This window comes from Methylobacterium sp. Leaf100 (genome assembly GCF_001422845.1).
In the GTDB taxonomy this organism is placed as follows: Bacteria; Pseudomonadota; Alphaproteobacteria; order Rhizobiales; family Beijerinckiaceae; genus Methylobacterium.
The window spans coordinates 558,152-614,604 of record NZ_LMMW01000001.1 but is presented as its reverse complement, the minus strand read 5'-3'; the positions used below and the strand labels follow the sequence as shown (position 1 = coordinate 614,604).

Annotated in this window: 52 protein-coding genes and 2 pseudogenes (2 of these 54 running past the window's edge); 39 read left to right on the top strand and 15 right to left on the bottom strand. The window is 69.1% G+C overall.

All coding sequences use genetic code 11. The features are described 5' to 3' along the window. Together ASF25_RS02945 and ASF25_RS02940 are read left to right on the top strand one after the other, a co-directional pair. Window positions 1-680, top strand: the 3' portion of a protein-coding gene (locus tag ASF25_RS02945) for a LysR family transcriptional regulator (RefSeq protein ID WP_056166124.1). The gene continues 277 nt to the left of window position 1, outside the view; only the last 680 of its 957 coding nucleotides appear in the window; the start codon falls outside the window, past its left edge; the stop codon is at window positions 678-680. After that, window positions 677-1,897 carry an FAD-dependent oxidoreductase gene (locus ASF25_RS02940; protein WP_056166127.1) on the top strand — a complete coding sequence of 407 codons (1,221 nt, stop codon included), beginning with the start codon at window positions 677-679 and terminating at the stop codon, window positions 1,895-1,897. Before ASF25_RS02945 ends, ASF25_RS02940 begins: the two co-directional genes overlap by 4 nt. A 105-nt stretch (window positions 1,898-2,002) precedes the next feature. On the opposite strand, the gene ASF25_RS02935 is transcribed toward ASF25_RS02940, so the two are convergent. Further along, window positions 2,003-2,290: an XRE family transcriptional regulator gene (locus ASF25_RS02935; protein ID WP_244472873.1), complete on the bottom strand. Its 288-nt coding sequence runs from the start codon at window positions 2,288-2,290 to the stop codon at window positions 2,003-2,005. A 317-nt stretch (window positions 2,291-2,607) separates the two neighbouring features. Between ASF25_RS02935 and ASF25_RS02930 the strand changes: the two genes are divergently transcribed. From ASF25_RS02930 to ASF25_RS23465, 14 genes and pseudogenes are all read left to right on the top strand, one after another. Beyond that, window positions 2,608-3,111, top strand: coding sequence for an META domain-containing protein (locus tag ASF25_RS02930; protein ID WP_056166130.1), 504 nt, complete (start codon window positions 2,608-2,610; stop codon window positions 3,109-3,111). A gap of 131 nt (window positions 3,112-3,242) precedes the next feature. After that, the gene (locus ASF25_RS22490; protein WP_156368832.1) at window positions 3,243-3,416 is read left to right on the top strand and encodes a hypothetical protein; all 174 of its coding nucleotides are present in this window, start codon (window positions 3,243-3,245) and stop codon (window positions 3,414-3,416) included. A gap of 35 nt (window positions 3,417-3,451) precedes the next feature. Continuing rightward, on the top strand, window positions 3,452-4,573 hold the full coding sequence (locus ASF25_RS02925) for a glycosyltransferase (protein ID WP_156368831.1): 1,122 nt from the start codon (window positions 3,452-3,454) through the stop codon (window positions 4,571-4,573). A 166-nt stretch (window positions 4,574-4,739) separates the two neighbouring features. Continuing rightward, window positions 4,740-5,714 (top strand): cysteine synthase A, encoded by a 975-nt coding sequence (gene cysK, locus ASF25_RS02920; protein ID WP_056166134.1) that lies wholly within the window; start codon window positions 4,740-4,742, stop codon window positions 5,712-5,714. Window positions 5,715-5,814: 100 nt separating this feature from the next. Then, window positions 5,815-7,080, top strand: a complete 1,266-nt coding sequence (locus ASF25_RS02915; RefSeq protein WP_056303106.1) for a DUF2254 domain-containing protein — start codon at window positions 5,815-5,817, stop codon at window positions 7,078-7,080. Window positions 7,081-7,132: 52 nt separating this feature from the next. After that, a complete protein-coding gene (locus ASF25_RS02910; protein ID WP_056166140.1) occupies window positions 7,133-7,471 on the top strand; it encodes a hypothetical protein in 339 nt (112 codons plus the stop codon). 4 nt (window positions 7,472-7,475) lie between these two features. Next, complete coding sequence (locus ASF25_RS02905; protein WP_056263240.1) at window positions 7,476-7,724, top strand: hypothetical protein; 249 nt, start codon at window positions 7,476-7,478, stop codon at window positions 7,722-7,724. A 138-nt stretch (window positions 7,725-7,862) separates the two neighbouring features. After that, a complete protein-coding gene (locus ASF25_RS02900) occupies window positions 7,863-12,398 on the top strand; it encodes a rhamnan synthesis F family protein (protein WP_056303103.1) in 4,536 nt (1,511 codons plus the stop codon). 261 nt (window positions 12,399-12,659) lie between these two features. After that, a complete protein-coding gene (locus ASF25_RS02895; RefSeq protein ID WP_056303102.1) occupies window positions 12,660-13,547 on the top strand; it encodes an STAS domain-containing protein in 888 nt (295 codons plus the stop codon). Window positions 13,548-13,553: 6 nt separating this feature from the next. Beyond that, window positions 13,554-13,952, top strand: a complete 399-nt coding sequence (locus ASF25_RS02890; RefSeq protein ID WP_056166151.1) for an STAS domain-containing protein — start codon at window positions 13,554-13,556, stop codon at window positions 13,950-13,952. Then, entirely contained in the window at window positions 13,933-14,337 is a 405-nt protein-coding gene (locus tag ASF25_RS02885; protein WP_056303100.1) for an anti-sigma regulatory factor, read from the top strand. The genes ASF25_RS02890 and ASF25_RS02885 overlap by 20 nt, the downstream gene beginning before the upstream one ends. A 2-nt stretch (window positions 14,338-14,339) precedes the next feature. Further along, window positions 14,340-15,344 (top strand): ATP-binding SpoIIE family protein phosphatase, encoded by a 1,005-nt coding sequence (locus ASF25_RS02880; RefSeq protein ID WP_056166158.1) that lies wholly within the window; start codon window positions 14,340-14,342, stop codon window positions 15,342-15,344. Further along, a pseudogene (locus ASF25_RS23470) lies at window positions 15,341-15,718 on the top strand (anti-sigma regulatory factor); the annotation flags it as partial. The gene ASF25_RS02880 and the pseudogene ASF25_RS23470, both read left to right, overlap by 4 nt. A 366-nt stretch (window positions 15,719-16,084) precedes the next feature. Next, window positions 16,085-17,239: pseudogene (locus ASF25_RS23465) on the top strand (ATP-binding protein); the annotation flags it as partial. 27 nt (window positions 17,240-17,266) lie between these two features. Here ASF25_RS23465 and ybaL read toward each other — a convergent pair. After that, entirely contained in the window at window positions 17,267-19,087 is a 1,821-nt protein-coding gene (gene ybaL / locus ASF25_RS02870) for a YbaL family putative K(+) efflux transporter (protein ID WP_056166163.1), read from the bottom strand. A gap of 270 nt (window positions 19,088-19,357) precedes the next feature. On the opposite strand from ybaL, the gene ASF25_RS02865 reads away from it, so the two are divergent. The 4 genes from ASF25_RS02865 to polA are packed head-to-tail and all read left to right on the top strand — an operon-like array spanning window position 19,358 to window position 24,315. Continuing rightward, complete coding sequence (locus ASF25_RS02865; RefSeq protein ID WP_056303096.1) at window positions 19,358-20,509, top strand: YihY/virulence factor BrkB family protein; 1,152 nt, start codon at window positions 19,358-19,360, stop codon at window positions 20,507-20,509. Window positions 20,510-20,560: 51 nt separating this feature from the next. Further along, window positions 20,561-20,857: a nucleotidyltransferase domain-containing protein gene (locus ASF25_RS02860; RefSeq protein ID WP_056303095.1), complete on the top strand. Its 297-nt coding sequence runs from the start codon at window positions 20,561-20,563 to the stop codon at window positions 20,855-20,857. After that, complete coding sequence (locus ASF25_RS02855; RefSeq protein ID WP_056303093.1) at window positions 20,847-21,194, top strand: HepT-like ribonuclease domain-containing protein; 348 nt, start codon at window positions 20,847-20,849, stop codon at window positions 21,192-21,194. The genes ASF25_RS02860 and ASF25_RS02855 overlap by 11 nt, the downstream gene beginning before the upstream one ends. 43 nt (window positions 21,195-21,237) lie before the next feature. Continuing rightward, window positions 21,238-24,315, top strand: coding sequence for a DNA polymerase I (gene polA / locus ASF25_RS02850; RefSeq protein ID WP_056303091.1), 3,078 nt, complete (start codon window positions 21,238-21,240; stop codon window positions 24,313-24,315). A gap of 17 nt (window positions 24,316-24,332) precedes the next feature. On the opposite strand, the gene ASF25_RS02845 is transcribed toward polA, so the two are convergent. After that, the gene (locus ASF25_RS02845; RefSeq protein ID WP_056303089.1) at window positions 24,333-24,668 is read right to left on the bottom strand and encodes a hypothetical protein; all 336 of its coding nucleotides are present in this window, start codon (window positions 24,666-24,668) and stop codon (window positions 24,333-24,335) included. 260 nt (window positions 24,669-24,928) lie between these two features. Here ASF25_RS02845 and ASF25_RS02840 point away from each other — a divergent pair, with 260 nt between their 5' ends. Next, window positions 24,929-25,651 carry a DUF4142 domain-containing protein gene (locus ASF25_RS02840; protein WP_056303087.1) on the top strand — a complete coding sequence of 241 codons (723 nt, stop codon included), beginning with the start codon at window positions 24,929-24,931 and terminating at the stop codon, window positions 25,649-25,651. A 56-nt stretch (window positions 25,652-25,707) separates the two neighbouring features. Here the strand turns inward: ASF25_RS02840 and ASF25_RS02835 are convergent, their stop codons facing one another. From ASF25_RS02835 to ASF25_RS02820, 4 genes are all read right to left on the bottom strand, one after another. Continuing rightward, window positions 25,708-26,466, bottom strand: a complete 759-nt coding sequence (locus ASF25_RS02835) for a hypothetical protein (RefSeq protein ID WP_056303085.1) — start codon at window positions 26,464-26,466, stop codon at window positions 25,708-25,710. Between the two features lie 82 nt (window positions 26,467-26,548). Next, window positions 26,549-27,361: a pyrroline-5-carboxylate reductase gene (gene proC / locus ASF25_RS02830; protein WP_056303083.1), complete on the bottom strand. Its 813-nt coding sequence runs from the start codon at window positions 27,359-27,361 to the stop codon at window positions 26,549-26,551. Next, the gene (locus tag ASF25_RS02825) at window positions 27,358-27,861 is read right to left on the bottom strand and encodes a YbjN domain-containing protein (protein WP_056088634.1); all 504 of its coding nucleotides are present in this window, start codon (window positions 27,859-27,861) and stop codon (window positions 27,358-27,360) included. The genes proC and ASF25_RS02825 overlap by 4 nt, the downstream gene beginning before the upstream one ends. A gap of 310 nt (window positions 27,862-28,171) precedes the next feature. Continuing rightward, window positions 28,172-28,465 carry an accessory factor UbiK family protein gene (locus tag ASF25_RS02820; RefSeq protein ID WP_056166187.1) on the bottom strand — a complete coding sequence of 98 codons (294 nt, stop codon included), beginning with the start codon at window positions 28,463-28,465 and terminating at the stop codon, window positions 28,172-28,174. 223 nt (window positions 28,466-28,688) lie between these two features. Between ASF25_RS02820 and ASF25_RS02815 the strand changes: the two genes are divergently transcribed. Further along, window positions 28,689-29,411, top strand: coding sequence for a response regulator (locus tag ASF25_RS02815; protein WP_056166190.1), 723 nt, complete (start codon window positions 28,689-28,691; stop codon window positions 29,409-29,411). After that, window positions 29,408-30,796, top strand: a complete 1,389-nt coding sequence (locus ASF25_RS02810; protein WP_056166193.1) for an ATP-binding protein — start codon at window positions 29,408-29,410, stop codon at window positions 30,794-30,796. Before ASF25_RS02815 ends, ASF25_RS02810 begins: the two co-directional genes overlap by 4 nt. Before the next feature lie 444 nt (window positions 30,797-31,240). Here ASF25_RS02810 and ASF25_RS02805 read toward each other — a convergent pair whose 3' ends face one another. Next, a complete protein-coding gene (locus ASF25_RS02805; protein WP_056303081.1) occupies window positions 31,241-31,525 on the bottom strand; it encodes a hypothetical protein in 285 nt (94 codons plus the stop codon). Window positions 31,526-31,531: 6 nt separating this feature from the next. Between ASF25_RS02805 and ASF25_RS02800 the strand changes: the two genes are divergently transcribed. Both ASF25_RS02800 and ASF25_RS02795 read left to right on the top strand, forming a co-directional pair. Then, the gene (locus tag ASF25_RS02800) at window positions 31,532-32,638 is read left to right on the top strand and encodes a flagellin (protein ID WP_056303080.1); all 1,107 of its coding nucleotides are present in this window, start codon (window positions 31,532-31,534) and stop codon (window positions 32,636-32,638) included. A gap of 299 nt (window positions 32,639-32,937) precedes the next feature. Beyond that, entirely contained in the window at window positions 32,938-33,936 is a 999-nt protein-coding gene (locus ASF25_RS02795) for a GNAT family N-acetyltransferase (RefSeq protein ID WP_056303078.1), read from the top strand. A gap of 94 nt (window positions 33,937-34,030) precedes the next feature. Here the strand turns inward: ASF25_RS02795 and ASF25_RS02790 are convergent, their stop codons facing one another. Next, window positions 34,031-35,014, bottom strand: coding sequence for a helix-turn-helix domain-containing protein (locus ASF25_RS02790; protein ID WP_082502436.1), 984 nt, complete (start codon window positions 35,012-35,014; stop codon window positions 34,031-34,033). Window positions 35,015-35,429: 415 nt separating this feature from the next. Here ASF25_RS02790 and ASF25_RS02785 point away from each other — a divergent pair, with 415 nt between their 5' ends. Both ASF25_RS02785 and ASF25_RS02780 read left to right on the top strand, forming a co-directional pair. Beyond that, on the top strand, window positions 35,430-35,882 hold the full coding sequence (locus ASF25_RS02785; protein WP_056166206.1) for a BLUF domain-containing protein: 453 nt from the start codon (window positions 35,430-35,432) through the stop codon (window positions 35,880-35,882). A gap of 351 nt (window positions 35,883-36,233) precedes the next feature. Continuing rightward, window positions 36,234-38,210, top strand: a complete 1,977-nt coding sequence (locus ASF25_RS02780) for a methyl-accepting chemotaxis protein (RefSeq protein ID WP_244472871.1) — start codon at window positions 36,234-36,236, stop codon at window positions 38,208-38,210. Window positions 38,211-38,317: 107 nt separating this feature from the next. On the opposite strand, the gene ASF25_RS02775 is transcribed toward ASF25_RS02780, so the two are convergent. After that, entirely contained in the window at window positions 38,318-39,067 is a 750-nt protein-coding gene (locus ASF25_RS02775; RefSeq protein ID WP_056303075.1) for an AraC family transcriptional regulator, read from the bottom strand. 503 nt (window positions 39,068-39,570) lie between these two features. On the opposite strand from ASF25_RS02775, the gene ASF25_RS02770 reads away from it, so the two are divergent. The 4 genes from ASF25_RS02770 (at window position 39,571) to ASF25_RS02755 (ending at window position 43,685) form a co-directional block, all read left to right on the top strand. Then, complete coding sequence (locus ASF25_RS02770) at window positions 39,571-39,924, top strand: hypothetical protein (RefSeq protein WP_056303072.1); 354 nt, start codon at window positions 39,571-39,573, stop codon at window positions 39,922-39,924. A 15-nt stretch (window positions 39,925-39,939) separates the two neighbouring features. Further along, complete coding sequence (locus ASF25_RS02765; protein WP_056303070.1) at window positions 39,940-40,776, top strand: alpha/beta hydrolase; 837 nt, start codon at window positions 39,940-39,942, stop codon at window positions 40,774-40,776. Window positions 40,777-40,910: 134 nt separating this feature from the next. Continuing rightward, window positions 40,911-41,849: a pirin family protein gene (locus tag ASF25_RS02760; protein ID WP_056166222.1), complete on the top strand. Its 939-nt coding sequence runs from the start codon at window positions 40,911-40,913 to the stop codon at window positions 41,847-41,849. A gap of 60 nt (window positions 41,850-41,909) precedes the next feature. Beyond that, the gene (locus ASF25_RS02755; RefSeq protein WP_056166225.1) at window positions 41,910-43,685 is read left to right on the top strand and encodes a monovalent cation:proton antiporter-2 (CPA2) family protein; all 1,776 of its coding nucleotides are present in this window, start codon (window positions 41,910-41,912) and stop codon (window positions 43,683-43,685) included. A 147-nt stretch (window positions 43,686-43,832) separates the two neighbouring features. Here the strand turns inward: ASF25_RS02755 and ASF25_RS02750 are convergent, their stop codons facing one another. After that, window positions 43,833-44,192, bottom strand: coding sequence for a hypothetical protein (locus ASF25_RS02750; protein WP_056263285.1), 360 nt, complete (start codon window positions 44,190-44,192; stop codon window positions 43,833-43,835). A gap of 250 nt (window positions 44,193-44,442) precedes the next feature. Here ASF25_RS02750 and ASF25_RS02745 point away from each other — a divergent pair, with 250 nt between their 5' ends. Continuing rightward, the gene (locus tag ASF25_RS02745; protein WP_056303068.1) at window positions 44,443-45,348 is read left to right on the top strand and encodes a LysR family transcriptional regulator; all 906 of its coding nucleotides are present in this window, start codon (window positions 44,443-44,445) and stop codon (window positions 45,346-45,348) included. Window positions 45,349-45,399: 51 nt separating this feature from the next. On the opposite strand, the gene ASF25_RS02740 is transcribed toward ASF25_RS02745, so the two are convergent. After that, a complete protein-coding gene (locus ASF25_RS02740) occupies window positions 45,400-47,073 on the bottom strand; it encodes a L,D-transpeptidase family protein (RefSeq protein ID WP_056303066.1) in 1,674 nt (557 codons plus the stop codon). A 137-nt stretch (window positions 47,074-47,210) separates the two neighbouring features. On the opposite strand from ASF25_RS02740, the gene ASF25_RS02735 reads away from it, so the two are divergent. The 3 genes from ASF25_RS02735 (at window position 47,211) to ASF25_RS02725 (ending at window position 50,479) form a co-directional block, all read left to right on the top strand. After that, entirely contained in the window at window positions 47,211-48,092 is an 882-nt protein-coding gene (locus ASF25_RS02735) for an SDR family NAD(P)-dependent oxidoreductase (protein ID WP_056263291.1), read from the top strand. A gap of 130 nt (window positions 48,093-48,222) precedes the next feature. Beyond that, window positions 48,223-49,701 (top strand): glucose-6-phosphate dehydrogenase, encoded by a 1,479-nt coding sequence (zwf, locus tag ASF25_RS02730; RefSeq protein WP_056166233.1) that lies wholly within the window; start codon window positions 48,223-48,225, stop codon window positions 49,699-49,701. Between the two features lie 106 nt (window positions 49,702-49,807). Next, entirely contained in the window at window positions 49,808-50,479 is a 672-nt protein-coding gene (locus ASF25_RS02725; RefSeq protein ID WP_056166234.1) for a GntR family transcriptional regulator, read from the top strand. Between the two features lie 14 nt (window positions 50,480-50,493). Here the strand turns inward: ASF25_RS02725 and ASF25_RS02720 are convergent, their stop codons facing one another. Then, the gene (locus ASF25_RS02720) at window positions 50,494-51,150 is read right to left on the bottom strand and encodes a GntR family transcriptional regulator (RefSeq protein WP_056166922.1); all 657 of its coding nucleotides are present in this window, start codon (window positions 51,148-51,150) and stop codon (window positions 50,494-50,496) included. Between the two features lie 196 nt (window positions 51,151-51,346). Between ASF25_RS02720 and dctP the strand changes: the two genes are divergently transcribed. From dctP to ASF25_RS02700, 4 genes are all read left to right on the top strand, one after another. After that, on the top strand, window positions 51,347-52,366 hold the full coding sequence (gene dctP / locus ASF25_RS02715; protein ID WP_056263293.1) for a TRAP transporter substrate-binding protein DctP: 1,020 nt from the start codon (window positions 51,347-51,349) through the stop codon (window positions 52,364-52,366). After that, window positions 52,363-53,007: a TRAP transporter small permease gene (locus ASF25_RS02710; protein ID WP_056166240.1), complete on the top strand. Its 645-nt coding sequence runs from the start codon at window positions 52,363-52,365 to the stop codon at window positions 53,005-53,007. Before dctP ends, ASF25_RS02710 begins: the two co-directional genes overlap by 4 nt. Beyond that, window positions 53,004-54,356: a TRAP transporter large permease gene (locus tag ASF25_RS02705; RefSeq protein ID WP_056303064.1), complete on the top strand. Its 1,353-nt coding sequence runs from the start codon at window positions 53,004-53,006 to the stop codon at window positions 54,354-54,356. Before ASF25_RS02710 ends, ASF25_RS02705 begins: the two co-directional genes overlap by 4 nt. Before the next feature lie 393 nt (window positions 54,357-54,749). Then, window positions 54,750-55,067 (top strand): BrnA antitoxin family protein, encoded by a 318-nt coding sequence (locus ASF25_RS02700; protein ID WP_056303062.1) that lies wholly within the window; start codon window positions 54,750-54,752, stop codon window positions 55,065-55,067. 7 nt (window positions 55,068-55,074) lie between these two features. On the opposite strand, the gene ASF25_RS02695 is transcribed toward ASF25_RS02700, so the two are convergent. Both ASF25_RS02695 and ppk2 read right to left on the bottom strand, forming a co-directional pair. Then, the gene (locus ASF25_RS02695; protein ID WP_056303059.1) at window positions 55,075-55,884 is read right to left on the bottom strand and encodes an enoyl-CoA hydratase/isomerase family protein; all 810 of its coding nucleotides are present in this window, start codon (window positions 55,882-55,884) and stop codon (window positions 55,075-55,077) included. A gap of 79 nt (window positions 55,885-55,963) precedes the next feature. Next, window positions 55,964-56,453, bottom strand: partial view of a polyphosphate kinase 2 gene (gene ppk2 / locus ASF25_RS02690; protein ID WP_056303058.1) — the 3' portion only. Its footprint extends 434 nt past the window's final position; the window shows 490 of its 924 coding nt (coding positions 435-924); the start codon falls outside the window, past its right edge; it ends in the stop codon at window positions 55,964-55,966.

The following is a 56,453-nucleotide window of genomic DNA, read 5'->3' as shown; positions in this document are numbered from 1 at the left end:
GCGGGCGGGTCGCCATGGGCGTGGTCTCCACGGCGAAGTACTTCGCCCCCGGCATCATCTCGGGCTTCGTCGGCACGCATCCGGCCGTCGAGATCAACCTCGCGGTGGGCAACCGCGGCAACATGGTCGAGGCCCTGCGCAACTACGAGATCGATTTCGCCATCATGGGCCGGCCACCGCGGGATTTCGCCATCGAAGCGGAGACCTTCGGTGTCCACCCCATCGTGGTCGTCGCGGCGCCGAGCCACCCTTTCGCCGGCCGCACCGGACTGACCCGGGAGGATCTGGCCCAGGAATCCTTCCTCGTGCGCGAGGAGGGGTCGGGCACCCGCACGGTGTTCGAGGAGTTCATGAACGGCATCATGATCAAGCGGGCGCGCCTCGGCATCGATTCGGGCTCCAACGAGACCATCAAGCAGGCGGTGATGGCGGGCTTGGGCATCGCCCTCATCTCGGCCCACACGGTGGCGGCCGAACTCGGAAGCGGCCGCCTCGTCCTCCTGGACGTTCAGGGATTGCCGATCCGGCGCGACTGGTACGCCGTGCGCCGGGCCGACAAGGTGCTCGGCCCGGCCGCCGCCGCGTGCTGGGATTACGTGGTCAAGGATGGCGGCCGCTGGCTGCCGCAACTCGCCCTGGTGCCGCGGGTCTCGGCGGTCACCGCGGAGTTCGAGGCGTGAGCGCGGGCGTGGTGGTGGTGGGTGCCGGGCAGGCCGGCTTCCAGCTCGCCGCGTCCCTGCGCGAGGCGGGCTACGCCGATCCCATCACGCTGCTGGGCGACGAACCGGATCTGCCGTATCAGCGGCCACCCCTGTCGAAGGCCTATCTCGCGGGCAAGACCGACGCGTCCGGCCTCGAACTGCGCCCGGCGGCGTATTTTTCGGATCATCGCATCCACCACCGCCCCTCCGTGCGGATCGACGCCATCGACCGGGCGGCGCGGCGCGTGCTGTGCGCCGACGGGACGGCCGTGGCCTACGATCACCTCGTCCTCGCCACGGGCGCGCGCAACCGGGCGCTGCCGGTCCCGGGCGCCGACCTGGCCGGCGTGTTCCAGCTGCGCGGACGTGCCGACGCCGACGGTCTGAAAGCGGCCCTCGCCGATGCCCGTTCGGTCGCCGTCGTCGGAGCGGGATTCATCGGGCTCGAATTCGCGGGCATCTGCGCCGCGCGCGGCCTGTCCGTCACCGTTCTCGAATCGGCGGAGCGGCCGATGGCCCGGGCCGTCTCGGCCGAGACGGCATCGTTCTTCACCCGCGCCCACGGGAATGCCGGCATCCGCTTCCTGTTCGGGGCGGGCGTCACCGCCATCGAGGGGGAGAAGGGGGCCGAGACCGTGCGCCTGCGCGACGGCTCATCCCTCGCGGCCGATCTCGTTCTCGTCGGCATCGGCGTGATCCCGAACCAGGCGTTGGCCGAGGCGGCCGGACTCGCCGTCGGGGACGGCGTCCACGTCGATGCGTTCCTCGCCACCGACGATCCCGCCGTCTCCGCCATCGGCGATTGCGCCCGCGCTCCGAGCCGCTTCGCCGATGGCGCGTCCGTCCGGATCGAATCGGTGCAGAACGCCCTCGATCAGGGTCGGTGCCTCGCCGCGCGCCTCGTCGGCCGGCCCGCCGCCTACGACGCGGTGCCGTGGTTCTGGAGCGACCAAGGTCCGCACAAGCTGCAGATCGCGGGCCTGTCCGCTCCGTCCGACGCGGCCGTGGCGCGGCCCGTCGCGTCGGGGCTCTGCGTGTTCCGCTTTCGCGAAGGCCGGTTGTCCGCCGTCGAAACCGTGGATCGCCCCGGCGACCACATGGCTGCGCGGCGCATCCTTGCGCAGGGTCGGACCTTGAGCCCCACCGCGGCCGCCGATCCCGCCCACGATCTCAAGGCGCTGGCGACGGGGCGGTGACGTCCTAAGCAGGGTCTCGTTGGCAAGCCAACGCGAACCTGCTTAGCTTATTGATCTGTCGCAGGTTTTCGACGCGAAACCGGTGACCACTTTTGCGAAACCTGCTTAGCGGTCGTTCTCGGTTGTGAGCGCACCGAGGCGGGTGCCCTCGTCGCCGCCCCGGTCGCTCAGGCGGACGCCGGCCGAGCCGTCCTCCGTGAACACGACGCCCGCCGCCATCAGGGCGCTGCGCAGGGCCTCGATCTGTCCCGAGGCGAGGTCGCTCCCGCCCGATTCGAAGGATTCGACGGTCTCCTCGCCGAACCCGACTTTCCCGGCGAGATCGCCCTGAGACCAGTCGAGCAGCGCACGGGCCGCGCGCGACTGCGCCGCGCTCATGGTGTTCGGGTTCATGCCGCTCGCTCCGCCCTCGTCCGATCCCGCCACCGTGCATACCTCGTTCGCCGTCAGGCCGTCTCGCCTGACCCGACAACGGAGGATGAGCGCCTTCGTTCAACTCAAACCGCTGCGATGGTCCGTGGACGGCTGGAAATCACCTTTCACGGGGTCTTGACCATATTTGTGCTGGAATCTTATCCGATTGGCCCTGGCGCAGGCTCGCTCCGTCGACGGTCCCGCGCGCTCCGCCGCTGCGAATCGTCCCGCGTGAACGAGTGAATTTTCGTCCACCGACGCGACGCGTGCGCGCTTGAACTGAGAAAGGGCCGAGGATGAGAGCGATCCTGATCGCCGCGATGGCCGGTGCCATTGCGGCCAGCGCGGTGACCACCGCCACGCAGGTGCGGGCCCAGATGGGCGGCAACGTCACCGGCTTCGGCAAGGACGCGCGCGAGAAGCCTGAGAAGAAGCAGTATGTGCCCGCCGCCAAGGCGCAGGAGAAGATCTTCCCCCTCGACGCGACCTGGACGGCCGTGAGCCTCAACGGCAAGGCGTTCAGCGGCAACGACCGGCCGAGCTTCATCGTCGACAAGCAGTACCGTGCCCGCGGCTACGGCGGCTGCAACACCTTCGCGGCGACCGCCTTCCCGCTGAAGGAGCAGCACCTCGCCGTCGGCCCCCTCGCGCTGACGAAAAAGCCCTGCGACAAGGGCCTGGGCGCCAGCGAGCAGGATTTCTTCATCGCCCTGCGCACGGCGGCGCAGTGGGACCTCGTCGGGTCGCAGCTCGTGATCAAGAGCCAGAAGGGCGAGCTGCGTTTCGACCGCGCGCTCTGATCGAATCCGGTTCCTCTGTCCTCGTGGCGTTAAGCCCGCGTTGAGGACGATCCGGACTCTACGGATCGAGTTTACCCCTCGTTCAACGCCCCCGGCGCCTGCTGATCCCCATGGCAGGCACGGGGAATTCGATGGGAACGCGGCTGGAATGGACGACGGGAAGCCGCGGATTGCGGGCCGGTGCGCGTGAGGACACGCGCTACACCTTCCTGTCCGGGCCGCATCCCAGTGCCCTCGTCATCGCTTCCGCGAGCGGAGCCTTCGCCACCCTTGCCGTCCTGTGCGTCGCCCTCCTGCGGGCCTGATGCGGGGACGACCATGATGCCGGGCGCCTGATCCCTTGCGCCCCGCGTGTCACGTTATCTCCGGCCTGCGCACGGGCGGGGCCGAGACCATGCTGGTCGCCCTGTGCGGGGGCCTCTTGGCCCGGGGCATGCCGCAGCACGTGGTGAGCCTGACCGGCGACGGCCCCAACGCCGCCGCCCTGGAGCGCCTCGGTGTCACCGTCCATCGCCTCGCCCCGCGCGGGGCCGCCGGCTCCGCCGTCGCGCTGCTGCGCCTCGCGCGGCTGATCCGGTCCCTGCGTCCCGCGGTGGTGCAGGGCTGGCTCTATCACGGCGACCTATTCGCCGCCGGCGCACACCGCCTCGCCGGGGCGCCGCGGGACGCGCTCCTCGCCTGGGGCCTGCGCAATTCCGACATCGATCATGTCCGCTACGGCCGCCTGCTCGCCATCGGCCGGCGCCTATCGGGCTGGCCCGGCCTCGTCGTGTCGAACAGCCAGGCGGGGGTGGATTTCCATCTGGCCGAAGGCTACCGCCCGCGCCGCCTCGCCGTCATTCCCAACGGCATCGACACCGTGCGCTTCCGGCCCGATCCCGCCGCACGGGCCGCCCTGCGCCGCGAACTCGGCTTGTCCGACGAGGCGGTGGTGGCGATTCACGCGGCCCGCCTCGATCCGATGAAGGACCACGCCACCCTCCTGGCCGCCGCGGCGTGCCGGCCGGAGGTCCACTTTCTCCTGGCCGGGGAGGGGACGCTCGGCCTCGACCTGCCGGCCAATGCCCGCGCCCTCGGCCGGCGTGACGACCTCTGGCGAATTCAGGCGGCGGGCGACATCGCCGTGTCGTCCTCGGCTTTCGGTGAGGGCTTCTCCAACGCCGTGGCCGAGGGCATGGCCGCCGGGCTGGTACCGGTCGCCACTTCCGTCGGGGATGCCGGCGCGATCCTGGGTGGCCTCGGGTGCCTCGTGCCGCCGCGTGATCCGGCCGCCCTGGCGGAAGCCCTCCGGGCGATGGCGACCCTGCCTGCACCCGCCCGCCGGGCCGCAGGCCTCGCCGCGCGGGCGCGGATCGAGACGGCCTACGGGGTGGGCGCGATGGCGGAGCGCTTCCTCGCCGCCTGGATCGCAGCGGGCGCGGTGATCGGTGGAGGTGGTCCTCGAACGGGTGGCGGGGAATGAAATTCCAACTTTGTCGGAATGGGCAGCACAAAGATTCTAAGTCGCCCACGGAAGCCCGTTGACGGAGAAGATTTCCCTTTGCCCGCAGGCTGTTGGCGATTGCCTCGCCCCCGCCGACGCGATATCCCCCGGCGCGAGACCGAAACGCCCGCGACAGGAGATCACCATGGCCGAGTCCGTCCACGCCGCCACCCGCACGCCCGGCCACGGCCATATCTTCGGATCCATCACCGAAACCATCGGCAACACGCCCCTGGTGCGCCTCAACCGCATCACCAAGGAGCGCGGCATCGATGCCGAGATCCTGCTGAAGCTCGAGTTCTTCAACCCCATCGCCAGCGTCAAGGACCGCATCGGCGTCAACATGATCGACGCCCTGGAGGCGTCCGGCAAGCTCAAGCCCGGCGGCACCCTGGTCGAGCCGACCTCCGGCAACACCGGCATCGCGCTGGCGTTCGTGGCGGCGGCGCGCGGCTACCGCCTCATCCTCGTCATGCCCGAGACCATGTCCCTGGAGCGCCGCAAGATGCTGGCGTTCCTCGGTGCGGAACTCGCCCTCACCCCCGGCCCGCAGGGCATGAAGGGCGCCATCGCGAAGGCCGAGGAACTCATCAACGAGATCCCGGGCGCGATCATGCCGCAGCAATTCTCGAACCCGGCCAATCCGGAGATCCACCGCAAGACCACGGCCGAGGAGATCTGGAACGACACCCAGGGCCAGCTCGATGCCTTCGTGGCGGGTGTCGGCACCGGCGGCACCATCACGGGCGTCGGCTCGGTCCTCAAGCCCCGTCTGCCCGGCCTCAAGGTCGTGGCCGTGGAGCCGACGGATTCGCCGGTGATCTCCGGCGGCCAGCCCGGCCCCCACAAGATCCAGGGCATCGGCGCCGGCTTCATCCCGGACAACCTCGACCGGTCCGTCGTTGACGAGGTGATCACCGTCTCGAACCAGACCGCCTTCGATACGGCGCGGCTGCTCGCCAAGCTCGAAGGGATCCCCGGCGGCATTTCCACCGGCGGCAACGTCGCCGCGGCCCTCGAACTCGCCGCCCGCCCGGAATTCAAGGGCAAGCGCATCGTCACCGTCGCCTGCTCCTTCGCCGAGCGCTACATCTCCTCGGCTCTGTTCGAGGGCATCTGAGACCGCCTGTGGGGCACGGCCTTTCCCGTGTCCCACCCGCCGGTTTCGGCGAAGCCGTGAGTCCAGGCCACCGACCCCTCGACCAGAACGGTGTGATCCCTTGGCCTCCACGGTGCTCTATCATCTTCGGCGCGGTGCCCGCCGACCGTGGGTGCGGGTCGCCCTGTTCAGCGTGGCGGGCGTGGGCGCGGCCCTCGCCTCGGCCCTGCTCGCCCCCCTGATCCCGCCCGATCTCGGGAACTCCATCGGCGCCAACGCCGTCGACCAGATCCTGTCGCTGCTCGCCACCAGCATGCTGCCGGTGGCGACGTTCTCCCTGGCCACCATGGTCCAGGCCTATGGCGGCGCCACCAACACCGCAACTCCGCGGGCCGTGACGTTGCTCATGGAGGACACCCGCGCCCAGACGGCGGTGGGCAGCTTCATCGGCGCGTTCGTCTACGGTGTCGTCGGTCTCATCGCCCTCAAGGCCCATATCTACGGCGAGCAGGGCCGCGTGATCCTGTTCGGCCTCACCCTCGTCGTCCTCGTACTGGTGGTGGTGACGCTGGTGCGCTGGATCGACACCCTGTCGCATCTCGGCCGCGTCGGGGAGACCATCGACGCCATCGAGGTCGCCGCGAGCGACGCCATCCGGCGGCGGGCGGACGCGCCCTATCTCGGCGGCCTGCCCTGGTGTCCGGCGCCCGCAGGCGCGACCCGGATCGTGGCGGCGCGCGCGGGCTACGTCCAGCATGTCGACGCCGCCGGCCTTCAGGCCGCCGCCGAGGCGAAGGGCCTCGTTGTTCACGTCGCGGCTTTGCCGGGCCGTTTCGTTCATGCCGGACGCCTGCTGGCAGAGATCGCCGCCCCGACCCATGGACCCGTCGACGACGCGACGCAGGCGCGTCTCGTCGCTGCTTTCGTCATAGGGGCACGCCGCACCTTCGACGACGATCCCCGCTTCGGCGTCATCGTCCTCACGGAGGTGGCCTCCCGGGGCCTGTCGAGCGCCATCAACGATCCCGGCACCGTCGTGGACGTGCTCGGGGCCCTGGTGCGCGTGCTCGCCCTCTGGAGCGAGCGGAGGGCCATGGCCCCGGCCGCGCCCCTCCATCCGCGCCTGCGCGTGCCCGGCATCACCACGGACGAGTTGTTCGAGGACGCGTTCGCCCCCATCGCCCGCGATGGGGCCGGTACGGTGACGGTCGGCCTGCGCCTGCAGAAGGCGCTGTCCGCCCTGTACGCGGCGGGTGACGCGGAGTTCGCCCGCGCGGCGCGGCATCACGCCGACCTCGCCCTCGTGCGGGCGGAAGCGGTTCTGTCCATCCCGGCCGATCTGGCGGTCCTGCGGGCGGCCCGCGACGATCTCGGTCGTCCGGATTGAAGCAACCGGGCGCCCCCAGGCGCCGTTGTTCCCGTAACCACGGAGGACACCCATGACCGACGAGCCACGCGAGCGCCCCTCGCTGAAGGATTTCGACGCTTACGCCGATCGCAACGGCCAGGATCTCGGCCAGGACGACGCCCGCGACATCGGCCTTCCCTCCCGGACGCAGGCGGACTTGAGGGGCGATCCGTCCGGCGAGGCGGAGACCGCGCGTATCGCCTCGGGCACGCCCGGCTCCGATGCCACCGACGAGACCGAGGCCGAGACGCCCCCGGAGAATCTGCGCCGCCTCGGCGATGCCGCGCAGAAGTCCGGTGGCCCCGAGGGTGCCGCCGCCGAGGCCATCGATCGGGCGACCGCCCCGGTCGGCACCGACGCGAAGGCCTAGAATCATGGTGGAGAAGTCCAATCCCACCGACGCCGCCACCCGCAAGCCCGACGACGACGTCGGCACCCCCGGCGAGCCGGCCGTAGGCGGTGGCGGTCACACCGCCGATCAATCCGCCATCACCGACCAGACCCCCGGCGGCCTCGCGGACGGGCAACGCAAGGATGACTGGGACCAGGGAGGTGCCCCGGGCCGCAATCCGACCCCTGTCGGCGGATCCTCGGACGGACAATCCGACCGCAGGCGCTCCTGAACCACACGGGTTCCCGCCGAGCATCGAGCGTGTCCGCCTGTGGTGGGCCCGTTCGATGGGCCGGCGTGGACCCGACTCGCCGGATATGCCAAACGAGCGCCCGGGCGAAACTCATTCGCACGGCTCGAGCAGGACTTCATGCGGCGCTTCTCCAGGACGATCGCGGATTTCTCCAAGTCCCGTGCGGCGCGACCTTCGCCCAAGACGATCCGTCTCTTCGACAAGCTCTTGGATCGGACGTTCTACCTCGCCGACAATCCGGACGTCGCGGCGCAGGGCACCGATCCCATGCGCCACTTCATCGAGCACGGCGAGGCCGAGGGGCGAAGCCTTCATCCGCTGTTCGATCCGGTCTGGTACCGGGAGACCAACCCGACGGCCGGTCCGCTTCCCCTGCGGCACTTCCTGTCCGGCCAGGGGGGCGATCCGCATCCGCTCTTCGACGGCCGGTGGTACCGCCAGACCTATCCGGACGTGGTCGGCTCGAACCTCGATGCCTTCCTCCACTACATCGCGCACGGTGCCCGCGAGGGCCGCGATCCGCATCCGCTGTTCGATACCGCCTGGTATGTCGCACGCCATCCCGAGGCCCGCCGCGCGCCCCTCGTCCATTACCTCTCCGGGCAGGGGACCTGGCCGCATCCGCTGTTCGACGACGTCTGGTACCGACAGGCGCATGCGAAGTCCCTCGCCAGCGGTCTGAACCCCCTTGTCCAGTACGTCGCCGGGGGATGGCGCGAGCACAATCCGAACCCGTTCTTCCACCTCTACTGGTATTCCGATCAGGTGCCCGAACTGGCCGGGCGTGCGAGCAATCCGCTGATCCACTATGTGCGGACCGGTGAAGCCGCCGGCCTCCAGCCGCATCCGCTGTTCGATCCCGAGTGGTACCGCGCGCAATGCGCCGGAGCCGCCCTGCCCGGCGAGCCCCTGGCCTCGCCCCTGGCCGATTTTCTCCACCGGGGTGGTCCCGCCGGCTTGAGTTCGCACCGGCTCATCGATCCGGCCTGGTATTATTCCGTCAATTCCGACGTGGCGGAACAGAACGTTCCGGCGGCGCGCCACTACCTCGCCTATGGCTGGGTCGAGGGCCGCAATCCGCATCCGCTGTTCGACATCCATTACTATCGGCGCACGAACCAGGACGTCGCCGATGCCGGCCTGGAGCCCCTGACGCACTACGTCGCCAATGGATTTCGCGAGGGCCGCAGCCCGCATCCGCTGTTCGATACCCGCTTCTACGGGCGTCACAGCCCCGACGTGATCGAGGCCGGACGCGATCCCCTGACCCATTACCTCACCTACGGCGCCGCCGAGGGACGCGACCCGAACGGGTTTTTCGATTCCCTCTGGTACACGCGCCAGCACGAGAGCCGGCTCGAGAACGGCAGCCTCAACCCTCTGATCCACTACCTCTCGGCCGGCGCCCGCGAGAACCGCGATCCCGGCCCGCTCTTCGACCGCGAATTCTACCTCGCGCATAACCAGGACGTCCTGCACGCCGGCATCGATCCGCTGCTGCACTACATGACCGGTGGTCACGTCGAAGGCCGTCAGACCCGGCCGCCCGACCGCTGGAGCGAGATCTGCTCGGTCACGGACATTCCGAGCGAGATCCGTCGCGACCCGCCGCCCCTGGCCGACCGCGATGTCTGCTTCTTCGTGACCTACACCCCCGACGGACGGGTCCACGACCACACCCTGACGTATCTCTCCGCCCTCCAGGCCGAGGGGCTGACGGTGGTGGTGATCGTGGCGACGGACGGTCTGTCGCGCGCCCTGCCGCCGGACCTCGACGCCATGGACGGTCTGCTCGTCCGGATCAATCACGGCTGGGATTTCGCCGCCTGGGCGGCAGCCATCGCGACCTTCCCCGATGTGTGGAAGGCCCGTTCCCTCATCCTGACCAACGACAGCATCTACGGGCCGGTCGATCGCGGCGATTTCGCCCGGGTGATCGCCCGCGTGCGCACCAGCGAGGCCGATCTCGTCGGCCTCACCGACAGCTACCAGGCCCGCCCGCACCTGATGAGCTACTTCATCGGGCTCACCCGCACCGGCCTCGCCGCACCCGGCATCCGGCGCCACTGGGCGAACGTGAAGAGCATCCGCGACAAGCTCGAGGTCATCAAGGCCTACGAGATGACGCCGCTGGCCCATTGGGACGAGGAAGAGGTCGCCGTCGAAATCCTGTTCCCGACGGACGACGACGAGGACCTTCCCGTCAACCCGACCCTCGTGCGCTGGCGCGAACTCCTCGCGCGCGGCTTTCCGTTCCTGAAGGTCCAGCTGCTGCGGGACACCCTCGAACAGGCCGACCCCACGGGTTGGGAAACCACCCTCGACGGCAACCCGACCCTGCGCGGAGCCATCGAGCGGCACCTCGCCGTCGTCGCCCCGACGGCCATGATCCCCCCGAAGGGTGTCGCTGTCCCCGGACCGGATGTCGACGCCGGCAGCATCCTCGAGGACGAGCCCGAAGCGGTGGCCGCGCCCGAGGCGAAGCCCGGGCCGACCCTGCGCCCGGTGCCGGCGCCGCGCCGGCGCTTCAAGCGCAACGTCGCGGGCCAGACCTTCTACGGCGCCACGCAGAGCATGCGGCCGCGCGAGGCCACGGATCTGGCCCTCGAAGTCCCGTTCGCCTACGGCCCCGCGGCGGCGGGCGGCCCCGTGGCGGTGATCCTCCACGTCTTCTATCCGGAGATGATGCCCGAGCTGCTCGGGCGGATCGCCAACATTCCCGTGCGGGCCGACCTCTACGTCTCGACGGACACCCCCGAGAAGCAGGCCGCCATCGAGGCATCGTCCGCCGCCTACGCGAATGGGTCCGTCGAGGTCCGGGTGTTCCCCAACATCGGCCGCGACATCGCCCCGACGCTCATCGGATTTCGCGACGTCTTCACGCGCTACGACACCTTCCTCCACATCCATTCGAAGAAGTCGCCCCACGATCCGCGCTTCGCCGAGTGGCGGGACTACCTCCTCGACAACCTGCTCGGCTCGCCCGAAGTCGTCGCCTCGGTCCTGCGCCTGCTGGCCGAGGGTGATGTCGGCGTAGTGTTCTCGCAGCATTTCGGCGAGGTGCGCCCCCTCCTGAACTGGGGTTACGATTTCGACTTGGCAAAGGACCTCCTGGCCAGGGCCGGCGTGACCCTGCGCAAGGACTACGTCCTCGATTTTCCGTCGAGCTCGTTCTTCTGGGGCCGCACCGCCGCCCTGAAGCCCCTCCTCGATATCGGGCTCGACTGGTCGGACTTCCCGGCGGAAGCCGGGCAGATCGACGGAACCCTGGCGCATGCCATCGAGCGCTCGCTCCTGTACTTCGCCGAGGCCGCCGGCTTCCGCTGGACCAAGGTGGCACGCGCCGGCACCGGCACGGACGAGACCCTGGTTCCCGTGCCCACGGAGGCCGACGTGGCGACGGGCCTGACCCGGGTCTATCGTCCCCTGCTCGGCAATCCCCTGCGGCCGAGCCAGCAGCGGCACCTATTTCCCGACGTGACGCCCGTGGCGACCCGGTCCGATCCGAGCTCTCGCCCGCGCCTCAACCTCGTGCTGCCGACCCTGCACCCGAAGCACATCTTCGGAGGCATCACCACGGCCCTGCGCACCTTCGAGGGGCTGGCGGCCGCACTCGGCGACGGCTTCGACCGCCGGATCATCTGCGGCTACGTCCCCATCGACCTCGAAACCATGGCGGGCATGCCCGATTACCGCCTCGTCTCCCTCGGCTCGCCCTACGACGCGTTCCCGCGCACCGTCGTCGACGTCAACGATGTCGACAGCGGCGAATTGCCGATCCGGGCCGGCGACATCTTCATGCCCACCGCCTGGTGGACCGCCACCAGCAGTTATCTGTTCCAGGAAGCACAGGGCCGCTACCACGGCCGCGAACTGCCGGTGCTGTACCTGATCCAGGACCACGAGCCGGGCTTCTACGGCTGGTCGTCGAACTACTCGATGTCGCGCGCCACCTACGCCAACCCCGACAAGACCATCGCGCTCATCAATTCGGAAGAGCTGGCGAACTACATGCTGCGGCACTACGCACTGACCGATGCCAGCATCGTGCGCTACGCCGCCAATGCGAAGATCCGCGGCGCCTTGAGCGTGAAGAAGCGCGAGCGCATCATCCTCGTCTACGGGCGTCCCTCGACCCCGCGCAACTGCTTCGAGACCCTGTGCGCCGGCCTCTCGCTCTGGCAGCAGGCCGAACCGACGTTGGCGGCGAAATGGCGGATCGTCTCGGCGGGCGAGGATTACGATCCCGCACGGGCCGGCGGCGTCTACAACCTCGAGGTCTGCGGCAAGCTCTCCCTGGAGGATTACGCCGACATCCTCAGCCGCGCCTCCGTCGGCGTGTCCCTGATGGTGTCGCCGCATCCGAGCTATCCGCCCCTGGAGATGGCCCATGCGGGCCTGCGCACGATCACCAACGCGTACGAGTGCAAGAATCTGAGTGAGCGCAGTCCCAATCTCACGTCCCTCGATTCGCTCACGCCCGACACCCTGGCGCAAGCGCTCACCGCCCTGACGCGGGAAGCCGAGGCGGAGATCGGCCGTGTCCGGCCGTTCTGCGAAATCGCTGCCCTGCTCTGCCCCCTGCCGGATTACGACCCGGCGGTCCTGGCAGAACGCCTGCAGGGTCTCGTCGGGGCGCCGGCGGAGGCGTGACGGCTTTCGGCTGACCGTCGAACCCCGGAAGATCGGGGGCCCCGCCCAGGGTGGCCCTGCGCAACGGTTCGTCGGCGCTCGCGATGCCTTCGAACCGGAGGCGAATGGCGGAGGCGCCGATCGCGGCACCCTCGCGGCCGTCATCCGGGGACCGGGGAGGGGACCCCAGCCCGGATGGGAGGCCGCTTGGCAGCCCTGTCATTCTATGACCATGTGCGCGGGGTCGGGGACGGGTCTCCCCGCACAGGGGAGGCGGCTTGAATGGCGATCGACGGGATCCAGGTTCTGGTCCGGACCGTGACCGGCCATGAGGCCGCGATCCTCGAATCCTGGCTCGGTCTCCTGAAATCGGGCGGCTCCCTCCAGACCGGGCGCATCCGCGAGGTCGAACTCCAGGCCCAGGCCCGTACCGTGTTCGGGCAGTTGCGCGCCGCCCTGGCGTCCGGAGAGGGCGATGGGCACGCGGCCCCCTACGAGACCCTTCGGGAGACCCTCGCGAATATCTCGCGCTCCCGGGCGATCCAGGGCTTCACGCCCACCGACACGGCCAATTTCGTGCTCTCCCTGAAGGAGCCGATCCTCATCGCCCTGGATGCGGCCAACGCCGGCGACATGGCATCCCTCGTCGCCGGCACGCGGGCGGCCAACCGGCTCCTCGACGGCCTCGGCCTCTACACCATGGAAGTGTTCCAGACCGGTCGCGAGGAGGTCATCGGCCGACAGAGCCAGGAGATCGCCGAGCTCTCGACGCCCGTGGTCCAACTCTGGGACGGCATCCTCGCCCTGCCGCTCATCGGCACCCTCGACAGCGCCCGCACGGGCGTCGTCATGGAGAACCTGCTGCAGGCCATCGTCGACGAGGAGGCGGAGATCGCCATCATCGACATCACCGGCGTGCCCACCGTCGACACCCTGGTGGCCCAGCACCTCCTCAAGGCCATCGCGGCCGCCCGCCTCATGGGTGCCGACTGCATCATCTCGGGCATCCGCCCGCAGATCGCCCAGACCATGGTGCATCTCGGCGTCGAGCTGAACGTCGTCTCGAAGGCGACCCTCGCCGACGCCTTCGCCCTCGCACTCCGGCGCACCGGCCGCACCGTGGTGCGCCGCGCCGCGCCCGCGCCCGTCGCGGCCGACGACCGGCGCTGACGGTCCATGGACCGGATTCCGATCCTCAAGCTCGGTGGCGCCCTCATCGTCACCATCCAGGTCGACATGCACGACCGTCTCGCCATGGCCCTCGAGGAGGACCTGACGAGCCGGATCGCGGCCACGGGCGCGCGCGGCGTGCTCATCGAGATCTCGGCCCTCGAGATCGTCGATTCGTTCATCGGGCGCATGCTCGACAACATCGCCGCCATCTCCCGGGTGCTCGATGCCGAGACCGTGGTGGTGGGCATGCGTCCGGCCGTCGCCATCACCCTGGTCGAGCTCGGATTGACCCTGACGGGGATCAAGACGGCCCTGAACGTCGAGCGCGGCATGGCCCTGATCCAGGCCCGCCTCGACGAGGACGGCGACCTGGGGAACGCGCGTGCCTCCCGCGAAGATTGAACTCCTCCCCATCCGCTCCGGCGACGACGTGGTCCGGGTCCGTCAGGCGACGCGCGCCCGCGCCATCGAGATCGGCCTCAGCCTCGTCGATCAGACCAAGATCATCACCGCCGCGAGCGAACTCGCCCGCAACACCCTCGATTACGGCGGCGGCGGCGAGGTTACCGTCGAAGTGGTGCAGGCGGGCACGCGCCGGGGCGTGCGCCTGACCTTCGAGGACAGGGGGCCGGGCATTCCCGACATCGCCCGGGCGCTCACCGACCACTACACCACCGGCGGCGGCCTCGGCCTCGGCCTCGGTGGAGCCAAACGCCTGTCCAACGAGTTCCATATCGAATCGACGCCCGGCGTCGGCACCCGCGTGGTGATCGCGCGCTGGAAATGAGCATGATCTCCGTTGCCGTCACCGAGTCGAGCCAGGTGGCCGACGCGCGCCGCCGTGCCGTGGCCTGCGCGCACGACCTCGGCTTCGACGAGACGGCGAGCGGACGCGTGGCCATCGTCGTCACCGAACTCGCCACCAACCTCGTCAAGTACGGCAGCGCCGGCGAGATGCTGCTCGGCCCGTTCCAGGACGAGAGCGGGACCGGTGTCGAAGTCATCGCCCTCGACAAGGGGCCGGGCTTCGCCAACCTCGACGAGGCCCTGCGCGACGGGCATTCCACCGGTGGCAGCCCCGGCACGGGACTCGGCGCCGTACGCCGCCAGTCGCAATCCTTCGACATCGCCGCTTGGCCGGGGCGGGGCACCGGCCTCGTCGCGCGAATTCAGGCGGATGCCCGTGCGACCCCTGCCCAGCCGTCCCACGGCGCCGTGGCCGTGCCCCTGCGCGGCGAGGAGGTGAACGGCGACGCCCATTGCTTCCTCGGCGCGGGGGTGGGCGAGGAGGTGGGCTGGACCCTCCTCGTCGCCGATGGCCTCGGGCACGGGCCGCAGGCGGCACAGGCCTCCACGGAGGCGGTACGCCTGTTCCGCAAGAATCCCGAGGCCGCTCCGGGCGAAATCCTCACCATCGTCCATGCGGGCCTGCGCCACACGCGCGGCGGGGCGGTGACAATCGCCCGCTACGAGCCCAACCGGGGTGTGGTGACGGTCGCCGGCATCGGCAACGTCACCGGCGCGGTGGTGAGCGGCGCAACCGTCCGGCGCACGGTGTCGCTCGCCGGTACCGCCGGGCACGTCGCCCGCCGCATCCAGGAATTCGAGTATCCGTTCCAGGCCGACGACCTCTTCGTGCTGTGCTCGGACGGCCTCGTGACGGGCTGGTCCCTCGACGGCTATCCGGGGCTCAACGGCGCCCATCCGAGCCTCATCGCCGGCATCCTCTATCGCGATTTCGCGAGGGGGCGGGACGACGCCACCGTCGTGGTGGTCCGGGGCATCACGCCATGACGCTCGCCCTCGTCTCGATGCGGATCGAGAGCGAGGACGATGTGACGGCCGTACGTCAACGGGCCCGCCACCTCGCGGAGCATCTCGGCTTCGGCGTGCAGGACCAGACCCGCATCGCCACGGCCGTGTCGGAGATCGCCCGCAACGCCTACGGCTACGCGAAGGGTGGCCGGGTCGAGTTCCGCCTGGACCTCATCGGGGGAAGCCAGGCCTTCGTCATCCGCATCGCCGACCAGGGGCCGGGAATCGCCGATCCCGCCGCCATCCTGGAGGGGCGCTATCGGTCGCGTACCGGGCTCGGCCTCGGCCTGATGGGCGCGCGCCGCCTCATGGACCTGTTCGACCTCGAAACCGAACCGGGCCGGGGCACCCGCGTCACCCTGGGTAAACGCCTGCCGGCGGGCCTGCCCGCCCTGACCGCACCGCAGGCGGCGGCCATGGTCGACGCCGTCGCCCGGGCCCAGCCCGACGATCCCCATGCGGCCATCCGCGAGCAGAATCAGGCCCTCCTGCGCAGCCTCGCCGAGATCGCCGAGCGCGAGGAGGAGGCCCAGCGCCTCAACGCCGAACTCGCCGAGACCAACCGCGGCGTCGTCGCCCTCTACGCCGAACTCGAAACCCAGGCCGGTCAGCTGCGCGAGGCGGGCGCCACCCTGGAGGCGCAGGTCGCCGCCCGCACGGCGGAACTGGCCGAGGCCAATGCACGCCTGCGCGCGGAAGCCGCCGAGCGCGAGCGGATGGAGGAGGATCTTCGCCAGTCGCAGAAGATGGAGGCGGTCGGCCAACTCACGGGCGGCATCGCCCACGATTTCAACAACCTGCTCACCGGCATCGTCGGCTCCCTCGACCTGATGCAGAGCCGGATGGCCCAGGGACGCCACGAGAACCTGCAGCGCTACATCGAAGCCGCCATGTCCTCGGCCAACCGGGCGGCGGCCCTCACCCACCGCCTCCTCGCCTTTGCCCGGCGCCAGCCCCTCGACCCGCGCGCGACCGACGCGAACGCCCTCATCGTCGGCATGTCCGACCTGCTGCGCCGGACCATCAGCGAGTCCATCGACCTGCGGATCGAGACCGATCCCGGTCTCTGGCCGACCCTGTGCGATCCGAACCAGCTCGAGAACGCGATCCTCAACCTCGCCATCAATGCCCGCGACGCCATGCCGAATGGCGGCACCCTGTCGATCCGCACGAGCAATGCGCGTTGGGACGAGGCCGAATCCGGCAAGCCCGGCGATCGCTCCGAGTATGTCCGCATCCGCGTCGCCGATACCGGGACCGGCATGACGCCGGAGGTGATCGCCCGGGCCTTCGACCCATTCTTCACGACGAAGCCCCTCGGGCAGGGCACGGGCCTCGGCCTGTCGATGATCTACGGCTTTGCTCGCCAGTCCGATGGCCATACCCGCATCGAGAGCGTGGTCGGGCATGGGACGGCCATCACCCTCTATCTGCCGCGCCACCGGGGCGAACTCGACGAGACCGTCCCGGACGCGACGGTGACGACGCGCCCGCGCGGCGACGGACAGACCGTGATGGTGGTCGAGGACGAGCCCGTGGTGCGCGACGTCATCATGGAGGTGCTCCACGACCTCGGCTACCGGGCAATCCAGGCCGTGGACGGACCCTCGGGCCTGCGCGCCCTGTCCGTGGCGGGCCGCATCGACCTCCTCGTCACCGATGTCGGTCTGCCGGGCCTCAACGGGCGCCAGCTCGCCGATCAGGCCCGCCTGGCCCGTCCCGATCTCAAGGTCCTGTTCATCACCGGCTACGCCGAGAGCGCGGCCGTCTCGGCGGGCTTCCTCGAACCCGGCATGGCGATGATCACCAAGCCGTTCTCGGTGGACACCCTGATGACCCGCATCCAGGCGATGATCCGCGATCCCGTGGTGTGACGTGCGGGCTCCCTGCGATGGAAGGCGTCATCCCTCCGTCGCATCCTCCTTGTGCGGCCGCAGCTCCGGCACGCCGTGGTCGATCCCGGCCTCGACGGGGGCCGAACGGCTCTCGACGCGGGTGCTGTCCACGAAGATGCGGGCTTCGCCCTCCTTCAGGCCGAGGCTGCGCAGGGCGTAGAGGGTCATGCCGAAGGCGAGTTCGCGTTCGGCCATGAGCACGAGGCCCACCCCCCGCTCCTCGAAATGGCGCCGCTCCGTGTCGCTGTGGGTGCGCACCAAGGTATCGATCCCCGGGCTCATCTCGCGGGCGAGTTCCACGAGGCGCCGCGCCGTGTGCGGCTCGGGCGTCGCGATGACGATGATCCGCGCCGCCTCGATATCGGCCGCGTGCAGGATCCCGGGCGCCGTGGCGTCGCCGAACACCGCCTCGATGCCGTCCTTGCGCAGGTCGAGGACCCGGCGGCGGTCGCGGTCGACGACGATGTAGGGCAAGTCCCAGGCCTTGAGCGCCTTGCCGATGGTGCTGCCGACGCGGCCGTAGCCGACGACGATGGCGTGACCGCGCCGGGAAGCGGTCTCGAGGGAGACGGCCAACGCGTCCACGCCGCGCCGCTCGAAGCGCGCGGCCAGCTTCGGCCGGGCGGCGACGGACCGTCCGACCCAGTCCGTCAGGGCGAAGAACAGCGGGTTCAGGGTGATGGACAGGATCGCGCCGCCGAGAATGAGATCGCGTCCCTCCGTCGGCAGGAGTTTCAGCGACAGGCCGAGGCTGACGAGGATGAACGAGAACTCGCCGATCTGGGCGAGACTGGCCGCGATGGTGAGCGCCGTACCGAGGGGATGCTTGAAGGCCAGTACGATGGCCACCGCCGCCGCGGACTTGCCCACCAGGATCACGCCGAGCACCGCCAGCACCGACAGGGGCTCGCGGATGAGGATGCCGGGATCGAACAGCATGCCGACGGACACGAAGAACAGCACCGCGAAGGCATCCTGCAGGGGCAGGGAATCGGCCGCCGCCTGATGGCTGAGATCGGATTCGGCGAGCACCATGCCGGCGAAGAAGGCGCCCAGCGCGAACGAGACGCCGAACAGCTCCGCCGAACCGAAGGCGATGCCGAGCGCCAGCGCCAGGACCGCGAGGGTGAACAGTTCGCGCGAGCCCGTGCGCGCCGCCTGATCGAGGAGCCAGGGCACCACCCGGCGGCCGCCCACCAGCATCACCACCGCGAACACCGCGACCTTGGCGAGGGTCAGACCCAGGGTGAGCCAGATGTTGCCGTCGCCGACGTGGTGCGCGCCGCCCGCGCCCTCGCCGCCAAGGGACGGCGCCAGCGCCGGCAGCAGCACGAGGGCCAGCACCATCGCCAGATCTTCGACGATGAGCCAGCCCACGGCGATGCGGCCCTTGTCGCTGTCGAGGAGGCGTCGTTCCTCCAGGGCACGCAGGAGCACCACGGTGCTGGCGACCGACAGGGCGAGGCCGAAGACGAGGCCGGCCCCGACGCCCCATCCCCAGGCCCAAGCCAAGCCTCCGCCCATGGCGGTCGCCGCCGCGATCTGCACGATGGCGCCCGGCAGGGCGATGGTGCGGACCGCCATCAGGTCCTTGATCGAGAAATGCAGGCCGACGCCGAACATCAGCAGGATCACGCCGATCTCGGCGAGTTGGCCGGCAAGCGCGCTGTTGCCGACGAAACCCGGCGTGTAGGGGCCGACGAGAACACCGGCCAGCAGGTAGCCGACGAGGGGCGGCAGCCGAAGGCGCTGCGCCAGCATCCCGCACACGAAGGCGAGCACGAGGCCTAGGGCAATGATGGCGATCAGCTCGGTCGCATGCGGCACGGGGCGTCGGTCTCCAGTCGAGGTTGCGCGGGATCGGGCTACCGGTCGCCCCTTCGCCCGTGTCGCGGGCAGGGGCAAGCATCGTTCCAGCCTCCTAACGACGCGGATCGTTAAAATCCGTACCGTGAGTCACCCTGGAAGGAGGATCGGGCATCCTGGATGCGCCGATGGATATTGAATTCACGTTCGCGTGAAACTTCGGTGACTCCTGGCCGGTTGTCGAGGGGGTAGCGTGCCGCGTCGCGGGCCAGCGCCTGGAAGGACGAAGGTATGGCAGAGCGCAACGACGCCGAGATTTCCGACGGCACGGCCCCGAACGGTCCGACTATGGTCTGGACCCTGGCCCTGGCGACGGCGCTTCTCGGCTTGGTGGCGCTTCCGCGTCGGACCGGACGGGAGGCCCTAACGGAGCGTCCGGAGCCCACCCGCGAGCCTTCGCCGTCCCATGCGGGGGCCGACGCCAAATCCGTCGCCCGGGCCGAGCCGGAGCGGGGACGCGGAGCCTCGAAACCGTCCGAGATTCCCGCCAAGGGTTGGAAGGACATCGCCCTGCGGGTCTTCCACGACATCTCCGAGAACGCCATCGTGTCGGTGGCGGCGGGCGTGACGTTCTACGTCCTCTTGGCGATCTTCCCGGCGGTGGCGGCCCTCGTGTCCTGCTACGGCCTCGTCGCCGATGTCGCGACCATCAACGATCATCTCCAGAACCTGCAGGGCATCGTGCCGTCCGGCGCCCTCGACATCGTCGGCGACCAGGTCAAGCGCATCGCAGAGAAGGGCGACACCACCCTCGGAATCACGTTCTTCACCGGCATCGCCCTCTCGCTGTGGAGCGCCAATGGCGGGATGAAGGCGGTCTTCGCCGCCCTCAACGTCGTCTACGAGGAGCGTGAGACCCGCAACTTCGTCTGGCTCAACCTGCGCTCCCTCGCCTTCACCGCCGGCGCCCTGCTGTTCGTGGTCCTGGCGCTGGTGGGCATCGTCGTGGTGCCGGCGGTGATCGGCATCGTCGGCCTCAGCACCGAGGCCTGGTACATCGCCCTCCTGCGCTGGCCGGTGCTGCTGCTCGCCGTGCTGGGTGGCCTGGCGCTGCTCTATCGCTACGGCCCGAGCCGGGATGCGCCGCGCTGGCGCTGGGTGACCTGGGGCAGCGCCCTCGCGGGGGTCGCGTGGCTCGTCACGTCCCTCGGTTTCTCCTGGTACGTCGCCAACTTCGGCAAGTACAACGAGACCTACGGCTCGCTCGGGGCCGCCATCGGCTTCATGACCTGGATCTGGATCTCCACCACCATCGTGCTCGTGGGCGCCGAGATCAACGCCGAGATGGAGCACCAGACGGAAGTGGACACCACGGTGGGGGCGGAGCAGCCGCTCGGCACCCGCGACGCGCGGATGGCCGATACGGTGGGCGCAGCGCGCTGAGGGGCTTCGAGGTGCTTCAGCCGATCCTGGATTTCAGCTAAGGTCCTTTTCATGGACCGTGCAGCCGCCATTGATATTCTACGAAGCCACGAGGGCAAGCTGCGGAAACGCGGTGTTCGGCACGCTGCTTTGTTTGGCTCAGTCGCACGGGGCGATGCCACGGCAACGAGCGACGTCGATGTCGTGATCGTGCTCGACCGTGAGACCGTGCGTGATGTGTACGACTATGTCGGCGTCGTCCATTTCATCGAAGACATGTTCCCCGTCACCGTCGATGTCGCCAATCGCGAGACTTTCGAGGAGCGTGTGCGCCAAAACGCTGAACGCGACGCAATCGATGCTTTCTGAGCGCGAGCATTCTGCGTGCAGCGATATTATCGCGAATGTCGAGAAAGGTCGCCGCTTCACTCGTGGGATGACATACGAGACGTTCGCTGCCGATGAGCGCACGGTCTACGCAGGGGTGCGTTGTCTCGAAATCAACTCTGAAGCGAGCCGGCGCCTCACGGCGGAAACCAAAGAGCGGCACCCGCATGTTCCTTGGCGTGTGGTCGCCAATGCGGGAAACGCCTATCGACACGGCTACCATCGCGTCGAACTCGACATGATGTGGTTCACGCTCACGGAGCGCCTGGACGAACTCGTCGCAGTCTGCCGTATCGAACTCGCGTCGACACCTCCTTAGGGTCGGCAAACTCACGAATCCCTCTCTCGAACCTGCTTGGCCGATGACCGCTGTCTCCTCCGAAAAGCCCGTCGGCCCCGGCGATCAGATCATCCTCGTCGATGGCTCGTCGTTCATCTTCCGCGCCTACTTCCAGTCGATCAACCAGGACCAGAAGTACAACACCCGCCCCTCCGACGGCCTGCCCACGGGCGCGGTGCGATTGTTCTGCACCAAGATCGCCCAGTTCGTGCAGGAAGGGGCGGCGGGCGTGATGCCGACCCACCTCGCCATCGTGTTCGACAAGTCCGAGGGCTCGTTCCGCAAGGAACTCTATCCCGACTACAAGGGCCACCGGCCGGACGCGCCTGACGACCTCAAGCGCCAGATGCCGCTCATGCGCGATGCCGTGCGGGCCTTCGGCCTCCAGCCCATCGAGCTCATCCGCTACGAGGCCGACGACCTCATCGCCACCTATTCGCGTCAGGCCGAGGCGCGGGGGGCCGGCGTCATCATCGTCTCGTCCGACAAGGACCTGATGCAGCTCGTGGGCCCCCTGGTGCGGTTCTACGATTTCGAGTCGGGCACCAAGGGCAAGGCCGGGCACCGCCCCGAGCGCAACCTCGACCGCGACGCCATCATCGCCAAGTGGGAGGGGCTGACCCCCGAGCAGATCGGCGACGCCCTGGCGCTCATCGGCGACACCTCGGACAACGTGCCGGGCGTGCCCGGCATCGGCCTGAAGACGGCCGCCGCGCTGATCAAGGAATACGGGAGCCTCGACGCGCTGCTGGAGCGGGCGGGCGAGATCAAGCAGCCGAAGCGCCGCGAGACCCTGCTGGCCAGCATCGATCAGGCCCGGCTCTCGCGAAGGCTCGTGGCCCTCGAAGAGAACGTGCCGGTTCCGATCCCGTTGGACGACCTGCGCCTGCCGAAGCCCGATCCGCAGAAGCTCGTCGGCTTCCTGAAGGCCATGGAGTTCAACACCCTGACGCGGCGCATCGCCCAGATGCTCCACGTCGACCCCGAAGCGGTGCAGCCCGATCCGGCCCTGCTGCCCCAGCGGGCCGAGGCCGAGGACGCGCCCTTCGCGGCGCAGGCCCTCGGCGACCCGGTGCCCCTGGCCCCCGGGGAGGGGCCTGAGATCGATCCCTTCGCCGATCTCGGTCTGCCCGATGTCGCGCCGAAAGCCCGCCGATCCTCCGAGGCGACGCCCGCCGACCTCGTGGCGGCGCGCGCGGCGGAGTCCGTCAAGCCGTTCGACACCGCCGCCTACGAGACCATCGGCCTCGTCGAGCAGCTCGACGCCTGGATCGCCGAGGCCGAGGAGGCGGGAATCGTCGCCGTCGACACGGAGACCGACGCCCTCGACGCCATCAATTCCAATCTCGTCGGCATCTCGCTCTGCGTCGCGCCGGGGCGCGCGGCCTACATCCCCCTGCGCCACCTCGATCCCGTCACGGCGAGCGAGGGCGACCTGTTCGGCGACGCCAAGGCCGCCACCGACGTGTTCCAGCCCGCCGCCGGGCAGATCGATCTCAAGGTGGTGATCGCCCGCCTGAAGCCGCTCCTCGAGAATCCGGGCGTGCTCAAGGTCGGCCAGAACCTCAAATACGATCTGTCCGTGCTAACACGCTACGGCATCGACGTGGCGCCGTTCGACGACACCATGCTGATCTCCTACGTGCTCGATGCCGGCAAGGGCGGCCACGGCATGGACGAACTCGCCCGCCGGCATCTCGGCCACCAGCCGATCACCTTCACGGACGTGGCCGGGACCGGCAAGGCGAAGATCACCTTCGACCGGGTGCCCCTCGACAAGGCCACCGCCTACGCGGCCGAGGACGCCGACGTGACCTTGCGCCTATGGCGGATGATGAAGCCGCGCCTCGTCGCCGAGAAGCGCGTCACCGTCTACGAGACCCTGGAGCGCCCCCTGGTGTCGGTGGTCGCCCGCATGGAAGCGCAGGGCATCCGGGTCGACCGCAACATGCTGAGCCGCCTGTCGGGCGACTTCTCTCAGATCCTCGTGCGCCTCGAGGAGGAGATTCAGGAGGATGCGGGCGAGAAATTCCAGGTGTCGTCGCCGAAGCAGATCGGCGACATCCTGTTCGGCAAGATGGGCCTGCCCGGAGCCAAGAAGACGCCGAACGGCCAATGGGCGACGCCCGCGACCCTGCTCGAGGAACTGGCCCAGGCCGGCCACGAGTTGCCGAAGAAGATCCTGGAATGGCGCCAGCTCGCCAAGCTGAAATCCACCTACACGGATTCGCTGCAGCAGCACGCCGACCGCGAGACCGACCGGGTCCACACCTCGTTCTCGCTCGCCGCCACCACCACGGGCCGGCTGTCGTCGTCGGACCCGAACCTGCAGAACATCCCGATCCGCACGGAGGAGGGCCGTCGCATCCGCCGCGCCTTCGTGGCGGCGGAGGGCAATCGGCTGATCTCGGCCGATTACAGCCAGATCGAACTGCGCCTCCTCGCGCACATCGCCGATATCCCGCAACTGCGCCAGGCGTTCGCGGACGGCATCGACATCCACGCGGCCACCGCCAGCGCCATGTTCGGCGTGCCGCTGTCCGAGATGACGCCGGACCTGCGACGCCGCGCCAAGACCATCAACTTCGGCATCATCTACGGCATCTCGGCCTTCGGGCTCGCCGACCGCCTCGGCATCGGCCGCGAGGAGGCCGGCGCCTTCATCAAGCAGTATTTCGAGCGCTTCCCCGGCATCCGCGACTACATCGACACCACCAAGCGCCTGTGCCGGGATCTGGGCTACGTCACCACCCTGTTCGGCCGGGTGTGCCACTATCCGCAGATCCGTTCCAACAACCCCAACGAGCGGGCGAGCGTCGAGCGCCAGGCCATCAACGCCCCGATCCAGGGCTCCGCCGCCGACATCATCCGCCGGGCGATGATCCGCATGGAGGACGCGCTCAAGGCGGAGCGCCTCAACGTGCGCATGCTGCTGCAGGTGCACGACGAACTCGTGTTCGAGGCGCCGGAGGACGAGGTCGAGAAGGCCCTACCGGTGATCTCGCGGATCATGGTCGAGGCACCGGCGCCCGCTTTAACGTTGAAGGTGCCTTTGGTGGTGGAGGCGCGGGCGGCGTTGAACTGGGAGGAGGCGCACTGAGCTACCGCAAAAGGTCCTCAGCCTTCGAAGGTTATGTCCGAACCGATCAGCAGGTGCCGGGCATTCTTCGGAACCGTGAAACCGTAGCCATCGCCGGCCTGCTCCCATACGAGATGGCCGGCGCGATGATGAGGGCTCCGATAAAGATCGAAGCCGATCCGTTGCAGGGCCAAGTGCAGGGCCTGAACTTCGTCGACCCCGGTGGCGAAGCTGCTCACTCGGCCGTCGGGCCAGTGGAAGTCGTAATGGCAGGTCCAGGCGCCTTCGTCGGGTTCGGGGCCGCCGAGTTCAATCACGACATCGGTCGTAATGTTATCCTTGATCAGTCTCAGCGTTCTCGACGCAACGATCATCGGCGACTCCCGAGTTTCAGAACGGCCATCCGCCCTGTCAATCGGCCGAGGATACGAGGAAAGGCTAGGACATGTTCGCTTCGACGCCCGGATCTCGCAGCCCTCTCGCTCTGGGGCATGCACGCATAACGTGAAGCTTGGTGCGCTGCAGCACAGCCATGCACTCCAAGCGGGAACACCCCCCTTAAGAAAGCGTTGCCGGCGGACGACACGTTGCATCACCACAAGCGCCATCAAGGCGCGTGAGGACATTCTCCGCCATGATTAACACCAAGCTTCTCGCCGCCCTCGGCGTCTCCTTTGCCGCCCTCGCCACCCCGGCGCTGGCCCAGGAGCCCCTGTCGTTCCGCGTGGCGCCGCAATACGACGCCAACTCCGTCGAGGCCCGTGACACCTCGGCCTTCCGCTCCGCCGCTCTGAAGTCGGATGCGGTCAGCATCGAGTCGAGCCGCATCGCCCTGGAGCGCTCGCGCAACCCGAACGTACGCAACTACGCCAAGAACGTGCTGGTCGAGCGCGAGGCCACCACCAAGGCGCTGCTGCCCGAGGGTACCTCGCTGACTGCCGGCGGCACCGTCGTCTCCGACAGCCAGCCCTTCGATACCCGCCTCGACAACCCCGTCGGCGTGGTGCTCGCCCCGGTGACCATCTCGGCCTCCATCGCCCAGAAGATCGTCGGCGGCGTGCTCGGCGGCGTCGGCCTCGTCGACAACAGCCCCGGCGAGCCCGGCCGCCGCGTCGCCATCGGCCCGGAGGGTCAGGCCCGCATCGACAGCCTGAAGAACGCCCGCAGCGCCCGCGAGTTCGACCGCACCTACGCCCGTCAGCAGGCCCGTTCGGACGCCCGGACGCTGGGCCTGTACGAGGCCTATTCGCGCAACGGCGACAACGCCCAGGGCCGCGAGTTCGCCAATCAGGCGCTTCCCTACATCGCCAACCAGCACGGCCACTCGGCGGTCCTGGCCGATCGCATCGGCGGCTGATCCGCACCGCGTCTCCTAACGAAAGGGCCGCCCCGATGGGGCGGCCCTTTCTCGTTTCAGATGGCGGCGGCCGGGTCTCCGCCGAGGGGATTGCCCTCGTCCTCGTTGCGAGGGTCGGCCCTGCGGCGGGACCCGCGATCGAGGAGCGAGCGGCCGAGCGCCCGGAACGGCGCGGTCAGCCGCCGCGCATCGTCGGCGCGCTCCATGAAGCGCTCGCCGTTGCGGATCTCCTTGTCGAGCTTCGCCATGGTGCGGGCCAGCGCCGGGTCGTCGTCGTCGAGCCAGACGTCCACCGTCCCGGCGAAGGCGATGACCACGCCCTGAAGCTTGAGGCGCCCGAGCGGCCCCTCGGTGTTGATGCCGGCCGCCGCCAGCATGAAGCGGTGCGAGTTCAGCGCGACCCCATTGAGGGCCAGCATCGAGAGCGGATCGCCGCGCAGGGACTGGGAGATGCGCCGAAGGGCGTCCTTGTAGGGCGTCATCGCATCGAGGCGGCGCATGAGCACGTCGAACAACCGCTCGCGGGTCGGCTCCTCGGCGAGATCGGTGCTGTCGCCCTCCAGAACCTTGCGGTCGATGATCCTGGCGAGTCCACCCAGGACTGCCCCCTTCGACGGAAACAGGTCGCGGAACTCGGCGAGACTCAAGCCCGCCTCGCGGGCGATGTCGCCGACCTCGATGTCGTTCCAGGGCTGCTCGGCGGCGAGCCGCATCAGGGCTTCGACGGCCGCCTCGCGGGGCGAGGATTTCGGCGCGGCCGGGGCCGTGTCGGCAGCGTCGCTCTCGGCGGCATGACGCGGGGAAGATTTGGGCATGGATGGTCCTCGGGGAGTGCGATCCTCATTCGTGTCCCCTTCCATGTAGGGTGACGGCGGCGGCCTCGTTAGGGCAAAGACCCTACCCGGACAATTCGCCCGCACGGTGCCGCCCCGCCGCCACCGCCTCGCGCAGGAGGTCGGACACGCCGCCGTCCCGCATGAGCACCGCCAGGGCGGCGGCCGTGGTGCCGCCCGGCGAGGTCACGTCCTGGCGCAGGAGCCCGGCGTCGCGGTCCGTGGCGTCGAGCAGCGCGCCGGCCCCCGCAACCGTGGCGCGGGCAAGGCGCGCCGCCATGTCGGCTGGCAAACCGGCGGCGACGCCCGCCTGCGCCATCGCCTCGGCCAGCAGGAACACGTAGGCCGGGCCCGAGCCCGAAACGGCGGTGAGCGCATCGAGGAGGCCCTCGTCGTCGAGCCATTCCACCGAACCGACGCTGGCCAGCAGGGCCTCGGCCTCGACGCGCCGGGACGGCTCCGTGCCGGCACTCGCCACGGCGCCGGTGGCCCCCCGGCCGATGCTGGCCGGCAGGTTCGGCATGGCCCGCACGATGGCCCGCACCCGCGGCAAGCGTGCCTGCAGGTCGGCGATGGTCTTGCCCGCGAGGATCGAGATCACGAGGGTGCGCGCATCGGCGAGCCCCGCCAGCATCGGTGCGGCGGTGTCCAGGCCCTGCGGTTTCATCGCCAGTACCAGGGCGTCCGAGGCCGGCACGGTGGCGGGGTTGAGGGCGAGCCCCCGCGTCGCGCACAGGGCCTCGACCTCGGGGGAGGGATGGGGATCGAGAACCGTGGTGCGCGCTGCATCGAGTCCGCCGGCGAGCCAGCCGGCGAGCATCGCGCCACCCATCTTGCCGGCGCCGACCAGGGTGAGGGAGGCGGGAAGCCGGTTCACGCCTCGCCTTCGGTCTCGAACAGCACGGCGTCGAGGGATTCCCGCGCGGACTTGCCGGCCCAGATCACGAACTGGAACGCCTGATAGTAGCGCTCGCACGCATCCACGGCCGATTTCAGCATCATGGTGCATTGGTTCTGGGTCGGGGTGGAGCCGCCGGTGAGCAGGAGCGAGTGGCGGAACATCACCACGCTGTCCGTGGACCACAGGTCGAAATGCCCGACCCAGAGCTGCTCGTTGATGAGCGACACCAGCCGGAGCACCTCCGTGCGGCGGCGCTCGGGCACCTTGAGGTCGAAGGCGCAGGCCACGTGCAGGGCCTCCACGTCCTCGATCCAGGTGAAGGCGACGTGATAGTCGGCCCAGCGCCCGGCGACCGACACCGACATCTCGTCGGTCTCGGCCCGGTCGAAGATCCAGTCGCGCAGCGACGCGAGGCGCTCGACGATGTCGAGGGGGTGCTCGTGCCGGTCGTGATCTTCGATGTGGAGTTGGGTCATGGCGGTCCAGTTTGGCGATCCGGCACGGATCGTCGGCGTGTTGTGAAGCGGTCTGACGCCCCCGCGTCGCCGTCTTCCGCGATCGGCCAAGCTCATCCCGCGGCGGATGCGTTCGGCGTCAGTCGAGAACGGAACAGGGTGGTTCGAAGCAGGGGCGAATCAGGTCATAGGTCACTATAGACCGTGCCGGACTCGGCTTTCAAAGCGCGCCCGGAAGCCGGTGAACAGGAAAGCGACTGTCCACCGTTCCTTCCTGTGCACAAGCGCCGCGCCCTCCGCAGGAGGGGACGCCGGGTTTTCCGGGTCGACCTCAGAGGATCTCGGTCGCGCCCGCCGCCGGCTCGGAGCCGCGTTCGGCTTCCAGGGCGGCGACGCGATGGGCGAGGGCATCGTTCTGGCTGCGCAGGGCGGCGACCATGTCGCGCAGGACGTCGAGTTCCTCCCGGGAGGCGATGTCCATGTCGCGGATCAGGCGTTCGAACTGCGCCTTGACCACCGTCTCGGCTTCGCGGCGCACCCCTTGGGCGGCACCGGCGGCGTCGGTCATCAGGCGGGCGAAATCGTCGAACAGGCGGTTGGTGCCGGGCCGGTCGGAGCTTTGCATCGGTCGTCTCCCAAAGGGGGCCGCGCTCCGCATCCACGAGCGTCACGAAACCGGCGTCCTATCGCAACGACATAAGAATCGGCGCGGCGTCCGGCAATCCATCGCCGGCGCGCGCTGGCCGCGAAACAGCCGGTTACAAATCCGTGGGCGCCCGGCCCTTCGCCATGCGGGTGCGAGCGGCCATAATCGATGCAGCACATTCCGAGGCTCAACGACCCGCGTCATGACCCAGCCGGCGACCCCTCACATCCTCGTGGTCGAGGACGACCGCGAGATCAGCGCCCTGGTGGCGCGCTATCTCCGGGCCAACGCGTGCCGTGTCACGATCGCGGGAGACGGTCCCGCCATGGACCGGGCGCTGGCGGAGGCCCGCGTCGATCTCGTGGTCCTCGACCTGATGCTGCCCGGCGAGGACGGTCTGAGCCTGTGCCGCCGCCTGCGCACCACCTCGAACGTCCCGATCCTGATGCTCACCGCCAAGGCCGAGGAGATCGACAGGATCGTCGGCCTCGAGATCGGTGCCGACGACTACCTCGGCAAGCCGTTCAACCCCCGCGAACTCCTGGCCCGCATCCGTGCCATCCTGCGGCGGGGCTCGGCGGGGGAGGGCGAGGACGAGGGCGGTGTGCGCCGCCTGCACTTTCTCGACTGGACCCTCGACGTGTCGTTGCGCCAGTTGCACAGTCCCGAGGGCGCCCGCATCGCCGTCACGGGCGCGGAATTCGATCTTCTCCACGCCCTGTGCCTGCGGCCGGGCCGCGTGCTCTCGCGCGACCAGCTCCTCGACCTGACGCAGGGACGCGCCGCCGGCCCGTTCGAGCGCAGCATCGACGTCCTCATCAGCCGCATCCGCCAGAAGATCGAGCGCGATCCGCGCAGCCCCGAGATCATCCGCACCATCCGCTCGGGGGGCTACCTGTTCACGCCGGAGGTCACGCGCACATGAGGGCTTTCGCCAGACGCCACCTCGCCGCCCTGTGGCCCGGCAGCGTCGCCGGTCAGATCGCGCTCCTCATCGTCGCCGCCATGGTGGTGACCCACGCGGTGGCGACCCTCGCGTTCTTCACCCTGCGCGAGCCGTGGCGGCCCGACGATCACCCCGGCGTCGCCGCCACCCGGATCGCGACCCTGGCGCGCCTCCTCGACGCCACGGCGCCGAACGCGCGCGACGCCCTCCTGCGCGGTGCCGCCAGGACCCTGCCGACCCTGCGCATCGCCCCGTGGCCGGCTTCGGCGCCCGAGGGGACGGCGAGCGAGGCTCTGGCGTCGCACACGGTGGTGCAGCGGGTGCGCGACGGATTCGGACGGCCGCTGGCCATCGCCGATCTCGACGCCGCCGACACCCCGCCCGGCATCCGGGTCGGGATCACGACGCCGGAGGGGGCGCGCTTCTCGGCCCTCGTGCCCGACGACGACCGGCCGCCGATCCGGCAGGGGGCCATCGTGGTCACTTTCCTGTTCCTCGCCGTGGTGCTGTCGCTGATCACCATATGGGCGGCGCGCGCGCTGACCCGGCCGCTCGCCCGCCTCGCCCAGGCCGCGGAGGCGTTCGGCACGCGCATGAACGTGGTGGCCTTGCCGGAGAACGGGCCCCAGGAGGTCATCGCCGTCGCCCAGGCCCTCGACCGTATGCGCGCCCGGGTGCGCCGCCTCGTCGACGACCGCACCCAGATGCTGGCGGCCATCAGCCACGATCTGCGCACGCCGATCACGCGCCTGCGCCTGCGCGCCGAATTCATCGAGGACGACCACGCCCGGACCATGACCCTGCGCGACCTCGACCAGATGAACGGCCTGGTCGAGGCGGCCTTGTCCTTCGTGCGTGACGGCCAGACCGGCGAGGGGCGCGCCGTGACGCTCATCGACGTCGCCTCCCTGGTCCAGACCGTCAGCGACGCATTCGCCGATATCGGCGCCGATGTCCGCGTCGCGGCCAGCCGCCACGTTCTCGTGCGGGGCCGGCCGGAGGAACTGCAGCGCGCGGTGACGAACCTCGTCGACAACGCGGTGAAGTACGGCGGCGGCGCGCGTCTGGGCATCGTCCAGACCGAGCATCGGGTGCGGGTGGACGTCAGCGACGACGGTCCCGGCATCCCCGACGCCGAGCGCGAGGCGATGCTGCAGCCCTTCGTGCGCGGGGACCGGGCACGCAACCTCGACACGGCGAGCGGGTTCGGCCTCGGCCTGTCCATCGTGGTCGCCATCGCGGAGGCCCATGACGGGCGCCTGACCCTGATCAACCGCAGCCCGCGCGGTCTCACCGCCCGCCTCGAACTGCCCCTCGCAGCCGGGGCGGTCCGGCCCGGCTCCGACCGGATCGCGGCAGAATAGGCAGCAACAAAATGGCGGTGCGGCCCGGGAACAGTGGCAGCCTTAAAGATTCTAGGTGTTCAGTCCCGCGGTGCGACGGCCCCAGTTTAGCTGATCTGGCTGCATACGGGGAGGCGTCAGGGGACGGGTTCTTCACCGCTGCGCCACGACCACGCACGCGGTCAGAACAGCGCTACGGCGATCGAAAGCTTCGCTTGAAGATCCTGCCGCACAGCGTGGACTGAACTCCAAGTCGGTCGCGAAGTGGCGCAGACGTACCTTCGTGCATGACGCTGCGATGGGACCGAAGACGCCGCGCTCGACCGTGCTCACGACCGGAGAGGAGGCGATCACCTTTGCCTTCCGCCGGTACACCATCCTGGCCGACAACCTGCCGAGCCTGGGCAGACGATCCAAGCCACATCGTTCAGGGCCCGTGCGATCACCCGGCGCCGCGGGACGGTCCTATCCCGATCCTGGAACGCCCGCGTCGGCCGCCATGGAGCAGGAGAGGTCGCTCGACGACAGGGCCTCGGCCACGAACCGGTCGAACGAGGCCACGCAGCGCGGCGTCAGGTGATGGAACACGCCGGCTGTCCCCGAGCGCTCCCCTAGGCCCGCGCCCTCGGCATCGCGCAGGACGTTGCGGACATGGGAACGGGACATGCCGAACCGCGCCCCGAGGTCGGAGAACGAGAGTTCGCGCACCGGCCTGTCCGGCCCCGTGGCGCCGAGCTCGACGAACTTCATCAGGATGTGGATCGCGCATTCGACAACACCGGCGCCCTCAAGGCGTCGTCGAACGCCATCGGCGGCAGCGCGACGGTCAGCCTGACGGGCGTGAGCGACACGGCCAAGCTCGGCCTCGGCAGTACCACGCCGGCGAACGGCACCTTCACGGCCGGCCTCGGCGCGCCGGCCGATGCGGTGGTCTCGTCCGGTACGGATGCCACGGACGGTTCGTCGGTGGCCTCGATCAAGGCCAACACCGCCGTCTCGTCGAGTGTCGCCCTCGCCGCCAACGCCAACGCCTCCTTCGAGCTCACCCTCGGCAGCGGCAGCACCACGACGATCAACCTCATCGGCAGCGCCAAGACGGCCACCGCCGCCGGCCTCGTCGGCGAGATCCAGAAGGCCATCGTCAACGACACCGGCCTCAACGGAAAGGTGAAGGTCAGCCTGGGGAGCGACAAGAAGCTCGCCTTCTCGACGGTGGCCTCCGGTGCGGACCAGAAGCTGACGATCAAGGCCGCCGGGACCGCCGATATCGGCCTGGGGCTCAACACGGCCGGCGCCCTCAAGGGCAGCGGCACCGACAAGGGCGGAAGCCTGGGCGCCAGCTCGCTGCGCTCGACCCTTGCGACGCAGTTCAACAACCTGCTGACCCAAATCACCCAGCAGGCCAAGGATTCGAGCTACAACGGCGTCAACCTGCTGTTCCGCAACGGTAGCAACGCCCCCGAGAATACCCTTCACGTCAGCTTCAACGAGAAGAACACCTCGGCCCTCGACATCCAGGGCGTGAAGTTCGACGCGGAGGGCCTCGGCCTCACGGCGATGACGGGCAACTTCCAGACGGACGAGGAGATCAACGCCGTCATCGAAAAGCTCACGAGCGCCACCACCACCCTGCGGACCCAGTCCTCCACGTTCGGCGCCAACCTCTCGGTGGTGCAGAACCGGCAGGATTTCACCAAGAACCTGACCAACATCCTCGACACGGGGGCGGCCAACCTCACCAACGCCGATCTCGACGAGGAGGCGGCCAACTCGCAGGCGCTCTCGACCCGCAACTCCCTGGCGGTCTCGGCCCTGTCGCTCGCCAATCAGGCGCAGCAGGGCATCCTTCAGCTCCTGCGGTAAGCCACGGCGATCCCGAAAGAGAGGAATCGCCCGTCTCCCGGAGAGGCGGGCGGAAGGCGGTCGAGGCCGGCGCGGCGAGGGGCTGGATGCCGCGGGTCCTCGGACCCGACCGGCTCCAGCGACGACAGACCCCAGGGCAGCTGCAACCCCCGGGAAGGACGTCGGGACCGGGCCGGTCCCGACGTACGACTGCACACACGTGGCGGCGGGCGCCGCGTTACGAATCCTTCAGTCATGCACGGCTTATGGAGAGGGGCGAGCGCGCCGACGCGCCGTGCTCGGCTCAGACGAGGAACGACATGGCGGCCAAACTCGCGATCGCGGAGATTGCGGACGATGCGGATTGGGATCGGCGGGTCTGGGCTCGGCCGCGGGCAAACATCTACTGCGCCACCCCTTGGGGATCCTACAAGGCGCGGCGCGGCCTGACGGTCCGGCGCGCGGTCGTGACCGCCGATGGCGAGGAACTCGCGTTCGTGCAATGGCAGGAGCGTCGCAAGGGACCGGTCCGTTTCGTCCATGTCCAGGGTGGACCGTTGCTGACCGGTGCGGGCGAACGCCGTGCGGAAGCGGTGTTTCGGAGCTTCGTCGCGCATCTCGATCTCGGGCGGCTCGATCTCCTCGCCATCGACTACGAGGGGTTCGAGAGCCAGGATGCGACGCTCGCGCTCCTGATGCTCGGTTTCGCCCCGGTCGTCCAGGCGCGCGACCACACGTTCGAGCTCGATTTGGGCCAGGATCTCGAAACGATCCGGGCGGCGATGGAGCCGCGCTGGCGTAAGCCTCTGAACAAGGCCGAGCGGAACGCCGACCTGACGACGCACTTCCTCGAGGAGCGCACGGAACGCCTGGCGGCGTTCGACGACTTCACGGCTATGTACGCGCGGCTGCGGCAGCGCAAGGGGTTCGCCACCACCCTCCAGACCGACGCCTATCGCGAAGTCGCGGCCAGCGACCCGCGCGTCCTCATTCTCGATGTGCGTGAGAAGGGGGAGCGCGTCCTCGTACGGATCGCCCACCTCTCGGCCGAGCGCTGCACCGACTTCTACACGGCCTCGAACGATCGTGCCCGCGCCACGAGCGCTGCCAGTCTCGCGGTCTGGCGCCTCGTCGAGCGGGCCAAGGCGGAGGCGTGCCACGTGTTCGATTTCGGCGGGATCGATCCGGCTTCGAACCGGGCCGTCTTCGACTTCAAGCACGGTCTCGGGGCGACGGTCGTGCAGCACGATCCGCTCTGGATCTACGCGAAATCGCCGGCGGTCCAGAAGGCTGCCGGCCTCCTGCTGTCGCTGCGCTGAACGCCGCGTGCCGCATGGCCGTCGGAGGCGCGGCCGCATGGCCCTCGGAGCCGCACCTTCGCCGAATGCCCGGAACGACGCATCGTACCGCGGTTCAGGACATCCGGGCGGCGGTTTGGCTCAGCGCGGAGTGGCGATAGTCGCGCGGGCTCAAACCGTATCGATCGCGAAAGCGGCGCGAGAAATGGGCTTGGCTCGCGAAGCCGCATCCATGGGCCAACTCGCCCAGTTGCACGTGTAGGCAGGCCGGATCGGACAGGCGCTTCGCCGCCCGCTCCAGTCGCTGGTGCCAGATCCAGGCCGTGACGTTGCGCCCGTGCTCGCGGAACAGCGCCTGGAGTTGACGCAACGAAACACCCACCGCCACGGCGACCTGCGACACGTCGAGGCCCGGGTCGCCGAGATGGGTCGCTACATAGGCCTTGGCCCGTTGGACCGTCAGCGTCCCGTGCAGGGCCTTGGGCGTCTCCAGCGCCATGCGCTCGGCGAGGCTCGCGGCCACGAGGTCGATGCCGATGGACGTCATGCGTTCGGCCGCATGCGGCGTCAGCCGATGCCCCACGCTCATGAGATTGCGAAAGTAGGACCGGGCGAGAATCGTGACCGGCCGGCTGCCATCCATCGTCAGACCCGCGAAATGGCGCGCCGCGCCCAGCTGGTTCTCCAGGCGGTCCCGGGGGATCTCGATGGCCAGCACGTCCGAACGATTTCCGTGCTCGATCCTCCAGGGCGAGTTCGTGTCGCGTATGGAGAGATCGCCGGGTCTGTCGGTCGTGGAATGCCCATTCTGTTCCGAACTGACGGTGCCGGACAGCACCAGGCTCAGGAATAGCTTGTCGGTCCTGTTGTTCTGGTGCCGGATCGTTCGTGAGTTCGTCGCGCACTTGAGGTTGCTCAAGCCGAACTGCGTGAAGGACATTCCGCCGACGCTGGTGCCTTCGATCACCGCATCGAACGCCTGGTCGTTCAGACGACTTTGGTCCATGGGAACGAGACGATCTTCGCAGATCTCCCGCCAGAGGCCGAAGCGGTCCTGAGACTTCACGTCGTTTGTCGAGAATATCCTCTCCAAATTCATGATCCTGCTGCACGCGTGCGGGGAACCCGCCGAGGACTGTCATGCCCTCCCCGATCGGAATGGCGCTTCGCCCCCGGGACGGCACACCCGATCGTGTGTTCGCATCGGCGACTGCGGGCAATGCGAACCCGTCCGGTGGCGACAATCTTAACATGGATCAGCATCGAACGGGAAGGCGAGCCCCTCGGCTGCGTTCGCCGGGATCCTCGCGACCCGGTCCGCGGAATCGCGGCGATCGATGGGTTTCGGACCAGGTGCGAGACTTCGGACCGGGACGCCGAACGCGGGATTCGGTTAACCCCGCGGCCAAGCTGTCGGGTTTCGATTCAAACGAACGGTTCTTCGCCGCGTTGTTCGTCTGCGCTGTCCCGAAATCGATGCCGGTTGCGCAGCGGCTCATGAGTGAAATTCCGCGATGATCCATCAGCTTGTCTATTACAGCCGTAACGCCGTTCTTGGTAACGATCGTGCCATGCTGACGAACCTGCGAGAGATCGTGTCGGCCTCCCAGCGAAACAACAGCCGCGATGGGATCACTGGATTCCTGATTTTCGACAAGACATGGTTCATCCAGGTCCTCGAAGGGGAACAGGCGCAGGTGAGTGCGACCTACACCCGCATTGCCCGCGACCCGCGGCATATGACGGCCACGATCATGGATGCCCGCAATGTTCAGGGCCGGTCCTTCCCGAACTGGACCATGGGCGGCGCCATGCGGACGCCCGAAGTGGAAGAAGTCTATCTCGGGCACGGCATCGGCAGTGCCATTGATCCGACCCGCCTGAAGAGTGCGACGATCATCGGGCTGGCCCTCGATCTCCAGGCCTTCGACGCCGCGAAACGTCAGAACCAGCGCCTCGCGAGCTGAAGATCCGCTTGCGGGCGGCCCGTGCCGTAATCGGGTGCCGCCTTTTCTCGGGTCATGTCGGTCGCGGCGTACAGTGCACCGATCGCTGCCACCGACACAGAAATCTCCCCTCGTTTCAGGGCGAACCCCACCGCATGCGGCCGAGCCTGCGTCTGGGTGGGGTGCGCTCGGCGACGATCGCTCATCGTTCGGATGATGCATCGTACCGGCAATCGGTGGCACCGGATCCCGGGGGAGGGAAATATAGTAATAATATAAATTTAGTGATTTTATGATCTTTTGAGTGGGAGGTTCATAGGCTGGATCTTGAGAGATAAGCGAAGGTCCGTGATTTTAAGGACGGCAATTCAAATGTCGCGCTCGAGTTTTTCAGGAATGCGTCTTGGCGTATCGGGACGCGCGACCGCTTTGATCCTTGTGCTCGTCTTTGCCGGTTTCGCCGCCTGTTCCGCGTACATCTACCGCTCGCAATCCGCGGCTTTGCGCGCCGATGTGCAGACCAACATGTCCGCCTTGAGCACGACCGCTGCACGTGCTGTCGGCAACTGGCTTAGCGGCAAGCTCGACCTGACCCGGCTGATGGCCCAGCAGGTGACCATCGCGGGCACCGGTTCGAATACGGACGATATCCTGAATGCGCCGATCGCCCGCGAAGCTTTCGTGCTGAACTTCTTCGGGCGCGCCGACGGCTACTACACGAAGATGCCGAAGAGTGAGATCGCAGCCGGCTACGATCCCCGCCAGCGCCCCTGGTACAAGGGCGTGGTCGAGGCCAACGGTCCCGCGCTGACGGAGCCTTACGTCTCTTCGACCGCGAAGCAGCTCACGATCACGGCTTCGGCGCCGGCCGCCAGTGGAACGGGCGGCCTCATCGGCGTGGCCGGCAGCGATTTCGACCTCGGGGCCCTCTCCAAGATGATCAACGAGGTCGAGACCGACGGGCATGGCTACGCCTACCTCGTCTCCGGCGCCGGCAAGATCCTGATCCACCCGCGCGCTGAACTGATCGGCAAGCCGCTGTCCGAGCTGCTCGGCGGTTCCCCGCCGAAGATCGGCGGGTTGCCCGTCGAGACGCGCGAGGGCGAGCGGGCGACGCTCACGGTGTTCGCGCGCGTGCCGAATCTTCCCGCCGCCCTCGATTGGTACGTGGCCCTGTCCGTGGACAGCGCCAAGGCCTTCGCGCCGGTGATGCACCTGTTCGAGATCATGGTCGTCGCGACCCTGGCCGTGCTGCTCGTCCTCGCCATCGTCGTCAGCCGGATGATGGCCGTCACCGTCGCACGTCCGCTGAAGCGCCTGGTGGCCGCCCTGGAGCAGATGGCCCAGGGAGCCGTGGACGCCAAGATCGCCGAAGCCGGCCGGCATGACGAGATCGGTGCCGTCGGGCGCGCGGTCGAGGGGATCCGCGGGATGGTGGCGCGCAAGGCACTCGAAGAGGCCGAGCGGAAGCAGCTCACCGAGGAGGTCGCCGCGGCCGAGCGCAAGCGCACGATGATCGCCCTGGCGGATGGCTTCGAGGCGGCGGTCGGCGGGATCGTCGGTCTGGTGTCCTCCTCGGCCACCGAACTCCAGGCGACGGCACAGAGCATGACGGCGACGGCGTCGGAGACGGCCGTGAGATCGACGGGCGTCGCGGCCGCCGCCGAGGAGACCGCCACCAACGTCAACACGGTCGCGGTTGCGGCCGAGGAGCTCGGCGCATCGGTGCAGGAGATCGCGCGGCAGGTGGCGGGTTCGGCGAATCTCGCCCAGACGGCGGTTCTCGAAGCCGAACAGAGCGCGCATCTGGTCCAGGAACTGCACGAGGCGGTGTCGCAGATCGATGCCGTGGTCGGGTTGATCTCGACGATCGCAGGCCAGACCAACCTTCTCGCCCTCAACGCCACCATCGAAGCGGCGCGGGCCGGCGCCGCGGGCAAAGGATTCTCCGTGGTCGCCGCCGAGGTGAAGGCCCTGGCCGACCAGACCGCCCGGGCGACCGGGGAGATCACGGGCCACATTCGGCGTATCCAGAGCTCGACCGGTCAGGCCGCCTCGGCGATCGACGGCATCGGCACGCGCATCCGCGAGATCGACGGCCTGGCGACATCCATCGCGTCGGCGGTCGAGGAGCAGGAGGCGGCGACGCAGGAGATCGCCCACAACGTCGTGCAGGTCGCCAGGGGTACGAGCGAGGTGACGGACAACTTCGCCAGTGTGGCGCGCGCATCGGAGGATACCGGGGCCGCTGCGAGCCAGGTGCTCGCATCGGCGTCCGAGCTGTCGCGGCAGTCGGAACACCTGGCCGCGGAGGTCGGCCGGTTCGTCGCACGGGTGCGTGCCGCCTGAGATCGGGGCGAGGGATTCGGGGCCGCGAGCAGACCCCCGGACACGGGCGAGCGCCGGCGGGATCGGGGCTTTCCGCATCGGCCCTTCACCGCGATCCGCGAAGGCGCTCAGGGCTGCCGCTCGGTCGTCCGTTGCCAGCGGCCCGGGCTCATCGCCTCCTCACGGGCGAAGACCCGGGTGAAATGGCTCTGATCGGCAAAGCCGCAGGCGAGGGCGATCTCCGCCAGGGACCGGTCCTGCGCGCGCATCATCACCTTTGCGCGGGCGACGCGCTGGCGCACCAGCCATGCATGCGGAGATGTCCCTACGGACTGCCGGAAGGCGCGCGTGAAGTGACTCACCGACAGGCCGCACGCCGCCGCCACTGCTCGCAGGCACGGAGCAGCGCCGAGTTCGGCGCGAATGCGCTCCTGCGCGAGCCGAACCTGCCAGGGCGCCAGGCCGCCTCGGGTGCGTGTGGGGACGTGTCCGGCCTCCGCATGGACACCGAGCAGGTGAGCCGCCAGGGCGCGGGCGAGCTGGATGCGGAAGATGGCGGCGCCGCGGTCCGGGCGATCGAGGGTCGCCACGGCGCTCGCCGCGAGGTCGTGAATGGTGGGGTCCACCAGGGTCCGGCCATGCACCGGTTTCAGGGCCTCCATGGGGTCGAGATCGCGGAGGCCCATGCTGTCGGCCACGTCCGCCAGAACCCTGCTCGACAGCCAGACCTGGACGGTTCCGGCGCGATCCCGGCAGACGGACCGGGCGCGGATGTCGAGGAGGATCACGGCGCTCGGACAGATCCGCTCGGGTGCCCCGTGATCGCCGCCGCCCCCGTACGGGCTGCCCGGATGGTCCGCCAGCGGCACCTGGAGCACCAGCCCGTCGCGCGGTAGGGTTGGACGACGGTGCGCTCCCGTCGGCGCCTTCGTTCGCCAATCGACGAAGGCGATGCCGTCGGTCCCCCTGTCCGGCCGTCCGCCCTGCCGGATCCGGGACCGGTCCCCGCTCCGGGGCGGTGCGTCCAGGACAATCGGAGTGCCGCGCGAGCGTCGGCCGGGGGTTGGGTCCGTCGGGGCGATGGTCGCACTCCGCATGCTGCCGGAATCTCCTCACGAGCCTCTGGTCGAACTCGTTCTGCGTGGGGAAAGCGTACCTTGTCTCTCGGCATCCTGCTCGGCCATGTCCTCCGGGCCGGTTGCATCCGACAGCCGAGATGATGAGCCTGGAAGGGGCACGCGCGATGCCGCATTCCTTCAAGTCGCGCGCCGATTCGGCAAGCCGTTTTACCCCCGAGCCCCCATAGCTCCGGTCGGCGGTCGCGAGGGATCGCGTCGGTTTCGCCGTCGCCCGGCGGAGCCGAACGGAGGGACACCGAGCCATGCCGATCGGAGGCACACCCATCCCCGGAAAACGCCTCGCCGCCGCCCGGCTCCGGACCTTCGGGTCTATCGTCGCGCAGGTCCCCGCGAGCCTCGACCGGGTGTCGAGCCATGCCTTTGTCTGCAACGTCGTCGCGATGACGGCCGCGCTTCGGCACCCGCCTGCATTCCGGCTCGAACGGATGCACACCGGGACCCGCGTGACGACCATCGAGATCGACGAGGATTACGGCGACGCGTCTAGCCTGGGAATCGACGGCGCCGAAACGATGTTCGGGGCTTCCGAAGATCACCGAGATGGTCTCAACTGCATCACGCGTGCCCGTAACGGCCACGACGTTCGCTTCCTCTAGGACAGGACACTCTCCATGGCCTATGTCACCACCGCCGACGGTGTCGAGATCTTCTACAAGGATTGGGGCCCCAAGAGCGCCCAGCCGATCGTGTTCCACCACGGCTGGCCGCTCTCGTCGGACGACTGGGACACGCAGATGCTGTTCTTCCTTCAACAGGGCTACCGCGTCGTCGCCCATGACCGGCGCGGCCATGGCCGCTCGGCGCAGGTCGATGGCGGCCACGACATGGATCACTACGCCGCCGATGCCTTCGCGGTGGTCGAGGCACTGGATCTGCGAAACGCCGTGCATATCGGCCATTCCACCGGCGGCGGCGAGGTGGCCCGCTACGTGGCACGGCACGGAGAGCCCGCCGGCCGCGTCGCCAAGGCGGTGCTGGTCTCCGCCGTACCGCCGCTCATGCTGAAGACGGACGCCAACCCCGAAGGCCTGCCGATCTCGGTGTTCGACGGTTTTCGCGAGGCCACCGCCGCGAACCGCGCGCAGTTCTTCCTCGACGTTCCGACCGGACCTTTCTACGGCTTCAACCGCGCGGGCGCGACCGCACAGCCGGGCGTGATCCAGAATTGGTGGCGCCAGGGCATGATGGGCAGCGCCAAGGCCCATTACGAGGGCATCAAGGCGTTCTCCGAGACCGACCAGACCGCGGACCTTCAGGCGATCTCCGTCCCGACCCTGGTGCTGCACGGCGAGGACGATCAGATCGTCCCGATCGCCGACGCGGCGCTGAAGTCGATCGGGCTGCTGAAGCACGGCACCCTGAAGACCTACCCGGGGTTCTCGCACGGGATGCTCACGGTGAACCACGACGTCGTCAATCCCGATCTCCTGGCCTTCGTGAAGGGCTGAGCGCGATCGTCGCGGGGGTCGTCTCACGCGCCCCTGAACCGTCCTCGGCGCGAGCGCGCCGGTCCGCATCCTCGTCGGGACGCCGGAGCAAGCGAGCCGGTCTTGACCGAACATCACAGACAGGAGATCACCCCATGAGCTGGCACGGTGCCGACGATCCGATCCCGGGCGATCATTTCACCTGCGACGCGATCAAGACCCTGATCGTCCCGCGCTCGCGCGACCTCGGTTCGTTCGCCGTGCGCAGGGCCCTGCCGTCCACCGAGTGTCGGATGGTCGGGCCGTTCATCTTCTTCGACCAGATGGGGCCGTCCGAGTTCCTGCTCGGCCAGGGCATGGACGTGCGGCCCCATCCCCATATCGGCCTGTCCACCGTGACCTACCTGTTCGAGGGCGAGATCATGCACCGGGACAGCCTCGGGACCGAACTGCCCATCCGCCCGGGCGAATTGAACTGGATGACGGCGGGCCGGGGCATCACCCATTCGGAGCGGACGGGACGTGACCTCCGGAAGACCGGTTCGACGCTGTTCGGGCTCCAGAGCTGGGTCGCCCTCAGCGGCCGGGACGAGGAGACCGCCCCCGCGTTCGAGCATTACGAGGCCGGGGCGCTGCCGGTCCTGACCGGAGAGGGCAAGACCGTCCGGCTCATCGCCGGCGAGGCCTTCGGTGCGAGATCCCCGGTACGGACCTCAAGCCCCATGGTCTACGCAGACGTGGCCCTGGAGGCCGGCGCGGTCCTGCCCCTCGACCCGACCTACGACGAGCGGGCGATCTACACGGTCTCGGGCGCCATCGAGATCGCCGGCGACGGCTTCGGGCCGGGCCAGCTTCTCGTCTTTCGACCCGGCGACCGCATCAGCGTGCGGGCGACCGAGGCCGCCCGTTTCATGGTGCTGGGCGGCGAACCCATGGATGGGCCGCGCCACCTCTGGTGGAACTTCGTCTCGTCGCGTCCCGAGCGAATCGAGCAGGCCAAGGAGGATTGGCGCCAGGCCCGCTTCGACACGGTTCCGGGTGAATCCGAGTTCATCCCCCTGCCTGAAACCCCCGCGCCCGTCCGCTACCCTTGAGCGTGCCTGCGCGGCCGGCCATGCCCGGTCCGAATCCCCCGTCACCGAGATCGAGACTTCATGGCTGCTGAAGCATCCGGCGCTGCCGGCGAACTCGTCCAGGTCGTCGCGCTCCTGGCGGCGGGCGTGATCGCCGTCCCGCTGTTCAAGCGCATCGGTCTCGGCTCCGTCCTCGGTTACCTCGTGGCGGGGTTGTGCATCGGCCCGTTCGGCCTCGGCCTGTTCACGGACGCGCACGCGATCCTGCACGTGGCCGAACTCGGCGTGGTGATGTTCCTGTTCCTCATCGGCCTGGAGATGGAGCCGTCGCGGCTCTGGGGCATGCGGCGCGAGATCTTCGGCCTCGGGCTGGCGCAGGTCGGAGCCTGCATCGCAGCCCTGACCCTCGTCGGCCTCGCCCTGGGCTTGTCCCCGGCCGTGGCGTTCGTGGCCGGGACCGGCTTCGTGCTGACGTCGACGGCCATCGTCATGCAGCTCCTCGAAGAGCGCGGGTCCCTTTCGACCCCGAAGGGACAGCGCATCGTCGCGATCCTGCTGCTGGAGGATCTCGCCATCGTGCCCCTCCTCGCCATCGTCGCGTTCCTCGCGCCGGGCGGCGCAGCGGCGAGTACGGCCGACCGGGCCTACGCCATCGGCCTCGCGCTCCTGTCCGTGGCCGCCCTGGTCGCGGCGGGACGCTGGCTGCTCAATCCGATGTTCCGCCTGCTGGCGGCGTCGAAGGCGCGGGAGGTGATGACCGCGGCGGCGCTGCTCGTCGTGCTCGGCTCGGCGCTGGCCATGCAGTTCGGCGGACTGTCCATGGCCATGGGCGCGTTCCTGGCCGGGGTGCTGCTCTCGGAATCGAGTTTCCGGCATCAGCTGGAGGCCGATGTCGAGCCGTTCCGCGGCATCCTGCTCGGCCTGTTCTTCCTCGGCGTCGGCATGTCCCTCGATCTCACCGTGATCGGGGCGAACTGGGCGCTCATCCTGACGGGCGTCGCCGCCTACATGGTGGTGAAGAGCGTCGTCATCTACGGGATCGCGCGTCTCCTGCGGGCGTCCCACGCCGAGGGCGTCGAGCGGGCGGCCCTGATGGCGCAGGGCGGCGAGTTCGCCTTCGTGCTGTACGCCGCCGCCGCGGGCGTCGGGATCATCGACGGCACCACCAACGCGATCCTGACCGCGACCGTCATCCTCTCCATGGCGCTCACCCCCCTGATGGTGATCGCCTACGACCGCCTCGGACCGAAAGCGTCCGTATCGACGGACGGCGTCGAGGTTCCGGAGAACCTCGTCGGCAGCGCCCTGATCATCGGGTTCGGGCGCTTCGGGCAGGTCGTCAGCCAGCCGTTGATCTCGCGGGGGTGCTCCGTCTCCATCATCGACACCGATCCCGCGCAGATCCGCGTGGCCGAGGCGTTCGGGTTCAAGGTCTATTACGGCGATGGGACACGCCTCGACATCCTGCATGCGGCGGGCGCCGCGACCGCGCGGACGATCCTGATCTGCATCGACGACCGCGACGCCGCCAAGCGGATCGCCGCGATCGCGCGGGCCGAATTCCCCCTGGTTCCGGTCCTTGCCCGGGCCCGGGATCGCGAGCACGCCATCGCGCTCATCCAGGCGGGCGTCGCGTATCAGCTCCGGGAGACGTTCGAATCGGCCCTGGCTTTCGGCGAGCAGGCCCTGCTCACCATCGGCGACGATCCGGACGCCGCGCACGCGGTCATGGCCGAAGTCCGCCGCCGGGACGTGGAGCGCCTCGACCTGGAAACGGTGGGCGGCCTCTACGCCGGACGCGACCTGATCCAGGGGAACTCGCACCACGCGCCGAAGGCCCCCGGCGATTCTCCGTAAGGGATGCGCGCGAGGAACAGGGCTCGTTCGCCGCGTCGGCATACCTCCTCGCTGGGACGAGGCGCCGTCGCATGGCCGGCGCCACGTGCCGAGATCCGCCGCCGCCGTCACCGGGCGCTTTGCCCGGGAAGCCGAGGGGCGGAATCGTCAGGGCCGCCCGCCGAGACTCCCGGCGCGCGCCGAGACCCGGGTCAGCGCCATCGCCATCGCCACGCCGAACCCCCCTCCGGCGCCCTTCACGAGGAAGTCGCCCATCCGGCCATGCCGTGTCGCCTCGATCATCTGGAGAGCCTCCAGCCCGGCTCCCGCCAGGGTGACCAGAGCCAGGACCTCCCAGCGTCGCTGCGGGTATCCGTAGGCGAACAGGAAGCCGAGGGCGGCGAACGCGCCGAACCGCTCCAGGCCGACGGGCGCGCCGCTCACCGGCCGCAGCCCGATGGGGGCCAGGGTCGCGAAGATCAGAGCGGCCAGGAGAAGCCATGCGAGGGGCCGGGCGAGGTTCGTCATGGCAGCCGGTGTGCAGGGCCAGCTTGGCGGCACTGAGGCGGATATGACGGTTCGGTGAAGGGCACGGGTTCGCGACGCCGGAGCAAGGGGTTGAAGGTCTTGGTGGAGGGAATGCCGGTCGGTCCGAGACGGAGACCGGACGATGCGGGAAAGCCTCGTTGCCGTTTCCGGGAAGCTCACTTCGGTGCAGGGATGCGGAAGAGGCGTTTGGTCGTAGCCCATCGAAACGCACGGATCGTGAATTTTCCCTATGGAACTGCGTCATCTGCGCTACTTCGTGGCCGTGGCCGAACATCTCAGCTTCACGGCGGCTGCCGAGAGTCTCGGCGTCGCGCAGCCGCCGTTGAGCCAGCAGATCAAGGATCTCGAGGCCGAGATCGGGACCGAGCTGTTCGAGCGCACGACGCGCCGCGTCTCCTTGACGCCCGCCGGCCAGGACTTCCGAATCGAAGCCCTCGCCATTCTGGCGAAGGCCGGCGAGGCCATGGGCCGGGCGCGGGCCATCGGCGCCGGCACGGCCGGCATCATCAATGTGGGGCTGACGGGCTCGATGCTGGCCGGGCCCCTGGGCGCCTCGATCCGCGTGTTCGCGGAACGCTATCCCGACGTCGATCTGCGGATCCACGAGATGTCGCCCGACCGGCAGATCGCGGCCCTGAGGACCGGGCGGACCGATGTCAGCTTCCTGCGCTGCCCGCCGCGGGACCTGGATCTCGTCAGCGAACTGGCCTGGGAGGAGGCCGTCCGCCTCGTCCTGCCGAGGGGGCATCGGCTCGCGACGGAGACGATCGCCCTAACGGACCTCGCGGCGGAGAACTTCGTCTTCCTGCGGCTCCACGATTCGCTGTTCGCCAAGTACCTCTGGACCTGCTGCGTTGAGGCGGGCTTCACGCCCCGGATCTCGCATCAGGTGGTCGAGGCCGCGTCCCTGACCAGTCTCGTGGCGGCGGGGCTGGGCCTCGCCATCATTCCGGAATTCGTCGCGCGGCTGGCGCACCGGGACGTCGTCTATCGACCGATCGCCGGACGGCCGATCCGGGCCGACGTGCACGCTCTGTGGACGAAGGCACGGGCGCCCCTGATCGAGAACTTCATCGCCCTGGTGCGTCTCGGCAGCGTGCGGTTCGCGGAGGAGATCCGGACCGGCGCGCGGTGAGTGCGGTCACCCCTGCGCCCACCGGTGACGTTCGCCCGTGCGCCGGGAATCCTATCGGGCGGGTGAAGCGGCGAAGGGGATCGATCCGGGCGGGATCGGGCCCGGTGGAACGGGACCGGTGGGCAGAGCGGGCGCGACCTTCGGCGGCGCAACCTTGGGCGTCGCCGTCCTCACCGGTCCCGCCTGGGGCGACACGATCCCGGCGGCGGCCGGCTTCATGGCCCGGCCCGTCGGGCGCGGCGTGATCGAGCCCGTGGTCGCCACCTCGGGCATCGGTACCGCCGGGCTGTCGATGCCGTAGATGTCGTCGCGGAAATGCGCGCGGCCGTCCGGTGTCGCGTAGCCCGTGAGGTACACGAAGGTCACGGGGATCTGTTTCGGCAGCTTGATGTCGAGGCGCTCGTTGGTGGCGATGTGGCTCTCGATCTCCATGGGACCCCAGGTCGAGGCGCCGCCGTTCGGGCCGGGGGTGCCCTCGAGCAGCCAGCCGGCCAGTTCCTTCACCTGCGCCACCCGCACGCAGCCGTGGGAGTGGAACCGCACTTCGCGGGCGAACAAGGATTTCGAGGGCGTGTCGTGCATGTAGACCGCCTGTTTGTTCGGCATGTCGATGCGGACCTGGCCGAGGGAATTGTCGAGGCCGGAATCCTGCCGTAGGGTGTAGTTCGCCGCCTTCTCGCTGGCCCAGTCGAGGGTGGTCGGATCGACCTCCACGCCGCCGGGGCCGAGGATGCGGATGCGCTCGCGGGCGAGGTAGCCCGGGTCTTTCCGCATCTTCGGGATGATCTCCTTCTTGATGATCGAGACCGGGAGGGTCCAGGTCGGGTTGAGGTTCACGTCGGTGATGCGGGCCTCGATGCGCGGCGTCGCCTTGTCGGGCTTTCCGACCACGGCGACGTACCGGCGCACCACGACGCCGCGCTCTACAGCCTCGACGGTGGCGGAGGGGATGTTCACCACCACGTAGCGGTCGCCGAAGGCGAAGGTCGACCCGATCTGCCGGGCGGCCGACGCGGCGAGCTGGCGCTGGCGGGTGGCCGCCGGCACGTTGAGCGCCGCCACGGTCTGGCGGCCGATGAAGCCGGTCTCGGGCAGGCCGTGCCGGGCCTGGAAGCTCTTCACCGCCGCCACCAGGGGCGCATCGAGAAGGTCCGAGGCCGGCGCGTCGGCGGGCAGATCGCCGACCAGCGCGAGGTGCTTCCGGAGGGCGGGAATCGCGGGATCGCGGGCCCCGGCCTTGACCACGAGGCCCGGCGGCAGGCTCGCCCACCCGCCGGCATCCGCCATGGCCTGATAGCGATCGGCCATCTTCAGGGTGTCGAGGAAGGTGGCGGGGCTGAGCGTGGGCGCCGGATCGGCCGAGACGCGGGCGACCACGAGGGGCGGCAACTCGCGCGACTTCTTGGGCGCCGCCTCCTTCGAAGCCGCCTCCTTGGCCAGAGTCCCGGCATCCGGCGTGCCCACCGGTACGATGGCCTGCACGGCCGGCGTGGCCGGGGCCGAAGCCGCCAGGGGATCGAGGCGCGGGGCCTCGTTCGTCGAGGCTTCGCTCTTGGGAGTCTCGCTTCTGGCCGGCTCGGCCTTGATCCTGGGCTTCGCGAGCGGCTTCGACGGAACGGGTTTCGGCGGCACGGGCGCGTCCTGCGCCATCGCCCCCGTGGCGGCGGCGAGGGCCGACAGGCTCGCGCACAGGGCGGTAACGAAGAGAACGTGGCGCGAAAGCATCGCGGATCCCCGAAGCGACTATCGTCCACGACCATGCGGCGCGAGGGTTACCAATCCCCTGCCATGCCGGCCGCGCCCGTGACGCCTCTGCCCACACGCCCTACCTCATGGGCGAAACCGCACATGGGGAGACGGGCATGCAGGCGAGCGACGCTCGGGTCGGCCGGGGTTCAGGGGAGCATCCGGCCCTTCGCGCGGGCGGCACCGCCGTCGTCACCGGAGCGGCGAGCGGGATCGGCCTCGCCGCCGCCACGCGCTTCGCCGCCGCCGGCATGGCCGTGTGGCTCGCGGATCTGCCCGGCGACGCCCTCGAGGGCGCGCGCGCCACGGTGGCGGCGGCCGCCCCGGGGAGCGCCCCGATCCGGGCGCTCGCGACGGATGTGGGCGACCGGCACGCCGTGGAGGCCCTGCGGGACGTGGCCTCGGCCGAGGGACCGCCGGCCCTCGTCCTGCTCAACGCGGGCATCGAGGCGGGCGGCACCCTGTTCTCGGACGCCGACACCTGGCGGCGCATCCTCGACACCAACCTGTGGGGCGTGATCAACGGCCTCCACGCCTTCGCGCCGGCGATGATCGACGGGCCCGAGCCCGGCGCCATCGTGGTCACCGGCTCGAAGCAGGGCATCACCACGCCGCCCGGCAACACGCCCTACAACGTGTCGAAGGCGGGCGTGAAGGCGGTGACGGAGGCCCTCGCGCACGACCTGCGGAACCGCACGGGCGCGCAGGTCAGCGCCCATCTGCTCATCCCGGGCTTCGTCTATACGGGCCTGACCCGGGCCCGCGGCGTGGCCGAGAAGCCGGCGGGCGCCTGGACGCCGGAGGAGACCGTGGATTTCCTCCTCGCCGGGATGGCGCGCGGCGACTTCTACATCCTGTGTCCGGACAACGAGACCACCCGCGCGCAGGACGAGAAGCGCATCGCCTGGGCCGCCGGCGACCTCATCGAGAACCGCCCGGCCCTGTCGCGCTGGCACCCGGATTTCTCGGAGGCGTTCGCGGCATTCATGAAGACGTAGGCCCCCGGACATAGGGGAGCGCCCGCTGGCGAAGCTCTTGCTTGCGGTCTAAGCCTTGCGCCACGCTCCGTGGGTGGCCGGGCAGGCCCGGCCCCACGGACCCCGTGCGAACCGAACCCGGGAGCCGCCCTTGGCCACCATCATCCCCGTCGCCTCCTTCGATTGCGTCGTGTTCGGCGCCACCGGCGACCTGACCACGCGCAAGCTCCTGCCGGCGCTCTACTATCGGTTCAAGGACGGGCAGATCCCCGGCACCAGCCGGATCATCGGCGCCTCGCGCTCGGAGATGAGCGCCGAGGCGTTCCGCGAGCGGGCGCGCGACGCCATCAAGCGCTTCGTACCGGCCGCCGATGTAGCCGAGGACAGGCTGTCCGCGTTCCTCGACCACCTCGACTACGTCGCCGTGGACGGGGCCGGCGACGACGGCTGGGAGGATCTCGCCGCCAAGCTCGCCGAGCGGCCCGATCAGGTGCGGCCCTACTACCTCGCCACCTCGCCCGACCTCTACGGCTCCATCTGCCGGAACCTCGCCGCCCATGGGCTCATCGGCGAGAAGTCGCGGGTGGTGCTGGAAAAGCCCATCGGCAAGGACCTCAAATCGGCCCGCGCCATCAACGACGCCGTCGGCGAGGTGTTTCCCGAGGAGCAGATCTTCCGCATCGACCACTACCTTGGCAAGGAGACGGTCCAGAACCTGCTGGCCCTGCGCTTCGCCAACACCATCTTCGAGCGCCTGTGGACGGCCGACGTCATCGATCACGTCCAGATCACGGTGGGCGAGACCGTCGGCGTCGAGGGGCGGGCCGGGTACTACGACACCTCGGGCGCCCTGCGCGACATGGTGCAGAACCACATGCTCCAGCTCCTCTGCCTCATGGCGATGGAGAGCCCGCTGTCGCTCGACGCCAACTCCGTGCGCGACGAGAAGCTCAAGGTGCTGCGCGCCCTCAAACCCATCACCCCCCACGACGTGCAGACCGTGACCGTGCGCGGGCAGTACGGGGCCGGCGCCGTGGCGGGCCAGCCGGTGGAGAGCTACCGCACGGATCTCGGCGGCGACGCCCAGAGCCGGACGGAGACCTTCGTCGCCCTGAAGCTCGAGGTGCAGTCCTGGCGCTGGGCCGGGGTGCCGTTCTACCTCCGCACCGGCAAGCGGCTGCCCCAGAAGCTGTCCGAGATCGTGGTGCAGTTCCGCGCCTCGCCGTTCTCGATCTTCCCCACGGAGGCGTTCGGGCGCGAGCCCAACCGCCTCGTCATCCGGCTCCAGCCGGAGGAGGGGATCAAGCTCGAGGTGATGACGAAGGATCCCGGTCCCGGCGGCATGCGCCTCAGGCCCACCAACCTCGACATCTCCTTCGAAGAAACCTTCAAGCAGCGCTACCCGGATGCCTACGAGCGCCTGCTCATGGACGTGGTGCGCGGCAACGCCACCCTGTTCATGCGCCGCGACGAGGTCGAGGTCGCCTGGGCCTGGGCCGATTCCCTGCTCAAGGCCTGGGCCGACCGGCCCGAGCCGCCCCGTCCCTATCCGGCCGGAAGCTGGGGGCCGACGGCCGCCATCGCCCTGATCGAGCGAGACGGGCGCACGTGGCACGAAGAAGTGCGATGAAGAGATAGGAGAGCACCCCTATTTGAACCGCCTGTCCCTCGACACTTGGACAGGCGGCTCCTAAAATGGGAAGTATAGGCCTTTCGACTTTTAAAATTGCTGACTGATGAACAAGATCGAGCCGGGCATCGGCATCAACCGGCGTTATCTGCACGACGAGGTCGTCGATCGGATGCGCGATCTCATCCGCTCCGGTGAACTCGAGCCGCGCGCTCGTATCAACGAGAGCGAATTGACCGAGCGCTTCGGCATCTCGCGCACCCCCTTGCGCGAGGCCATCAAGATCCTGGCGACGGAAGGTCTGCTCGAACTCCTCCCCAATCGCGGTGCGCGGGTGGCGAGCCTGTCGCAGTCCGAGATCGAGGAGATGATCGAGGTCATCGCCGGCTTGGAGGCCACGGCCGCCGATCTCGCCTGCCGCACCATCACCGACGAGGAGATCGCCGGCATCGAGGGCGATCACCGCGCCATGGTGGCCGCCTGGAAGGCCGGGGAGGAGGGGGCGTATTTCGGTCTCAACCGCGCGATCCACGAGGCGATCATGGCGGCGAGCCGCAACGCGATCCTGGGTGGCCTCTACGCCAGCCTGTCGGGGCGTATCCAGCGCTCGCGCTACGCCGTGCACCAGACGGCGGAGCAATGGGCGCGGGCGGTGTCCGAGCACGAGCGGATGATCGAACTCCTGCATGCCCGCGACGGCGAGGCCCTGGCCCGGCTCGTGCGGGCCCATATCCGCGCCAAGACCCCGGTCATCGCCGAGAATTTCGGCGCGACCTGAGCCCCCTGCGCCGATCACGCCGCGTCGTTGATCGCCCGCAGACTCGCCACCAGATCCGAGAATCGGTCGCCCTGCACGATCACGTGGGCGCGCAGCCGCTCCGCCGCGCCCGTCTCGTCGCCCGCCACGATGGCGGCCACGATGGCTTCGTGTTCGGCGAGCGACTGCCCGAGGCGGTGACGCGCCCGAAGCTGCATCCGACGGAACGGCGCGAGGCGCCGATGCAGCAGCCGGGCCTGCTCGGCGAGGAACCCGTTGCGGCAGGCCTGATAGACCACCGTGTGGAACACGTAGTTCTCGTCGTAATAGCGCTCCGGATCCTGGGCCTCGGCCGCCGCCGCGCAGGCCGCGAGGGCCGCCTTGAGGGCCGCCTCGTCGGCCGGGATCAGGCGGCGCGCGGCGAGGCGTCCGCACGCGGCTTCGATCTCCGCCATGGTCTCGAACATGGCGATGAGAAGCTGCGGGTCGGGGGCGCTGACCAGCGCGCCGCGGCGCGGCTTGATCTCCACGAGTCCCGTCATCGCCAGCTGCAGCAGGGCCTCGCGGATCGGCGTGCGCGACACGCCGAAGCGTTCCGCCAGTTCCGTCTCGTCGAGGCGGGCGCCGATGGCGAGGCGGCCGTCGACGATCTCCGTCTCGATGGTCTGGCGCAGGCGAAGGGACTGGTTCATGCGCTCGGGTTCCATCGGTCCGGTTCCTTCGCCGTGGGCCTGCCCTTCGCCGGGACAGTTACTGCTGTCTACCTTATGCAACCCGGTTGACAAAATATACAAGGCGTCGTTCTCTGGTATAAAGAGCGGGCAGCGCAGTATAAATGCTGCACCGCAAAATGGGCGGGCGGCCAGCTTGCCGAAGGAGGAAGACGCCATGACGTTGACACGCCGCACCCTCGTCGCCGCCGGTCTCGCCGCGCCCGCCATCCTGTCCCTCGGCTCGCGGGCCCGGGCGGCGACCACCCTGAAGATCTCGCATCAGTTCCCCGGCGGCACCATCGACGAGGGCGACTTTCGCGACCGCGCGTGCCGCAAGTTCGCCGCGGCCCTGGCCGAGCGCTCGAAGGGCGCCCTGGAGCTCCAGGTCTATCCGGGCTCGTCCCTGATGAAGACGAACGCCCAGTTCGGCGCCATCCGCAAGGGCGCCCTCGACATGACCCTTTACCCGAGCCCCTACGCCGGCGGCGAGGTGCCGGAGATGAACATCGGCCTGATGCCGGGCCTCGTCACCTCCTACGCGCAGGCCACGGCCTGGAAGACCGCCCCCGTCGGCCGCAAGCTGACCGAGATCCTCGAATCCAAGGGCGTCGTGGTGGTCTCCTGGGTGTGGCAGGCCGGCGGCGTCGCCAGCCGCGACCGGCCGCTCTTCACGCCCAGCGACGCCAAGGGCCTCAAGGTCCGGGGCGGCTCGCGCGAGATGGACCTGATGATGAAGGCGGCGGGCGCCGCCACACTCTCGATCCCGTCGAACGAATCCTACGCCGCCATGCAGACCGGCGCGTGCGATGCCGTCATCACCTCCTCCACCAGCTTGATCTCGTTCCGCCTGGAGGAACTCTCGAAATCCCTTACCTCGGGGGCTCAGCACACCTATTGGCTCATGTGGGAGCCGATCATGATGTCCAAGATCGTGTTCGACCGCCTGCCGAAGGACCAGCAGGACCTCATCATGACCATCGGCGCCGAGCTGGAGGCCTTCGGCCAGAAGGGCGCCAAGGACGACGACACCCGAGTCGAGCAGGTGTTCGCCAAGGCCGGCGCCAAGGTGCAGCAGCTCGACGAGAAGACCCTCGGCCAGTGGCGCGACATCGCCAAGGACACCGCGTGGAAGGACTTCGCGGGCAAATCCGCGAGCTGCGCCGAGCTCCTCAAGCTGGCGGAGCAGGTGTCGTGAGCCACGCCTTCGACGCGGCCTCCGCCGCCTCCGAATCCGTACGGGCCGCGCCCGAACCTCGCGTCCCCGGGCTGCTCGGGGCCATCGACCGCGGGATGAAAGCGATCAACGGCGTGGTGATGATCTTCGGCGGGCTCGCCCTCGTCGGGGCCTGTCTCGTCCTCAGCTACAGCGTGTTCGTGCGCTACTGGCTGAAGGAGCCCACCGACTGGCAGGACGAGATGGCGGTGTTCCTCATCGTCGGCGCGACCTTCTTCTCGGCGGCCGCCGTCCAGGCCAAGCGCGGCCACGTCGCCATCGAGGCGCTGAGCGGCCTGCTCTCGCCGCGGGTCAACCGCGCCCGCCTGCTCATGGCCGATATCATCAGCATCGTGTTCGTGACGTTCTTCGCCTGGAAGAGCTGGAGCCTGTTCCACGAAGCCTGGGTCGACGGGCAGGTCTCCCAATCGACGTGGGGGCCGCCCCTGTGGATTCCCTACGCCCTCATGGCTTTGGGCATGAGCTTCCTGTCCCTGCAGTTCCTCCTGCAGATCGCCGAGGCCCTGAACTACGGCCCCCGTTCCGCCGGCTGGGCGAACCCGAAGGTCGGCCTCGGGGCCGACCTGAACGCCGATCCCCTCAAGACGAGCCCCCACCCATGAGCGTCGCGGCCATCGGCTTCCTCTACGCGGGTGCCACCCTCAGCGCGATGCTGGCCGGCATCCCCATCGCCTTCGCGCTGGGCTTCGTGGCGCTCGCATTCATGTACTTCTTCATGCCGGGCGCCTCCCTCGATACGGTGGCGCAGAACGTCTACGAGGAGATGGCCTCCATCACACTCCTGTCGATCCCGCTCTTCATCCTGAAGGGCGCGGCCATCGGCCGTTCACGAGCCGGCCAGGACCTCTACTCGGCCATGCACGCCTGGATGCACCGCATCCCCGGGGGGCTGGGCATCGCCAACGTCTTCGCCTGCGCGCTGTTCGCCGCCATGGCGGGGTCCTCGCCCGCCACCTGCTCGGCCATCGGCTCGGCGGGCATCCCGGAGATGAGGAAGCGCGGCTACTCGCCGGGCTTCGCCGCCGGCATCATCGCCGCCGGCGGCACCCTCGGCATCCTGCTGCCGCCCTCCATCACCATGATCCTCTATGCGGTGGCGGCCGAACAGTCGCTCGGGCGCCTGTTCCTCGCCGGTATCGGGCCGGGCCTGCTGCTGGTCGGCCTGTTCGCCGCCTGGTCGGTCTATCGCTTCCGGGCCGAATACGCGGCCGCGAAGGACGCCTTCGAGCGCAACGGCACCGCCTCGCCGATCCTCGCCGAGGACACCTACAGCATGCGCCAGCGCTTCTCGACGCTGCCGCGGGTGCTGCCCTTCGTGGTGCTCCTCACCGGCGTCATGGTCGCCCTCTACGGCGGCTACTCCACGCCCTCCGAGACGGCGGGCCTCGGCGGTCTCCTGGCGCTCGGCCTCATCGCGGTCATCTACGGCGTCTGGCGCCCGAAGGACGTGAACCCGATCCTCGCCGCCACCTTGCGGGAATCGACCATGCTGATGCTCATCATCGGCATGTCGCTCCTTTACGCCTACGTGATGAGCTACCTCCACATCTCGCAATCGGCGGCCAACGCCATCGTGGCGCTGCAGCTCTCGCCCTGGGTGCTGCTGGTGACGATCCTGGGCCTCGTGATCCTGCTCGGCTTCTTCCTGCCGCCGGTCTCGATCATCCTGATGACGGCGCCGATCATCCTGCCGCCCCTGAAGGCCGCCGGGTTCGACCTCGTCTGGTTCGGCGTCGTCATGACCATCACCATGGAGATGGGCCTGATCCACCCGCCGGTCGGCCTCAACATTTTCGTCATCAAGAACATCGCCCCCGACATCCCGCTGAAGGACATCATCTGGGGCACGCTGCCCTTCGTGATGCTGATGGCGGTGGCGATCCTGATCCTCTGCCTCGTCCCCGGCATCGCCCTGTGGCTGCCGAACTGGCTGCTGCCCTCCACGCGTTAGGGCGAACCAGCCTCGAAACGGCTGGGCGGCCCGGACCTCTGGTTCGGGCCGTTCGCTTGCGTCTGATCACAGATCGACCCCATTGTGTCACGACAAAATTGTCGTTACATTTTTGCAAGTCGATTCGCTTCGCATGGGACGCGGCCAAGGCCGAAAGCAATCTGCGTAAGCATCGCATCAGCTTCGAGGTTGCGTCCCGAGTCTCTGCCGATCCTTACGCATCGAGTTCGCAGGATCGGATCGAGGACGGTGAGTATCGCTAGCAGACGATCGGCCTCGTGGATGGCGTCATGATGGTGCTGGTCGCTCACACGATCTTCGACGCTGACGATGGAACGGAGATCGTTCGCATCATTTCGGCTAGACATGCCGACCGGCAGGAGCGCAAGCGCTATGAACGAGACCGATCCCGTCATCTTTGAACTCGACCTGCCCCGGCCCGCCGCCCTCACGCCGGAACAACGCGCGGAGTTGGAGGCGCTCGCCGCGACGCCGGATTCCGAGATCGACTACAGCGATATCCCGCCGCTGACGGAGGCGTTCTTCGCCAACGCCCAGCGCAATCCGTTCTACCGTCCGATCAAGGCTCAGGTCACCGTTCGCCTCGACGCGGACGTGCTCGCTTGGCTCAAGACGGGCGGGCGCGGCTACCAGACGAAGCTGAACGCGATTCTTCGGCGTGCCATGCTCCAGGACGTTCCGCCGAAGTGACCGGTTCTCACCGCCCCCGCCAATCCGGCGCCCGCTTGCCCAGGAACGCTTCCATTCCCTCGCGAAAATCGGCGCTCGTGTAGCAGAGGCGGATGAGGTCGTCACCGGGGCGCTCGCCGGCCGTGTCGTCGGCGTCCTGAAGCCGGCGCAGGCCCTCCTTGGTGGCGTGGAGGGTGAGGGGCGCGTGGCCGGCGACGAGGGTGGCGAGTTCGGTGGCGCGGACCGCGAGGGCATCTGCATCCGCCACCACCTCGCCGACGAGGCCGATGGCCAGCGCCTCCTCGGCCCCGACGAGGCGGGCGGTGAAGATCATGTCCTTGACCCGGGCCGGGCCGACGAGCCCGGAGAGGCGCTTCAGGTTGGCGAGCGACAGGCAGTTGCCCAGCGTCCGCGCGATGGGAAAGCCGAAGCGCGCGTCGCGGGTGGCGACCCGCAGGTCGCAGGCCGCCGCGATGGCCGCCCCGCCGCCCGTGCAGGCCCCCGCGATGGCCGCGATGACGGGCACCCGCAGGCGCTCGAGGGCACCCATCACCCGGTCCATGAACCGCTCGTAGTCCAGGGCGTCCTGGGCCGAGGCGAAGCCGCGGAACTGGGCGATGTCGGTACCGGCCGCGAACGCCTTCTCGCCCGCGCCCGTGATCACCAGCACCCGCACGGACGGGTCGGCCTCGATCCGCGCGCAGCGGTCGATGATCCCCTGATACATCGCGAAGGTGAGGGCGTTGCGGGCCTGGGGCCGGTTGAGGACGAGGCGGGCGATGCCGGCCCCGTCCTGCGTGAACAGGAGCTCGTCGGTGTCGCGCGCAGGGCTGGTCATGGCGGGTCCGGGGTCGCGTGGAATTCCAGCCCCGGGTCTGCCCATCCCGGCGGCCCGGATCAACCCGGGGGCGGTCGTCTCAGAACAGGCTCGGCACGAACATCTCCGGCGGGACCGGCTGGCGGGCGTAGTCGTCGTGGCGCTCGCGCTCGGGCAGCTGGACGGCCGGGTGCGCCACCGCGCCGTAGGGGATCTGCGACAGGAGGTGGGCGATGCAGTTGAGCCGGGCCTTCTTCTTGTCCACGGCCTCGACCACCCACCACGGCGCCTCGGGGATGTGGGTGCGGGCGAGCATCACTTCCTTGGCCTTGGTGTAATCCTCCCACAGGCGGCGCGACTGCACATCCATCGGCGAGAGCTTCCACTGCTTCAGCGGATCGTGGATCCGCATGGTGAAGCGCAGCTCCTGCTCCTCGTCGGTGATCGAGAACCAGTATTTCAGCACGATGATCCCTGAGCGCACCAGCATGCGCTCGAATTCCGGCACGGAGCGGAAGAACTCCTCCACCTCGTCGGGCGTGCAGAAGCCCATCACGCGCTCGACGCCGGCGCGATTGTACCAGGAGCGG

Bases quoted from the DNA above. Each gene is read 5' to 3' on its own strand.
- ASF25_RS02935 (WP_244472873.1), bottom strand. From the start codon at position 2,290: ATGAACCCGAACACCATGAGCGCGGCGCAGTCGCGCGCGGCCCGTGCG.
- ASF25_RS02930 (WP_056166130.1), top strand. From the start codon at position 2,608: ATGAGAGCGATCCTGATCGCCGCGATGGCCGGTGCCATTGCGGCCAGC.
- ASF25_RS22490 (WP_156368832.1), top strand. From the start codon at position 3,243: ATGGGAACGCGGCTGGAATGGACGACGGGAAGCCGCGGATTGCGGGCC.
- cysK (WP_056166134.1), top strand. From the start codon at position 4,740: ATGGCCGAGTCCGTCCACGCCGCCACCCGCACGCCCGGCCACGGCCAT.
- ASF25_RS02910 (WP_056166140.1), top strand. From the start codon at position 7,133: ATGACCGACGAGCCACGCGAGCGCCCCTCGCTGAAGGATTTCGACGCT.
- ASF25_RS02905 (WP_056263240.1), top strand. From the start codon at position 7,476: ATGGTGGAGAAGTCCAATCCCACCGACGCCGCCACCCGCAAGCCCGAC.
- ASF25_RS02900 (WP_056303103.1), top strand. From the start codon at position 7,863: ATGCGGCGCTTCTCCAGGACGATCGCGGATTTCTCCAAGTCCCGTGCG.
- ASF25_RS02895 (WP_056303102.1), top strand. From the start codon at position 12,660: ATGGCGATCGACGGGATCCAGGTTCTGGTCCGGACCGTGACCGGCCAT.
- ASF25_RS02890 (WP_056166151.1), top strand. From the start codon at position 13,554: ATGGACCGGATTCCGATCCTCAAGCTCGGTGGCGCCCTCATCGTCACC.
- ASF25_RS02880 (WP_056166158.1), top strand. From the start codon at position 14,340: ATGATCTCCGTTGCCGTCACCGAGTCGAGCCAGGTGGCCGACGCGCGC.
- ASF25_RS02865 (WP_056303096.1), top strand. From the start codon at position 19,358: ATGGCAGAGCGCAACGACGCCGAGATTTCCGACGGCACGGCCCCGAAC.
- ASF25_RS02860 (WP_056303095.1), top strand. From the start codon at position 20,561: ATGGACCGTGCAGCCGCCATTGATATTCTACGAAGCCACGAGGGCAAG.
- ASF25_RS02855 (WP_056303093.1), top strand. From the start codon at position 20,847: ATGCTTTCTGAGCGCGAGCATTCTGCGTGCAGCGATATTATCGCGAAT.
- polA (WP_056303091.1), top strand. From the start codon at position 21,238: ATGACCGCTGTCTCCTCCGAAAAGCCCGTCGGCCCCGGCGATCAGATC.
- ASF25_RS02845 (WP_056303089.1), bottom strand. From the start codon at position 24,668: ATGATCGTTGCGTCGAGAACGCTGAGACTGATCAAGGATAACATTACG.
- ASF25_RS02840 (WP_056303087.1), top strand. From the start codon at position 24,929: ATGATTAACACCAAGCTTCTCGCCGCCCTCGGCGTCTCCTTTGCCGCC.
- ASF25_RS02835 (WP_056303085.1), bottom strand. From the start codon at position 26,466: ATGCCCAAATCTTCCCCGCGTCATGCCGCCGAGAGCGACGCTGCCGAC.
- ASF25_RS02825 (WP_056088634.1), bottom strand. From the start codon at position 27,861: ATGACCCAACTCCACATCGAAGATCACGACCGGCACGAGCACCCCCTC.
- ASF25_RS02820 (WP_056166187.1), bottom strand. From the start codon at position 28,465: ATGCAAAGCTCCGACCGGCCCGGCACCAACCGCCTGTTCGACGATTTC.
- ASF25_RS02815 (WP_056166190.1), top strand. From the start codon at position 28,689: ATGACCCAGCCGGCGACCCCTCACATCCTCGTGGTCGAGGACGACCGC.
- ASF25_RS02810 (WP_056166193.1), top strand. From the start codon at position 29,408: ATGAGGGCTTTCGCCAGACGCCACCTCGCCGCCCTGTGGCCCGGCAGC.
- ASF25_RS02805 (WP_056303081.1), bottom strand. From the start codon at position 31,525: ATGAAGTTCGTCGAGCTCGGCGCCACGGGGCCGGACAGGCCGGTGCGC.
- ASF25_RS02795 (WP_056303078.1), top strand. From the start codon at position 32,938: ATGGCGGCCAAACTCGCGATCGCGGAGATTGCGGACGATGCGGATTGG.
- ASF25_RS02790 (WP_082502436.1), bottom strand. From the start codon at position 35,014: ATGAATTTGGAGAGGATATTCTCGACAAACGACGTGAAGTCTCAGGAC.
- ASF25_RS02785 (WP_056166206.1), top strand. From the start codon at position 35,430: ATGATCCATCAGCTTGTCTATTACAGCCGTAACGCCGTTCTTGGTAAC.
- ASF25_RS02780 (WP_244472871.1), top strand. From the start codon at position 36,234: ATGTCGCGCTCGAGTTTTTCAGGAATGCGTCTTGGCGTATCGGGACGC.
- ASF25_RS02770 (WP_056303072.1), top strand. From the start codon at position 39,571: ATGCCGATCGGAGGCACACCCATCCCCGGAAAACGCCTCGCCGCCGCC.
- ASF25_RS02765 (WP_056303070.1), top strand. From the start codon at position 39,940: ATGGCCTATGTCACCACCGCCGACGGTGTCGAGATCTTCTACAAGGAT.
- ASF25_RS02760 (WP_056166222.1), top strand. From the start codon at position 40,911: ATGAGCTGGCACGGTGCCGACGATCCGATCCCGGGCGATCATTTCACC.
- ASF25_RS02755 (WP_056166225.1), top strand. From the start codon at position 41,910: ATGGCTGCTGAAGCATCCGGCGCTGCCGGCGAACTCGTCCAGGTCGTC.
- ASF25_RS02750 (WP_056263285.1), bottom strand. From the start codon at position 44,192: ATGACGAACCTCGCCCGGCCCCTCGCATGGCTTCTCCTGGCCGCTCTG.
- ASF25_RS02745 (WP_056303068.1), top strand. From the start codon at position 44,443: ATGGAACTGCGTCATCTGCGCTACTTCGTGGCCGTGGCCGAACATCTC.
- ASF25_RS02740 (WP_056303066.1), bottom strand. From the start codon at position 47,073: ATGCTTTCGCGCCACGTTCTCTTCGTTACCGCCCTGTGCGCGAGCCTG.
- ASF25_RS02735 (WP_056263291.1), top strand. From the start codon at position 47,211: ATGCAGGCGAGCGACGCTCGGGTCGGCCGGGGTTCAGGGGAGCATCCG.
- ASF25_RS02725 (WP_056166234.1), top strand. From the start codon at position 49,808: ATGAACAAGATCGAGCCGGGCATCGGCATCAACCGGCGTTATCTGCAC.
- ASF25_RS02720 (WP_056166922.1), bottom strand. From the start codon at position 51,150: ATGAACCAGTCCCTTCGCCTGCGCCAGACCATCGAGACGGAGATCGTC.
- dctP (WP_056263293.1), top strand. From the start codon at position 51,347: ATGACGTTGACACGCCGCACCCTCGTCGCCGCCGGTCTCGCCGCGCCC.
- ASF25_RS02705 (WP_056303064.1), top strand. From the start codon at position 53,004: ATGAGCGTCGCGGCCATCGGCTTCCTCTACGCGGGTGCCACCCTCAGC.
- ASF25_RS02700 (WP_056303062.1), top strand. From the start codon at position 54,750: ATGAACGAGACCGATCCCGTCATCTTTGAACTCGACCTGCCCCGGCCC.
- ASF25_RS02695 (WP_056303059.1), bottom strand. From the start codon at position 55,884: ATGACCAGCCCTGCGCGCGACACCGACGAGCTCCTGTTCACGCAGGAC.